This window comes from Collimonas silvisoli (assembly GCF_018305005.1).
GTDB classification, from domain to species: domain Bacteria; phylum Pseudomonadota; class Gammaproteobacteria; order Burkholderiales; family Burkholderiaceae_D; genus Collimonas; species Collimonas silvisoli.
Genome location: NZ_JAGQEG010000048.1, coordinates 1 through 42,435, shown reverse-complemented (window position 1 = coordinate 42,435; position 42,435 = coordinate 1). Strand labels below are relative to the sequence as shown.

Here is a 42,435-nt window from a genome sequence, read left to right as displayed (position 1 = left end):
AAAAGCAGCTTTCGCCTGTTTGCTCTATACGGTCATTTTTTGTCGTGCAAGTCTGATCGTTTTAGTTGCATCGATACTGCAAAACGCTCAGCGGGGTGCACGCTAACCGAGATTTCAAACGCTTGGCCAGCCGCATCAAAGTACCACCGAATAATTTTGAGAGCGGTCGTACCCGGCTCTACCTGTAACGAACGCGCCATTGTGTCCGGCACTGTAGTTGCTCGGATTTCCTGCCGTATTTCTGCGATGCGCCGGCCGTATCGTGATTCGATCAAGGCGCTGATTAGTACGCTAGGTGATTTGCGGACGATCTCGCCAATCTCTGCATATGCTGGCTCGATATATACATCGGTCCATCCTACCGGGAGCCGGTCGGTAGCCCCATTCATCCGCAAGCTGGAAATACGCAGCCATCGCGTCTCATTCTGGCATCCGAATTCCGTGGCAAGTGCCCCGCTTACCGTCGTTTCCTCAATTTCCAGCACTTTGCGGACATGTGTACTACCAAACTGCACCAGGTCATCTACTGACGCTAAAGATGGGCGGAAGTCGTTGGTAGGCTCAGACGACTCGACCCGCGTGCCAACATTTTTGCGTCGGGACACCAAGCCAAGCTGCTGAAGCTCATGCAGCGCTGCCCGAATGGTGTGACGGCTTGTGGAGTAGGAGTCGCACAGTTCCAGTTCAGTTGGCAGCAAGGAACCGACTGGGAAGCGCCCGGAAACAATGCCCTCGGTAAGGTTGCGGGCGATATCGGCGAAGTGAGGTTTATTGGTGACAGCATTCATGACAGCAATTATGAACGGGAATCGTAAAAACGTGTTGCGCAATATGTTCGAACATATTACATTCAATATGTCCGAACATAATAACATATATATGTGCGGACATATTGTTTCAATCCATAAACAATCCGACTGGTTTTCTTAGTCATCCTACCGCGAGGTCGTCATGTCGTTCTCCTCTGCTTTCACCGCTAGCACCGTAGTAGATTCCATCCTGTTCCGCGATGCTTTTGGCACCGCGACAATGCGTGCATTGTTTTCTGATCACGCACTAATCCAGCGTTATATTGATGCCGAAGTGGCACTTGCCAAGGCTGAAGCACGCGTCGGCGTCATCCCGGAAGAAGCCGCCAAAATCATTGCTCAGGAATCGAAAATAGAGCGCATCGACTTCGATCACATGCGCCATGAAACTGACATCGTCGGTTATCCGATTCTTCCTTTGGTACATCAGTTGGTTGAAATGTGCGGCGATGCTGGCCGTTACGTCCATTGGGGCGCGACTACGCAAGACATCATGGACACCGCAGTTGCGCTGCAGGTGCGGGACGCACTGGATGTAGTCGAAGCAGACATCCGTGAGTTGCGCCAGATTCTCTCCAACCTCGCAATTAAATACCGGGATACGCCGATGGCAGGTCGTACCCACTTGCAACAAGCGCTGCCGGTCACGTTCGGCTATAAGGCCGCGATCTGGTTAGCAATGTTTGACCGCCACCAGCAGCGTCTTGCCGAACTGCGTCCACGCGTTGCAGTCGTCGAGTTCGCTGGTGCTGCCGGCACGCTCGCCTCATTGGGCGACAAAGGTTTTGAAGTGCAGAAGGCAATGGCCGAGGAATTAAATCTCGGGGTTCCGGCGACGACTTGGCATGTAGCGCGCGATGGCTTTGCCGAGACGATCAACCTGCTTGCGCTTGTTACCGGCTCTCTCGGCAAGATTGCTCTGGACATCATGATCATGGCGTCCACCGAATTCGGAGAGCTGTATGAACCCTTCGTAAAAGGACGTGGTGCTAGCAGCACAATGCCGCAGAAGCGCAATCCCATTTCGAGCGAACTGATGCTAGCCGCAGCCAAGGCAGTACGACAGCACGCGGGCTTGATGGTCGACGCAATGATCCAGGATTTCGAGCGTGCTACCGGACCATGGCACGCCGAATGGATTGCCATCCCGGAGAGTTTCATTCTCACAGCCGGCGCTTTGCATCAGGCCAAGTTCGCGCTGGGCGGGCTCATTGTCGACACAGATCGTATGAAAACCAATCTTGGCATCAGTAAGGGCTTGATCGTCGCAGAAGCAGTAATGATGGGCATGGCGCCGTTGATCGGGCGGCAGCAGGCTCACGACATTGTCTATGACGCTTGCCGCGCCGTGAACGAAAAAGGGGGCACGCTGGCGGAAGCGCTTAGCACCATGTCTGAAGTCACCGCGCATTTTGATTGTGCAACGATTGATCGCCTGACCGACCCTGCGAACTATCTCGGCTTGGCGCCCCAGATGGTGGACCGTGCCGTTGCGCTATCCCGCGAAACTAACGCCTAACTAACGCCTAATTCATACGGAGGAGACGCCATGAATAAAGCATCATTCGGGGTTGACACCCCAATCGCGCCGCCCAGGAAATTGCCCTGGTATCGCAAGCTAGGCATGCAAGTGCTGCTCTCGCTTGTACTCGGTATTGCAGCCGGGTTGTTATTTCCCAAGTTTGCTTCGCAGCTCAAATTGCTAGGCGACATGTTTCTTTCGCTGATCAAGGCCGGGGTCGCTCCCTTGGTGTTTCTCACTATCGTGCACGGAATTGCATCCGCTGGTGACGTGAAAAGTGCAGGCCGGGTTGGCTGGCGCTCTATCGTCTACTTTGAGGTCGTTTCAAGCATCGCACTGATGATCGGCATGTTGGCTGGCAATCTATTAAAAATTGGCAGCAATATGAGTTCTGTCGCTACGGGCGCGGTGCCTCCGACCGTAGCAAAAGCAGCGCCACAAGGCTTCCTTGAATTCATGGCGCACATCGTGCCGGATAATTTTGTCGGTGCCTTCGCAAAAGGAGAGCTTTTGCAAGTAGTAGTCTTGGCAGTCATGGTCGGTATAGGCATCTTGGCGATCCCGGAAAGGCGACGAGAGAAGATCAATACCGGGCTAGATTATATTTCAGAGGTGTTGTTCTCTTTTATCAACCTAGTCATGAAACTGGCTCCAATCGGGACATTCGGTGCAGTTGCTTACTCCGTCGGTAGCAACGGAACAGCAGTGCTGGTCGCATTGGCACAACTGGTACTTGGCTTTTACGGCGTGGTGGTGCTGTTCATCGTGGTCGTACTGGGACTCATTGCCAAGTTTGCCGGCTTTAGCCTTTGGCGCTTTCTCAGGTACATCAAAGATGAAATTTTCATTGTGCTGGGTACGGCTTCATCGGAAAGTGCCCTGCCGCGCCTGTTGATCAAACTGGAACGTCTTGGATGCGCCAAGCAAACTGTTGGCCTCGTACTGCCAACGGGCTACGCGTTCAATCTCGATGGCACCTCGCTGTTCATGTCGATGGGCGTGATGTTCATTGCGCATGCATACGGAATTCCCATTACGCTCGATCAGCAGGTCGGCATCCTTGTGTTGATGCTCCTGACGTCTAAAGGCGCAGCCACCGTGTCAGGCGGATCGTTCGTGGTGTTTGCGGCGACGGTGACTTCGACTGGCATTCTGCCCGTGGAAGGGTTGGCAGTCATCTTTGGTGTCTATCGTTTCATGTCGATGGCAATCGCTACTTGCAACACAATTGGCAACAGCGTTGCAACCGTCGTGATTGCCAAATGGTCAGGAACCTTCGATAAAGTGGTTGCGGAGCGTCATTTATATCCCGAGCGCTACCCAGGCATAGCGCAGGCCGATGCAGCGCTTGACGATGGCAATCTCCTGCCAGAGGATATGAACGACGCAACCCCACATCCCGCTGGAATTACGTTGCGATAGCTCTTGATCGATACGCAAGGAGGGCAGTCAGGCGAGTAACTTGACGTACCGAAGCTTGTCTGTCCTAACCTTGTACGGCGAAACCAAGCAGCTGTAACCAAGGGGCTATCTGTTCGCAGTAAAATTGAATTGATGCCTTGTTGCATGTCGATGATGAGCAGGGCTGCATTTTTATTTATCTGTTCCATGATTCGCGGCATCTAATGAAAGCCATATTGTAGTTGGATCGGGCGACAATTCTTGGCCGGTTGCACGCTTTCTGCATTGATGCTGAACGCGTACAATCGGCCAGGGCAAGACGCTCCCTGTGCGCGGAGAGCCATGCGCCGCGCCACTTTCACTCTCCGCTTCCTCTTCAGCTTGCCGCAGGTGACCCAGGGAGCGTGCGGCCGGTTTCGAGCAGCGTCTTGAGATTCGACAGAACCTTCGGCCAGCCGCCCGATATGCCCGCCAGCATTTGAGGGTCGCGCTCAAGGTCTTCATGCGTGACCGTCAAACGAACCAGGCCGTCGCTGTGCGGCTCGATGTCGAACGCAACGCGCGAATGTTTCGACTTGTCCTCGGCGTCCGTCGGCCTGGCCCATGTGAGAACCAGGCGGCGTGGAGGGCTGCTCTCGACGACCGTGCCGACAATGTCAACCGTTCGCGCATCGTCGAGGCGTTGGTGCTCCCATTGAGAACCGGGCCGCCAATCCGACACGTTCACATGCACCGGACAATCAGCATTCAAGCCAGACCAATACTTGCGCGTCACGTCTGTGTCGACCAAAGCCTGCCACACTTTCTCCGGCGTCGTCGCGATATAGGTCACGTATACAAAATCAGGTTTTGTCATCTTCATCTCCTTCTAGTCTCTTCTTGAGGTCGCGCAGCGCACCAAGGCGGCTGCGCTCGAATTTTTCGATCCAGCGCTCGTAGATCTCGTGCAGCGGCACAGGGTTCAGGTAGTGGAGCTTTTCTCGGCCTTGCCAAACGATGGCGACCAGGTTTGCCTCCTCTAGCTGTTGCAAGTGCTGCGTCACGGCTTGGCGTGTCATGTCCATGTGCTCACAGAGTGCCGTGAGCGTCTGGCCGTTCTCCTGATGCAGCAGGTCAAGCAGGCGCCTGCGGCCCGGGTCAGCCAGCGCTTTGAATACTTTGTCGATGTCCAAATTCGCCGCTTTAGTTCCAGTTGTCGATCTTGACGTCGTTAGGGTTGGGAGCACCTTTTCCGGTTTCCAGAAGCGACTTCAAACTCATGAGAAAAATCGCCCACTTGCTGCTGCAATGGTGCATGAATTCCACAGGCTCCTTCCAGCCCTGGTGCTTGAAGAGGACGATGCAATATTCGCCGTCCTGCTTGAGATCCCAGCTTATCTTGGTGCCGATCCATTCCTCGGGCCCGCCTACCACTTGCCACAGCACCCGCTCGGCGGGATGAAGCTCAAGCACCTTCATCTCGAAACTGCCGATCTCGGCGCCACCGGCGCTAAAGCGGAACTGGATCACCCCGCCGACTTTGCTTTCCCCTTCCGTGTTGTTGGTCCACCAGGCGGCAAGGCCTTCACACGTGCTCAATGCTTTATAGACTTCATCCAGGGACGATTTAATTCCGACTCTATGCAGGATATCCACCATGATTTCTCCTTACGGGTTGATCGAAACGACTGCGTGCGTTGTCATGGCAAAAACCTCCTGGTGTCAGCCCGCTTTGAAGGCTTTTGCCGATGTCCAAGTACGTTGTAAATAATTATAGGTGAGCATTTGATATATGCAAGCGTTTACCTGCATATCGAGTGAAAAAAAACTGCGGTACGGCGTCTCCAGGTTGAACGAGTGGTGCTCGAAGATCGGCAATGTCATGGCCGATGCACCACTCGGCCTGCCTAGTGGGCGCCGGATGGGTGGCAAACGCCTGGGCTCGTGCAGCATGGCCAGGCCGTGAAAGGAATGCCGATCGTTAACTGATTATCAACGATCATTTCTACTGCATTGCAGACACGCAAGGAATCCAGTTTGAGTCAAACTGCGAACTTCACGCCCTGACATATCTTGTCAAATAAAATCACGATCTATACACATTATTCATAACTCACGATCACCTGGCTGCCGCTCCCCTGCAACGCCGGCGTCAACGCGCCCCGGCCATCGATCACAAAAGCAAACACAAAGTTCGACCAGCCATTGTCGTCGTCAAACGCGTCAGTGTTGCCGCTGGCGCTGCTGAGGCCGACGCATCTGGCATAGTTGCACAAGTAGGCATGCACACCGGCTGGCGGCGCTGTCAGGAAACTGTATTGCCAGCTGACCCGGCGTGTCTTCGAACTTGAGGTGACGCCGCTGCCGGCCGGGGCGATCTGAGGCGATTGATAGTTGACGCCGCGGTGGAAAATCGCCGGCGCTGAAGTTGCAGCGCTCCAGGAACCGGTGACGCGGCCAGGCCGGCTTGGTGTGGCGTTGCTGTTGAGTTGTATGGCGCCGGGGCCGGCTGGCGCATTCCCTGCATTGCCATTCCGTCCCAGATAGGTGCTCAGACTGATTGCCGCCGCCGGCTGATCGCCGGCAAAGACGCTTGCCGCCGGCAACACCGCCAACGTCAGCAACAGGCTGGCGACGATGGCGTAGCGCAATTTGAATTCACGGCAACGGTAAGCGAAGGCCCGCATCTCAGGCTGCCTCGGTCCAGCTGCTTTCATTCAAGCGCACCCGCAAGCGGCTGATGGCCTGGCTGTGCAACTGGCAGACGCGTGACTGGCTGACTTCCAGCACGGCGCCGATCTCGCGCAGATTCATTTCTTGTTCGTAGTACAGGCTGAGCAGCAGGCGGTCGCGCTCCGGCATGCGGGCGATCGCTTCTACCAGCATGTCGCGCATGCCGCTTTCCAGCATGCGCTGCAACGGATCGTCAGCGCCGCCGCGGTTATGCTCGCCGTCGCTGCTCTGGCGATCGAGGAAGGAATTCTCATTGCTGCCGCCTTCGCAGTCTTCGTAATACACCAGCTGCGAACCGTGGATTTCCTGCAGCAGATGCTGGTAGTCTTCCAGCGACAGTTGCATCGATGCGGCGATTTCGCGCTCGCTCGGCGGCCGCGCCAGTTTCTGCTCCAGCGCCTGCACTGCGGCGTCAACCTTGCGCGAGGATTGCCGCAAGCCGCGCGACAGCCAGTCGTTGGCGCGCAGCTCATCCAGCATGGCGCCGCGGATGCGCTGGCTGGCGTAGGTTTCGAATTGCGCGCCCTGATCGTCCTGATAACGATTGGCGGCGTCCAGCAAGCCCAGCATGCCGGCCTGGATCATGTCGTCCAGTTCCACGCTGGCCGGCAGCTTGGCGATCAGCTGCAAAGCCAGACGCCGCACCAGTGGCGCATATTTCGCCAGCGTATCGGATTTGTCGATTTTTCCCTGAGCTGTATACATGACGGATTCCTCTTCCTGCTTTACTCACGCAGTGTTCAGATTTGGGTTAAAAAAACAGCGCACAATTTTCACCAGCGTTCTTACCAGCATTCATTAATGCGACTGCGCTGTTGCCGCAACGCGACGCGGCCATTGCAGCAACTGCCCGGCGATGCGACGGAAATCGACCGCCGCCGCGCTGGTTTGAAATGCCTCTACCACACTCAATTTGAGACCTTGGGCGCGCACCAGATGCGGGTCCTCGGCGACACAGCCGGCGGGTTCCAGCGCCAGCCCCAGATAACGGCTGCCGGTGGCTGCCAGATTGCTCAGCACACGTTGCGCTTCCGGCATGCCGGCCGCCAGATTGACCATGATGCGCAGCCGCTGCATGGCGTGGGTATAGTGCAATTGCTTGATGCAGGTGTAAGCGGCGGTAATCGACGCTGCCTGCGGCCGCAACACCACCACTACATCGTCCGCCTGCGCCGCCAACGGCGACAAGCCGCCGCGCTGGTCGAGGCTGGCGTCGATCAAGATCACCTGGCCTCGAAACACACTGCGCACATCGGCCTCCGCAGTTGCCGGATCGCGCCTGCAGGTTGACCGCACCGGCAGCAGCAACGCACCGCAGGCCATGCGCGACGCCGCCAGCGACAACGGCAGGCCGCCAGCCGCAACCTCGGACCAACTGCCGGCCGCAACGCCAGCGCCAGCCCACTTCGCGGTTGCCGGATGCGCCCCGCTCTGTTCATCCAGCAACAACACCTCTTTTCCTTGCTGCACCAGCGCTGCGGCCAGGTTCAAGGCGACGCTGGTGACGCCGATCCTGGGGCTGCTGCCAACCAATGCAATGACATGCGCCGCATGCATGCCCGAATGCTGCGCCATCAGGCAGCGCAAACCGTCTGCCTGATCGCTGACCACCTTGTTCAAAGCTGTCTCCTCACCCTGGCAACGCTGCCGTGTGGTGCGCCGGCGTTAGGCCAGGAGCGTTCTCTGCATCCAGCGCCAGTGCATCCAGCAATGCGATCAGCTTGCCGAAACCTTCAAACAGCGCCGCCGCAGCGGTGACGGTGACAGAGCTGGAGCGGATACGGTGCCCTGCCAGTTGCGCCAGCAACGCCCGCGCTGCAGCGGCCCAGCTATCCTGCGTGTGCGCCAGACGCCAGACCGTAGTGCTGGCCTGGGCCGCAACCAGCAAGCGTTTCTGCATATGGCTATCGCCCGGTTCGGTGCAAGCGTCGAGTTGCTGGATGGCTTGCTTGAGCAATTTGAAATAGGGATCGGCAGCTTGCTTCCAGCAAGACCATGCGGCCAGTTGCTGTGCCGTCACCGAGGGCGCGAGATTGCTCAGCAAATACCAGCTGGCGAGCAACTTGCCGCTGTGCTGATCGACAATACGCATGACCACGCAACGCAGGCTGGCGAAACCGGATAAGCAGCTGCCGGACTGGCTGTCGCCACGCAAAGCGATCGCCGTTTCTGCCAGCGTTTGCTGCGCCGGCTTGCCTTTGTAGACGATAGCCTGGGGCGCGTCGAACGTCAGTTGCGCCGCCAGTTTCGCCAGCGTGGTGCGCTGCTCGCCGTGCATCACGCCAGTGGTGCCGCGCGCCCGCGCCAGCCATGACAGGCCGTCTGCTTGCCAGGACTGGATCAAGTCTGAGGCCGGCATTCTGTCCAGCAAATGCACGAGGGGCTTGGCGAAATGTTGTTGCTGCATCCATGCCAGCTGACGCAGCGCTGGCCTTGGCGCAACGCTGATTGCATCGGTTGCACCGGCGGCAGGTGTGGTGGACAGCGCGGTAGACAACAGCTGATGCGGCGCCGCCAGCGGCATGCCGTTGCGGTCCGACAGCAGTACGCTGGATTGCAAAGTGTAGGCGTCGCCGCTGCGGCTGGCCAGCAACTCCGTCTTGCCGCTGACGGCCAGCACATGGCTAGCGCATGCAGTCTCTATTTCTGCGTTCGCCAATGTCAACAGCTTGTGCACCGTCGCCTTGCTGCTGACGCTGTCGTCGGCCAGGTCGCGCCACAATGCGCTGCTGCCGTCGAAGCCGATCTGGCCGTTAGCCAGCGCGCTGGCGTTGGCCGCCAATTCCTCGGCGTCGTGCGCCAATACCCGGATCAGTTGCTGGCATTGGCTGCGCAAGCGTTCGGTGGTGGCGGCCGCGGCGGCCAGTTCGTTATCGTTGTTCAATGCCGCCGGCAACTCGCCCAGATCGGCCTCGCCCGGCACGAACAAGGCGCTGCGGCTGGCGCTCTGGAACACGCTGTCGACCAGTTGCGAGCGCTCGGCGATCATCAGGTTTTCCGGCACTTTCTGGCCGCAGGAGACGTAGTGCACCGGCAGCCGGTGGCGGATCACGGTATCCAGCAATGCGCCGGGATGGGTGGCTTCGTCGGTTTTGGTAAAGATGCAGCCGGCCAGCTGGTTGCCGCCGGCGCTGTCTTTATAGGCGTGCACTACTTCGTTCAACGTGTCGCCGTGGCTGGCGGCGTTCAGCAGCAGCAGCCGCTTGACCGGTCGGCCGGCGCCGCACAGCATGGCGACCTGGTCCGAGACGCTGCGGTCGCGCTGGCTCTTGCCGACGGTGTCGATCAAGACCATGTGCTTGTCGCGCAGGTCGTCCAGCACCAATCGCAGATCGGCGGCGTCCTTGACTGCATGCACCGACACGCCCAGGATCTTGCCGTAGATGCGCAACTGTTCGAACGCGCCGATGCGGTAGCTGTCGGTGGTCAGCAGCGCCAGCTTGTCGGCGCCGAAGCGCATGACGCAGCGCGCCGCCAGTTTTGCGGTGGTGGTGGTCTTGCCGACGCCGGTCGGCCCCATCAAGGCATAGACGCCGCCGCCATCCATCAGCGTGTCTTCGTTTTCCATCAAGGGCAGATTGCGCGCCAGTTCGGCCTTGACCCATGCCATGCCGGAGGCGAAATTCTGGCCGGTCGGCAGATGGTCCAGCATCGCTTTCGCCAGGCTGGCGCTGAAGCCCGCGCCTAGCAAGGTGCGCAGCAGATGGCCGCGTACCGGATCGCGCCGTTGCTTGTCGTTCCACACCAGGCCGGCCAGCTGTTCTTCGATCATGCCGCGCATCGAATGAATCTCGCTGATAACGCTATCGTTGTTGTCTTTGTTAGTTGCCACGTTGGTTGCTACAGCAACTGCCGGATCAGTTGCCGCAGCTGCGCTTGCGGCTGGCGGCGCCGCTGCAGGTTGCGCAAGCGCCGTTTCCAGCATGGCGACAATCTCGACGCCGCTTGCGGTAGCCCGGTTGGAAACGATAATCGCATCCGGCCCCAGTTGTTCGCGCACCAGGCGCAATGCTTCACGGCTGGACGGGGCGACGATGGTGACGTTGTTGGCGCTGTTGTTATTCATGCTCAAACCTTACCTCCGATGGTGGCGGTTACTTTGATGGTGCGGGTGTCAGGGATCTCGGCGTGCGACAGCACTTTGAGCTGCGGCAGGCTGCGGCGCAGGAAGCGCGCCAGCAAGACGCGCAGAGGATGCTGTACCACCAGCACCGGCGACAAACCGAACTGCTCCTGACGCGTAATCGCAAGCTGGGTCTGGGTCAGCAAGCTATCGGCCAGGCCTGGCTCCAGCCCGCTGCCGTTGCTCAACGCTTGCAGCAGAACCCGGTCCAGGGAACCGTCGAGACCGATCACCTGCAGCTCGCCGTTGCCGGGGAATAGCTGCTGGGTGACCGCCCGGCCCAGCGCCAGCCGCACCAGCGATGTCAGTTCGGTAGCATCGCTGACGCCGGCGCCGTGCTCCAGCAGGACATCCAGAATGGTGCGCATGTCGCGGATCGAAACACTTTCATCCAGCAGGTTTTGCAATACCTTCTGCAAGGTTGTCAGCGACAGCAGCTTGGGCACCAGATCCTCGATCAGTTTCGGCGCATCCTTGGCGACCCGGTCCAGCAGTTGCTGCACTTCCTGCCGTCCCAGCAGTTCCGCCGAATGGGCGTGGATCAGGTGGTTGAGATGGGTGGCGATCACGGTGCTGGCGTCGACCACGGTATAGCCGTAGATCTGCGCCTGTTCCCGCATGTGGCTATCGATCCAGACCGCCGGCAAGCCAAAGGCCGGATCGACCGTCGGCGTGCCGGGCAAGGTCGCGCTGACCTGGCCCGGATTGATCGCCATCCATTGCCCCGGCCAGGCTTCGCCGTTGGCGATCTCCACGCCTTTCAGGGTAATCACGTAGGAATTCGGCTTGAGTTCGAGGTTGTCGCGGATATGCACTACCGGCACCAGGAAACCGATGTCTTGCGCAAATTTCTTGCGGATGCTTTTGATGCGGCCCAGCAGCTCGCCGTTCTGGCTGCGGTCCACCAGGGAAATCAAGCGGTAGCCGACTTCCAGTCCAAGCGGATCGACCAGCGCCACATCATCCCAGCTGGCGTCGGCCGGTTCCGCCGCTGCCGCGGAAGGCGGCGGCGCCTTGGCGGCATATTCAGCCGCGGCGCTACGCTGCAGCAGACGACGGCCGAGGTAAACCAGGCCGCCTGAAATAAGCAAGAACGCCACATGCGGCATGCCTGGCACCAGCCCCATCAGGCCGATGATGCCGGCGGTCAGGAACAGCACCTGTGGATTGGAAAACAACTGCCCCATCAACTGCTGGCCGACATCTTCATCGGTAGTCACGCGTGAGACGATGACGCCGGCGGCGGTGGAAATCACTAGCGCCGGGATTTGCGCTACCAGGCCGTCGCCGATAGTCAGCAAGGTGTAATTCTTGGCGGCCACCGAAATATCCAGGCCGTGCTGCGCGACGCCGACGATCAGGCCGCCGACCACATTGATCACCATGATCAGCAAACCGGCTATCGCATCGCCGCGCACGAACTTGCTGGCGCCGTCCATGGAACCGTAGAAATCCGCCTCCTGCGCTACTTCGGCGCGGCGTTTGCGGGCTACGTCTTCGCCGATCAGGCCGGCGTTCAAATCGGCGTCGATCGCCATCTGCTTGCCGGGCATCGCATCCAGCGTGAAGCGGGCGCCGACTTCGGCGATCCGCCCGGCGCCCTTGGTAATCACCATGAAGTTGATTACCACCAGAATCACAAAGACCACGATACCCACCGCGAAATTGCCGCCCACCAGGAAATGGCCGAAGGCTTCGATCACCTTGCCGGCGGCGTCCGGGCCGGTGTGGCCTTCCAGCAGCACCACGCGGGTAGAAGCGACGTTGAGCGACAAGCGCAGCAGAGTCGAAAACAGCAAGACTGCCGGGAAAGCGGCAAAATCCAGCGCCTTCATGGTGTACATGCTGACCAGCAGCACCATCACCGAGAGTGCGATGTTGAAGGTGAACAGCAAGTCGAGCAGGAACGGCGGCAAGGGCAGGATCATCATGCCGAGAATCATGATGATCAGCATCGGGCCGGCCATGCCCTTGACGCTGTTGCCGGCCAATATGGCGGCCCCTAAGCGTGGCAAGGATGCGAATGAAAAAGCTGGGCCTGCTGGCTTCATGCCGGGCTCCCTATGGTATCGAGTGAGGTGTCTAGTGAAGCGGGAACCGGAAGATCAGCCGGCGTGCGCGGCGCAATGCCGCCCTCGCTGCGCCAGCGCTGCAATTGATAGACCCAGGCCAGCACTTCGGCCACCGCGGTATACAGGGCGGCCGGGATTTCTTCGCCGAGGTTGGTATGGCGATATAGCGCACGGGTCAGGGGCGGCGCTTCCAGCATCGGAATCTTGTGCTCGGCGCCGATGGCGCGGATCCGCAGCGCGACCAGGTCGGTGCCTTTGGCAACTACCCGGGGGGCTCGCATTTCCTTATCGCTGTATTTGAGGGCGACTGCAAAGTGGGTCGGATTGGTGACCACCACGTCGGCGCTGGCGACGTCGGCCATCATGCGGCGGCGCGCCATCTGTTGCTGCTGGCGCCGGATCAGGCCTTTGATGTGCGGATCGCCTTCGCTTTCCTTGTGTTCCTGCTTCAATTCTTCGCGCGTCATGCGCAGCTTGCGGTAGTAACTCCACAATTGATATGGCACGTCGATGGCGGCCACCAGCAGCAGCGAGCCGATGATCAGGCTGCAGCAATTGGCCACCAGCCGTACCGTATGCGCCAAGGCGCCGTGGACCGGCTCGCTCAGCAGGCCGAGCAGATTGTCGAGGTTGCGCGACATGACCCAATAGGCGATGCCGCCTACCAGTGCCGACTTGGTGCATGCCTTGAATAGTTCAGCCAGCGATTGGCTGGAGAAGATGCGGGCGATGCCGGCGGCGGGGTTGAGTTTTGAGAATTTTGGCGCTAGCGATTGGGTTGAGAATAGCCAGCCGCCTAGCATCACCGGCGCGACCAGCGCTGCCAGCGCCAGCATGCCTAGCAACGGTAGCAGGGCTTGCAGCGCTTCTTGGGCGGCGGCGGCTTGGGTCAGCATGTAGGAGGTGTCGAAGCCGGCGGCGCGCTTGAATTGCATGGCTTGTCTTAGCGTGTGGCCGATGTGCTCGGCCATCGGCACGGCTGTGAGCCATAGGCCGCCGATGCCGGTGGTCAGCATGACGAAGGTGCTTAGTTCGCGGGAGCGCGCAACCTGACCTTCTTCGCGCGCCTTTTCCAGGCGGCGTGAAGAACCGGGTTCTGTCTTTTCGAGATCGCTTTCTTCCGCCATGCATGCTCCGTACCAGAAGGGACGAGTAGCGCCCTATCAATACGGATTATTGATGCAAGGGGGATTATGCAATCGGGCAAACAAGGTGCGGATCGGGGCCTTGCTTGGGCAATCGATGAGGAATCGGTGGCGTTCCGATGCTTTTCCTGCTCCGTGTTGGCCGCCAATCGCAGTTAAATGGGGTCGGTTTTTTTTTCGCGGCCTTTTGCGAAAATTACTCTGACCCCTTTTAACGGGCCACGGAGTACATGCCGTTGCATTCGACGAAATTTCATCGCTAACTAAAACGTCCGCTACTCCGTGGATGCACGCCGGGGGCGGCCCGGCAGCCGCTCCCTTTCTTTGCTTCGCCAAAGAAAGGAAGCAAAGAAAGGCGACCGCAAAGCCGTTGCCTTCCCTTCGGTCAGGTTCCCAAATGCAGCGGGTGCCAGTCGGGTGGGAGGACCAACTCGCTGCGCTCAGACATGTCCTCCCACAATTCCCGACTGACACCCGCTACATTTGGCAACGTCTCAATGCGGAATTCATTTCAACGGCAACGGCAACGTCAACTTCAACTTCAACTTCAACTTCAACTTCAACTGCAACAGCCTTGTTACTGATTAGAAGCCCAGGCTGGACAGCAAATCATCAACCTGCTCCTGATCCGAAACTGCGTCGGGGTTTTCATCGGCTCGCATTTGCGGGCCGTTCAGCAGGCCGTTGCCGTCTTGGCGCTTTTCTACCGGGGTGTTGTCGATCAATACTTGCAGCAACTGCTTTTCCATCTCATGCACGACTTCCATCATCTTCTTGATGACTTGGCCGGTCAGGTCTTGGAAGTCTTGCGCCATCATGATTTCTATCAGTTGGGCATTGATGGCTGAGGCTTGTTGCGGTACGTCTTTCAGATAGTTGCGGGTGTCTAGCACCAGCACGCGCGCGTCGTCCAGCTCGACCGGGCTGACGAACCATTCGTCCCAGCGTTGATTCAGGGTCTTGGCTTGCTTGCTGAGTTTTTCCTGGATCGGTTGGGCGACGTCGATTGCGTTGAGGGCTCTTTCAGCGGCTCGCTCGGTCATCGCTGCTACATAGTTCAGACGGTCGCGGGCGTCTGGGATGGCTTGGGCTGCCTTGGCGATTTCCTGGTCCAGGCCGAGTTCGCGCATGCTTTCGCGCAGCAAGCGCGTCAGGTGTCCGATGCGATTGACCAGCTGTTCGGCGGAATCGCCGGCGGCTGGCATCTGTAAGGCGTGCGCGCTCATATCAGGCACTCTCTTTCGCAATTTTTTCGAATATCTTGGTGATCTTTTCCTCCAGCGTCGCCGCGGTAAAGGGCTTGACCACATAACCGTTGGCGCCGGCCTGGGCGGCGGCGATGATGTTTTCTTTCTTGGCCTCGGCCGTCACCATCAGCACCGGCAGCTTGGCCAGGGCGGGATCGGCGCGTATCGATTGCAACATGGTCAGGCCGTCCATATTCGGCATGTTCCAGTCCGATACCACAAACCCGAAATTGCCGTCCTTGAGCTTGGCCAATCCTGCCGCGCCGTCCTCGGCTTCGTCGACGTTGACGAAATCCAGCTCCTTCAACAGATTTCTCACAATCCGCCGCATGGTAGGAAAATCGTCCACGACCAGAATTTTGATGCTTTTATCAACCATGATTACTCCACACTATAAATAGGACTTGCCGACACCTTAAACCTGAACAAACTCTTGACGCTCTTCCTGTATAACGTCACAAACACCGGAAAAGCGTAGGCCGGATTTGCTGCATTCATCACTCCTCATACCCGGTTCGAGCGCTCGCCATACGACATCAGACGCGCCATCAAGCGCTGACTCATTTCATCGATGCCGGCGATTTCGTTGGCCGCGCCCATCGCAATCGCTTCGCGCGGCATGCCGAACACGACGCAGCTGGCTTCGTCTTGCGCCAGAGTGTAGGCGCCGGCCTGGCGCATGCGCAGCAAGCCTGCCGCACCGTCTCGCCCCATGCCGGTCAGGATCACGCCGAGGGCGTTCTTGCCGGCGTGCTTGGCGACCGAATCGAATAACACGTCGATCGATGGCCGGTGACGGTTGACCGGATCTTCCTGATCCAGATGCGCAACATAGTTGGCGCCGCTGCGCGCCAGCGACAGATGGAAGCCGCCGGGTGCGATGTAGGCGTGGCCTGGCAGCACCCGCTCGCCATGCTCGGCTTCCGTGACGGTGATGCGGCACAGGCCGTCCAGGCGCTGCGCAAAGGAGCGGGTGAAGCCGGGCGGCATATGCTGCGCGATCATGATGCCGGGGCAATCCGGCGGCAGCGGCTGCAATACTTCCTTAATCGCTTCGGTGCCGCCGGTGGAAGCGCCGATGATGATCAGCTTCTCGGTACTCAGCAACGGACTGCGCAGCATCGGCGCCGATACTGCCGCCGCTCCCGACGCATCGGCGCCGGGCTGGCGCGCCACCTTAAGGCGAGCGCGCGAGGCGGCGCGGATCTTGTCGGCAATCAGGTCGGTATATTCCAGCAAGCCTTCACGGATGCCGAGGCGCGGCTTGGTGACGAAATCGACCGCTCCCAGTTCCAGCGCCCGCAGCGTGATTTCGGAACCGCGTTCGGTCAGCGACGACACCATCAACACCGGCATCGGCCGCAGCCGCATCAGCTTTTCCAGAAAATCGAGGCCGTCCATGCGCGGCATTTCGACATCCAGCGTCAGCACGTCCGGATTGAGTTGTTTGATCAGATCGCGCGCCACCAAAGGATCGGGCGCGGTCGCCACCACCGTCATGTCGGGCTGGCTGTTGATGATTTCTGTCATCAAGCTGCGTATCAGCGCTGAATCGTCTACGCACAATACCTGTATTTTTTTATCGCTCATGCACTGCCTCTGCCTTGTTGTACGACCTTCTGCCGAACCGTCGTATTGAATAATTCCACCTTGCTGCGCACCGGCTGCTGCGCCAGCGCCTGCACCAGCTGCTGTTCGTCGCGCTGGACCTGCACCGCATCGTTGATACGGTGCAGCTTGCGCACCATGACCTTGCCGCTTCGGGGGAAATAGCTGATCCGGCGCGGCAGGCTGCCGCGCAAGTCCTGCGCAGCCACCCGCACCTGCTCCATCTGCAGATAGCGCAATACAAAATCGGCATTGCGATCGCCGATGTTCAGCATCGTCATGTTGGCCAGCACCGCGCCGCCGCCGAACACCTTGGCTTCCAGCCGTTCGCGGCGCGCGCCCGCCTTGAGCAATTCGTTCAGCAGCATCTCCATCGCATACGCGCCGTAGCGCATGGAAGCCGAGCCGCTGTTGCTGCCGCCGCCGCTGCTGCCATCGTCGGGCAGCATGAAATGATTCATGCCGCCGACGCCGGCGGTGCTGTCGCGTACGCAGGCGGCTATGCAGGAACCGAGTACGGTGCTCAGCACCATGTCGTCCGGCGTCACGTAATATTCGTTCGGCAACAGCTTGACCGCAGCGCTGTCGAACTCGCGGTCAAAGTAATGATGGCTCGCCACCGATTCTTCTGCCGTCGAAATCATGTGCCGCCTTTAGCTTGCCTGGAATCGAGTTCATAGACCGTCTGGCCGCGCAACCGGAACGGCTGGCTGGCTTGGGAAAAATTCTCGGAATGCCCGGCAAACAGCCAGCCATGCGGTTTCATCAAGGGCGCAAAGCGTTGCAGGATCTTGTTCTGGGTCGGCTTGTCGAAATAGATCATCACGTTGCGGCAAAAGATCGCGTCGAACTGTTCTTTCAATCCCCATTGCGGATCCAGCAGATTGAGCTGATCGAATTTCACCATGGCCGCCACCTCCGGCCGTATCCGCACCTGCCCGGCGCGGGCGCCGCTGCCTTTCAGGAAGAAGCGTTTGAGACGTTCCAAGGGCACTTTGCTGACCTGTTCCATGGTGTAGACGCCGGCCGCCGCTTTTTCCAGCACCTGGGTATCGATGTCGGTGGCGATTATGCTGGCGGTGGCGGCGCGGCTGCCGAGCGCCTCGATCAAGGTCATCGCGATCGAATAGGGCTCTTCACCGGTGGAGGCGGCCGAGCACCAGACGCTGACCGGCGCCGTGCAATTTTTCACATGCTCGGCCAGCAATGGGAAGTGATGCGCCTCGCGGAAAAACGCCGTCAGATTGGTAGTCAAGGCATTGGTAAAAGCCTGCCATTCGGCGCTGTCTTTTTCAGTCTCCAACAGGTTCAGATACGAAGTAAAGTCGCTCATGCCGAGCTCGCGCAGGCGGCGCGACAGACGGCTGTAAACCATTTCGCGTTTTTGCTCGCCTAGCGCAATGCCTGCGCGCTGGTGAATCAGCGCGCGCACCCGGGAAAAATCGCTGTCGGTCAGCAAAAAATCTCGCGCTGAAGCAGCGACCGGACGGGCAGTTGATTTAATCGTCATTCAGTAGGCCCTATGATTAACAGCAGATGATGCGCAAATGATGTGCATATCGCGGGCATCAAAATGTTTCCCAGTCGTCGGCGGCGGCAGTCTTGGCCTGTGCTGAAGCAGGCCTCAACTTAACTGGCGCCAGCTTAAGATGCGGCTTGGAATGCGCCTTCGCATGTGTTGCCGCAACCCTGCTTGCAGCCGGCGTACTTACTTTTGCTGCTTCTGGTGACGCCTTTTTTACCGATGCGGCAGCTCGAGCGGCCTGCGCCAATGCTGCACGCTGCTTATTGTCTGGCGCTGCCTGTGCTTGCTGGAGATGACTTTCCTGCAAACGGAATACCGATACCGCCTGATGCAGCCGTTGCGCCTGATCTTCCAGCGAACCGGCTGCCGCCGCGGCCTGCTCTACCAGCGCGGCATTCTGCTGGGTGACGTGATCCATCTGGATCACCGCCTGGTTGATCTGTTCGATGCCGCTGCTTTGCTCGGCCGACGCTTCCGAGATTTCGCCCATGATGTCGGTTACGCGTTTAACTGCCTGCACCACTTCGCCCATGGTTTCGCCGGCGCGGTCAACCAGTTCCGAGCCTGAATCGACCCGGCTTACCGAATCGTCGATCAGTTCCTTGATTTCCTTGGCGGCTTGCGCGCTGCGTTGCGCCAGCGTGCGTACTTCGCCGGCAACCACGGCGAAACCGCGTCCCTGCTCGCCGGCGCGCGCCGCCTCCACCGCCGCATTCAGGGCCAGGATATTGGTCTGGAACGCGATGCCGTCGATCACGCCGATGATGTCGGCGATCTTTCTGGAACTGGTGGTGATGCCTTGCATGGTGTCGACCACCTGCCCTACCACCACGCCGCCTCTGGCGGCGATGTCGGATGCGGTCTGCGCCAGCTGGCCGGCCTGGCGCGCATTGTCGGCGTTTTGCTTCACGGTTGCGGTTAGCTGCTCCATGCTGGCGGCGGTTTCTTCCAGCGAAGCGGCTTGCTGTTCGGTGCGCGCCGACAGGTCGGCATTGCCGGCGGCGATTTCACGGGTAGCGCCGGTGATCGCGCTGCTGCCTTCTCTGATCTCGCGCACTGTCGCAGCCAGCCGCTCCTGCATCTGGCGCATGGCGTTCAGCAGGCTAGGCTGGTCCTTGCTGTCGACTTCGACCTGCAGATCCAGATCGCCATCGGCAATCCTGGTCGCAATCTCGGTCGCATATTGCGGTTCGCCGCCCAGGCTGCTGGTAACGCTGCGGATCACCAGCAGCATCAAGGCCGAGACGCAGGCGCCGATGGCGAACAAGATGATCAGCTCAAGCCGTAGATTTGCATAGAACGCGGTATCGACATCGTCCAGCATGACACCGGATAGCAGATGCCAGTCCCAAGGCTGAAAATATCTGGCGTAGCTGAGCTTCGGCCGATACTGTCCGGTTGCGCCCTGCGCCATGGACTCGATAAAACCCTGGCCGTTTTCCTTGCTGAGACTCACTATCTCTCTGAAAAAGAATTTGCCCTTGTTGTCTTTGCGGTCCATGACATTGGTCCCGACCAGGTTTGGCAAAACTGGATGGGCCAGCACCACGGGACGCGAGTCAGCCACGAACACATAGTTGGATTTGTCGTAACGCATCGCCAGGATGCGTTTCAATGCTTCCGCCTGCGCAGCGTCCTTTTCAAGCTTGCCGGCGGTGACGTCGGCAGCGTAGCTTTTGACGATACCTTCCGCCGTTTCCACCAGGTTTTTCAGACCGTTCTGGCGTTCCAGCAACATCGTATCCCGCGTATTCCAGGCCGACCAGCCGCCCAGCATCAACATGCCGAGCCACATGAACGCCAGCACCGCCAGCAATTTTTTCTTCAAACTCAATGCATTCATTTTCGCCTCACTTCAGATCCAGATCGCAATCCAGGAAAGCGATGGTTGGGAGCGCCGTGCTCAGGTTTCAGCGGCAACGGCCCGTATTGCAATATAAGTACGGCGGCGGCAGGCCGATGCCGCGAACAGCAGCCTAAAACACCGCTTGCTCCGGCCATGCCGCTTCTTCATCGCCTGGTTGACTCTTATGCGGCTGCGCTGCGCAACATCTGCGTTTGCGGTGTGATATCTATCATTCGCTTGGCCTGCGCCGCGATGTGCATCCGCTCCAGTTTGAAGGCGCCGACCACTTGTTCCAGCGCGCCAGCCTGATCTTGCAAACTGGCGGCAGCAGCTGCGGCTTCTTCCACCAAGGCGGCGTTTTGCTGGGTCACCTGGTCCATCTGGCTGATGGCCTGATTGATCTGTTCGATACCCGAGGTTTGTTCCTGGCTGGCGGCGGTGATCTCGCCCATGATGTCGGTCACGCGACGGACGCTGGCGACAATTTCCTCCATGGTGCTGCCGGCCTGGTCGACCAGGCGCGATCCGAGACCGACTTTTTCCACCGAGTCGTCGATCAGGGATTTGATTTCCTTGGCGGCAGCGGCGGACCGTTGCGCCAGATTGCGCACTTCGGCGGCCACCACTGCGAAGCCGCGGCCCTGCTCGCCGGCCCGAGCCGCTTCGACGGCGGCGTTCAAGGCCAGGATATTGGTCTGGAAGGCGATGCCGTCGATGACGCCGATGATATCGACGATCTTTTTCGAAGAAGTATTGATGGCGCCCATGGTGCTGACCACCTGGGTCACCACCGTGCCGCCATGGATCGCCACTTCCGAGGCGGATACCGCCAGCTGGTTGGCCTGGCTGGCGTTGTCGGCATTCTGCTTGACGGTCGAGGTCAGCTGCTCCATCGATGCGGCGGTTTCTTCCAGCGAACTGGCTTGCTCTTCGGTGCGTTGCGACAGGTTCAGATTGCCGGCCGCAATCTGGTTGGATGCGGTTGCAATGGTGTCGGTGCCGCTGCGCACTTCGCCGACAATTTTCTGCAAGCTGTCGTTCATGTCTTTCAACGCCTGCATCAGCTGCCCGGTCTCATCCTTGGACCTGACTTCGATATCTGCCGTCAGATCGCCGTCGGCGACCCGGCGCGCCACTTCCACTGCAAACCCCAGCGGCTGAGCAACTGCCCGTGCGATCCACAACGCCAGCGCAAAGCCGAGCACCGCCATGGCAATCATCAAGCCGACCATCCAGATCCTGGCTTTGTCATAGATGGCTGCGCCGTTTTTGGCGGCGGTAGCGCTGCCATCGGTATTGATTCTTACCAGTTGATCAACCTGTTTATCCAGCCCTATGATGGCGGCCAGGGAATCGCCCCGTATCTCTGCTATCGCATCATCCTTTTTGAACACACGCGAGATTTGGACGATTTTCTTGTCCATCTCCAGATACTGCGGGATTTTTTCTTTTAACTGATCGTACACAATACGTTCCTGTTCCATCACCATAGGCGCGTATTCGCTCAGGTTCTTTTGCAGATCGGCCCGGATGTCGTTGATGAACTGGGCGCTCTTGTCCATGTCCGCTACATCGTTCGACATGACGTGCTGCATTTCGATATTGCGCAGCAGCGCCAGGTTGCTCTTCAAGGTCAGCAATACCCGCACGCTCGGCATCCAGTTGGTATTGATTTCGACGGTAGTGGCGTTGACTTGCCCTAGTTGCGTGATCGAGGTCACGCCCAGCACTACTGTCAGTATTAGTATCAAAGCGAACGACAGCAGCAGTTTGGTCGCAATTTTCAAGTTATAGAACCAGGTCATGATTTTTTCTCGGATGGGTTTCAAATACACGCAAAAGCACGCAAAAACATTGGGTACATGGTCGGCAAGCCGGGAATCTGAATTGCGCGGGAAATTTGGATCTCCACGTCATATTCGCGCTTCATGTTCACTTCCCTGATCGTGTTAACGGCAGCCCGCGGCGTTTCTTAAGGCCCGCAAAATCGCAACTGCGCCACGGCGGCTGATCACCCGCTCACCGGCCGCCCTTCAACTTCCGCGATAGTTGTCGTTATTGCTTTTGATTGCCAGGATTTCGGCAGGACGCCGTTCGCCGGTCGCCGGGCCGTAACCTGGCCCGCTCGGCCACTGATGGTGTTAATCGGAGCGGCGGCAAAAAGCGCGGCTCCACCTAACAAGAAAAGGATGATCAATGAACAAGAAATTCTTCAAAAACCTGAATGTGGGCATCAAGCTCAGCTTGCTCACCTTCTTCCTGGCCACCTTGATTTTCCTGGCTTATGGCTGGGCCAGCGCCAGTTCCACCTCGCAGTTGCTGGAACAGCGCGCAGCGCGCGATATCGCCGGCAGGACCGATACCATGATCCAGATGCTGGATACATTCGACGCCAGCCATAAAAGCGAAGCCGATCGTTTCGGACTTTTGCTGGCGAGTTATTTCCCTGGGAAATTTTCTATCGACAGCAGCAAGACGATCGATGTCGCCGGCAAACCGACGCCGCTGCTGAAGAACGGCAATGACATCATCAATATGAATTTTTCCGTCGCCGACAGTTTTACGTCGTCCAGCCGGGCGGTAGCGACGATTTTCATCAAGAACGGCGATGACTTCATCCGCATCTCGACCTCGCTCAAGAAAGAAAACGGCGAACGCGCTATCGGCACCGTGCTCGACCATGCGCACCCCGGCTATGGACGCTTGCAAGGCGGCTCGTCGTATATCGGCCGCGCAACCCTGTTCGGCAAGGAGTACATGACGGCCTACAACCCGGTCAAGGATGAAGCCGGCAAGATCGTCGGCGCGCTGTTCGTCGGGGTGGATATCGGCAGCGACATCGAAACGCTGAAAGCGCGCATCCGCTCGGTCAAATTGGGCGACGCCGGTTATTTCTATGTGCTCAACGCCAGCCAGGGTAAAGATCTGGGCAAGCTGCTGATAGCGCCGGCCGAAGAAGGTAAGAATGTGCTGGCGCTGAAGGATGCTGACGGCCGTGAATTCATCAAGGAAATCCTGGAGCGCAAAGAAGGCAGCATGCGCTATGCCTTGCAGGAAAGCGCTGCCAGCGGTTCTGAAAAAATCGCCGCTTTCGCACTGTACAAGAACTGGAACTGGCTGATCGTCGGCAATGAAGACGCCGCCGAACTGACGCAGGAGATCACCACGCTGCGCAATCGCAACGCCCTGTTCGGCTTGATGGCGGTGTTGATCATGGTAGCGGCGCTGTACTGGCTGATCCGCGCCAACATCAGCCAGCCGCTGGAAAGAGTGAAACAGGTTGCGCAGCAACTGGCGGCGGGTGATCTGACTAGCACGCTGAGCAGCCGGCGCGGCGACGAAATCGGCCAGCTGGAACAAGCCATCAATGGCATCAGCCAGGGCCTGGCCGGTGTCATCGGCAATGTGCGGCAAGGCACCGGCGAGATGGCGCGCGCCTCGCAAGAGATTGCCGAAGGCAACGCCAATCTGTCAGCCCGGACCGAATCGCAAGCCAGTTCGCTGGAACAGACCAGCAGCTCGCTGGAGCAGCTGACGGCAGCGGTAAAACAAAACGCCGACAGCGCCCAGCACGCCAACCAGCTAGTGATCACGGCATCGGGACAGGCGCTTGAGGGCGGCCAGGTGGTCGGCAAGGTGGTGCTTACCATGAGCACCATCAAGGATAGCTCGCGCAAAATCCACGACATCATCGGCGTGATTGACAGCATCGCCTTCCAGACCAATATCCTGGCGTTGAATGCGGCGGTGGAAGCAGCCCGGGCTGGCGAACAGGGCCGCGGTTTTGCCGTGGTGGCGGCGGAAGTGCGCAACCTGGCGCAGCGCTCGGCGGCGGCGGCCAGGGAAATCAAGGGCTTGATCAGCGCCTCGGTGGAACAAGTGGACGCCGGCGGCAAGCTGGTCGATGCGGCCGGCCAGACCATGCAAGGCATAGTCGCCGCGGTCAAGCGGGTGGCCGACATCATGCATGAAATCACGGCGGCAACCGGCGAACAAAGCAGCGGCATCGAAGAGATCAACCGTGCCATGGGACATATCGACGACATCACCCAGCAAAATGCGGCGCTGGTGGAGCAAGCTGCAGCAGCTGCCGAAAGCCTGCAAGACCAGGCGGCGCAGCTGGCGCAGACTGCTGCTGTTTTCAAGCTCAGCTAAAAAGATTCAGCTAAAACAAAAAAGCCTGGCAAGCCAGGCTGGGCGGATGAGGCAGATGGTCCGCCCCAGTCAATAGCGCAGAATTACACCAGAGTCAGGGTAACGTCGACATTGCCGCGGGTAGCGTTGGAATAAGGACAAACCTTGTGCGCCTTGTCAACCAGCGCCTCAGCTGCGCCGGCGTCCATGCCAGGCAGGGAAATTTGCAGCTCAACTGCAATGCCGAAGCCGCCAGGAATGACGCCGATGCCGACCAGGCCGGTAATTGCCACATCAGCTGGCAGGGTGATTTTTTCTTGCGAGGCGACGAATTTCATGGCGCCGATGAAGCATGCGGAATAACCGGCTGCAAACAATTGTTCAGGATTGGTGCCAACGCCGCCGGCGCCGCCCAATTCTTTTGGCGTCGTCAATTTGACATCCAGCACATTGTCGGACGAGACGGCACGGCCATCGCGGCCTCCGGTTGCTGTGGCTTGCGCTGTATACAAGATATTTTCAACTGACATGATGATTTCCTTTATTGGCCGTTTGGAAAATCCTTTGGATCAATACAGTCGGCCGTACTGACGATCCGGATTAAAAGTTACAACATTAAGATGACGCAAGAATGAAACATAAAAAAGAAACGTGATGCCCGACAAAACAAAACTACACAATTATATTGCTCGCAATTTATAGTCAATGCAAAACCGGATCCTCTATCTTTAAGCGATATTGCCAGCCATCGCGGCACGCAGCCGCCGCAGTTCCTGGGTCAGCGCTTTCAATTCATCCAGCGAGCATTCGGCGCTGCAACTCACCTGCTGCGGGATTGCCTGCGCTTGCTGCCGCAGATTTTTACCCGCCGCGGTCAAGCTGACGATCACCTGGCGCTCATCGTGGGGCGCCCGTTGGCGGCGCAGAAATCCGCTGTTTTCCAGGCGCTTGAGCAATGGCGTCAGCGTGCCGGAATCCAGATACAGACGTTCGCCCAGCGCCGATACGGTAACTTCGTCGCGCTCCCACAAGGTCAGCATCACCAGATATTGCGGATAGGTCAGGCCCATTTTCTGCAACAGCGGCTTGTATATCTTGGTCATGGTCAGCGATGCCGAATACAGCGCAAAACACAGCTGATTATCCAGCAACAGACTGTCCGGCCCGAATAGTTCGGACGGCATGTTTGCGTTTGCTTGTTTGCTGGTTTCCATGAGTTGAATAATATAACGCTCAAAATTAAATTGCAAGCAATCTAATTTGCATTTAAATCTATCGACGGGATTACCGATAGCTATGCAAGCCGCCGCCGACAAACAAGTTATCGATACAGAATACATTACACGTTACTCCGCTCAACCCACGATCTAAGGCTCGCCCTAAAAAGTAGAAATTGGGCATGCACAAAACCAGCCTTCTACATGATTGCTGCCGCGCTCACTGGCAATTGTTAAGAATTGTCATGTCAAATTTTTAACGTATTTCTTGCTATCGCCCAATCCTCACGCTTATAGTTGTCTTGTTAATTTAACCAATGAGCAAGCTGATAGGAGAGCAACACGATGTGCAACGAAGTAGAAGTTATCCACCCTAAAACCGATTATTAGGACGAGAACATGGGCGTGAAGAGACGAGTAGTTAAGTTAGGCGATAAAACGTCAAATGGAGGATTTATCAAAAAGGTGTCAAGCCAGTTACCCGACAATGGCGTCGAAGTGGCAACTGTGAGCGACATTGGCTTCTGTCCGGTCTGCAATATGGATGCGCCGATCATCGCGCTAAACGAAGTCTCATGCAAAATGCCGAACGGCAAACAGATTGCATTGCATGACGACAAACTACACTGTCACTGCCCCGTTCTTCCAACGCTTATAGCCGCAGACACAACTACGTTTTTCGTTGAGGATAATCTGCCGCATCCGCAAGAATGGGCAGACGGCGCGAAGCATATTCCTCGGCAAACGGCCGTTGGCAATAACGGGGAGGCAAGCCAGGGCGAAGCGTTTAATGACTTCTACAAGATTCTCCACCAGAAAACCAACGAGCCGATAGCTAACGCACGCTACGCGCTCAAGCGCCCCGACGGCAGCCTTGAGTACGGCGTTACGAATAAGGACGGGAGTACGCACATGCTGGCATCGAGCATGGGATCGGAGTTTGTAGAAATCTTCTTTGAAGGCGACGAAGAATCATGACAGTCACCTACCCCGATGGAACACCATTAAAGAAAATTGCCGCAAAAAATACTACTCTCGCAAGCGACACATCTGAAAAAATAATTTACGCAAATTTTGAAGCGATATGTCCAAATATGACGAATGGAGAGTTCGCTAGAACGGTTATGCGTTTGCGGGATGAAGCTGTTGTGCGAACAACGACGCGGATTAATCAACTTGCTCGGTGGGACGCGAGTGACAAAGAGGCAGTGATTCAGTGGTTCGGCGCAGATAGCGATGACTTCCGTTCGAAACTGTTGACAGGTCTAAAACAAATGAATCGGGTGTTCTCCGAACTTACCCCGTCAAATTTCGTGCGTTGGTCAGAAACGGCATTGTCTTATCTCAACTGCGATGGCAGCAAAGTGAACCCTAGTACAACGGCCGCAGTAGTTTGTAAGCCGGACGTTGCAACACACATGATTGCGATTACCTTAAAATTTTGTGAGTTACCTGATGAGAGAAAGAATTTTGACACAGGCAAAGCTTACGACGGAGACTCAAGACTTCTCACGCTTGTGCATGAAGTCTCTCACTTCAATGACACCATGGGCTCAAATGATGAGTGGTATACAACCTGGAAGTCAAAACGTAGAGCAGAGGCTAAGGATCGCCTTTGTATAACGAATGCAGAAAGTATAGGTGCATATATTGTTTGGGCGAAAGGTGGGGATAAATGAAACGAGCTCTTTGCAGCATGGTGCTTTTAGTTTTTATTACTTCAGCCACCGCGACATCTTTTGTCGGGCTGACACATGAAATTCATTTCGAAAAAAATTCTGATCATATTCCGGCGAGCGAAGTAAGGGCAATTGTCGATTGGAAAATCGAAAAACAACGGGATTTTGGCGATGGGGAATATGATATTGGAACAACGATCAATAAACGACTTAACGTCACGCGCGACCTTGCAGAGCGACGTGCGAAGGCGATCAAGTCACTAATGCAGTCCTTAGGTGTTCATCTTGACGACGTAGGATCATTGGAAGACAAATCTTCTCTGACAACTCAGCAAGAAGCAGATACCGCGTATGTGATGTTCCAGCCCCCTTGCACAAAGACCCATGATTGCGGCCCACAGCCAATTAACCCACGTTAACCATGGCACGAAAATAGGCGACACTCATGAAACACGTTTTATGCTGTATGGCTTTTCTGGCATCAGTCAATTCCGCCACGGCGACATCCTTTGGAGGGTTAGAACACGAAGTGCATTTTAGCGAGAATTCGGGCCAAATCCGAAGTGAAGAAATGCGCTCTTTGGTAGATTGGAAAATCAACTCTGTGGAAATGGGCGGTATTGATTACGAAGTATTTTTGTATAAAGATGAGCAACTTGAAATAGGTTCAAATCTTGTCGAACAACGCCGTGACACCATTGTGTCGCTTATGAACACGTTAGGGATTCAAATCACAAAAGTTGTGGTGATTGACCAGCAGTCAAAGCGCAGGGAATCGGGTTTATCGAGAAAGAAAACAAATACCGCAACAATAATATTTCAACCACCCTGCACAAAGACACTTGATTGTGGCCCAAAACCGATTTCCGGATCGAAGCCACCGGAGCTGAACAAAATTGAAGCAGATCACGAATGATGAAATTTCTGACATTTGCAATGGTTCTAGCGACAATCACTTCGGCTATGGCAACATCCTTTGCGGGATTAGAACATCAGGTCCATTTTAGTAAAAATTCAGATCAAATCTCAAGTGAAGAAATCCGATCCTTGGTTGACTGAAAAATAAAAACAGTACAGTTCGGCGGTGTCGATTATGGCGTATTTGGATTTAAAGATAATCGACTTAACATAAGTTTTGAACTTGCGGATCGTCGTCGCAATGCGATAGTGTCGTTGATGAATTCTTTAGGAATTCAAACTAAAGATACGGGAATTCAAGACCTTGAATATGTTGGCCGGAATTTATCCCAACAGGAGGCTAGCACAGTTTTTGTCACGGTTCAGCCCCCATGCACCAGAACCCACTCATGCTGATGCGCATAACTAGCTTTATTGCCCTGTATTTGATGTCGGGCTACGGTCTAGCCATGAGCTTTGCAGGCCTAACCCATGAAATCAATTTTCAACCACATTCCGCGCAGATTTCAGCAGAAGAAATTCGCTCTTTCATTGATTGGCAGAGCGAGAAAAAACGGGAGTTTTCTGGCGGTGAATATGATGTCTTCTTAATTAAAAATACGGCGATGCAGGTAACGGACGCGCTCCTTAAAAAAAGAGCCGAGACTGTCGTTCAGCTTATGAACAATTTAGGAATTCAAACAGAGGTTTCCGTGGAAGAGCGGTTTAACAAAGTTAAATATCAAGAATTGATAGATAGACTGAATTCTGCCGTCGTAGTTATTCAGCCACCTTGCACAAAGACTCATGATTGCGGCCCACAGCCGATTTCTGGATCAAAGCCACCAGGGCCGAACAAATAGCGTTGCCACAAAAATATTTATGAAACGAATTCTCTGCTCGATTGTTCTTTTAGGAACGACTACGGTTTTTGCCGCATCCTTTGCCGGCCTAACCCATGAGATTCATTTTGATAAAAACTCAGACCATATTCCTGCGAGTGAGGTACGGGCATTTGTTGAATGGAAAATCGAAAAGCAACAGGCATTCGGTGATGGTGAATATGACATTGGAGCGACTATCAATAACCGATTCAATGTTACACCTGACCTTGCACAGCGGCGTGCTGACGCTATGAAGTCATTGATACAGTCATTAGGTATCCGAGAAATTAAAACAGGCATCCTCGACGAAACGTCTTCACGATCAACTCAACAGCTATCAGATACTGGGTATGTGATGTTTCAGCCTCCGTGCACAAAAACGGGATACTGCGAACCGAAGCCGATTCCTGGATGGAAGCCATCGGAGCTGAACAAATAGCGTCAGCTACGATTTCAAGGTTGGCTAAACACTCATATTGCCCAAGGTGCTAGCGCGGTAAGCCGCGACAAAGGTATCGAAATCGCCAGTCTGGCTACGTTCCAGGCTCTCCTGCTCCGACAGCGAAGTGGCGGCCAGAGTTTCGAAATAACTGCGCTCTTCAGGGCTGGGTGGATGCGCCAGGAAATACGCTGCATGGGCTTTGCTTTGACGCAGCGCAAAGCTGGCAAACGATTCCTGATTCTGCTGCAAGATAGCCAGCACCTTGGCCGACGGCGTCAGCTCAACCGCATCCAGCTTCAAGCCCTGCTGCGCCAGCGACGCGGCATGCACGCCGTCGCTGCGCTGGGCGTCGAGCAAGGCCGCCGCCGGCGCGATCCGCTGCAGTAATTCCTGGCCCCAGGTTTGCAAGGGCACCGGATTGCCGTCACGCCGCAATTGCAAGCCAGGGCGCCGCCCTTCTTTCACCGTGCGGGAAAAATTCTCGACGTTTTCCAGACTCTCTTCATCGCTGGTCAACGGGCTGTCGTCCATTGCGCAGAACAGCAGGAAAGCGTCGAGGAAGCGCGAAGTTTCGAGGTTGATGCCCATCGGTTCGAACGGATCGATGTCCATGCAGCGCACTTCGATGTATTGCACGCCGCGCGCCGAGAGCGCCTGGACCGGCCGCTCGCCGGAATTGATCACGCGTTTCGGCCGGATCGTCGAGTAGTACTCGTTCTCGATCTGCAGGATATTGGTATTGATCTGCACCCACTCGCCGTTGCGATGGGTGCCGATTGCGGCATACGGCGGGTACGGCTGGCTGACTGCCCGCGCCAGGCTCTTGATGTAGCTGTCGAGACTGTTGAATTGCGGCGTCAGTCGGGCCTGGGCTTCGCTGGTGTAACCGAGATCGCTCATGCGCAAACTGGTGGCGTATGGCAGATACAGGGTGTCCTTGTCGAGTTGTTCCAGGCGATGCTGGCGGCCGTCGAGAAAACAGGTCGACAGGGCCGGCGAAGCGCCGAACAAGTACATCAGCAGCCAGCTGTAGCGGCGGAAATTGCGCACCAGCGCGATATAACTTTCCGATTGAAAATGCATCGCCGTGCCGCTGTCACCCTCGGCTGCCTGCAACACCGGCCACACGCCTTCGGCCAGTGAATAGTTGTAATGGATGCCGGCAATGCATTGCATGCGCTTGCCGTAACGCAGCGCCAGCCCGCGCCGGTAGACGTGCTTCAGCATGCCCATGTGCGAGGTGCCGTACCAGGCGATCGGGATCTGTTCTTCGGCCGGCAGATGGGCCGGCATCGATTGGCTCCAGAGCAGTTCGTCGCCCAGTTTCGAATAGACGAAACGGTGGATCGCATCCAGCTCGGTCAGCGCGGTGGCGATGTCGTGCTCGGCGGGCGTAATGAATTCCAGCAGCGATTCCGAATAATCGGTGGTGATCTGCGGCTGCGTCAGGGCGGAACCCAGCGCCCGCGGATGCGGCGTCAGGGCCAGCCGGCCATCGCCGTCGACCCGCAAGGTTTCTCTCTCGATGCCGCGCAAGCCCTGGCCTAGCAAGCCGCGATGCTGCTCTTGCCCTAGCAGCGCCAGCCGGCGAGTGTAATGATCAGTCAATTCAGCATCCTTTTTTTTAAATTCGTCGAACTCGTTGTCCTGGGTTCTTGGGCCGTTCTTGTGTTTGCTGCTGTCCCTAAACCGGGTCGTAGAAGGCGAGAATAGCCGAAAATGAAAGAACGCGTTGGATGTCGCATGGAGCGCAATCGACCGGCGAAAATCGGGCCGGATGACGCCGCCTTTTATCAAATAGACAAGCCACGATAAATTTACAAGAAACCGCAAGGAACTCGCTGCCGGCGCGAACTTATAGGTGCGCACCCTTTATAATCCTGCTTTGCTTTTAATTTTTCAATGCCATCACTATGCCAGCCCAACTGATCGACGGAAATCTCCTTTCGCAACAACTACGCGCCGATGTCGCCAGGCGCGCCGCCGTGCTGACCGCACAAGGCAAGCAGCCTGGACTGGCGGTGATCCTGGTCGGCGACAGCCCGGCTTCGCAAGTGTATGTGCGCAACAAGGTCAAGGCTTGCGAAGACAACGGCTTGCATTCGGTGTTCGAAAAATATGACGCCGATCTGACCGAAGCGGCTCTGCTGGCGCGTATCGACGCCTTGAACCAGGATCCGAAGATCAATGGCATCCTGGTGCAACTGCCGTTGCCGGCCCACATCGACGCTCATAAAGTGATTGAAGCCATCGCCCCGGAAAAGGACGTCGACGGTTTCCACATCAGCAACGCCGGCCTGCTGATGACCGGCCAGCCGCTGTTCCGCCCATGCACTCCTTACGGCGTGATGAAAATGCTGGAATCGGTGAATTTCCCGGTGCGCGGCGCGCATGCGGTGATCGTCGGCGCTTCGAATATCGTCGGCAAGCCGCAAGCCATGCTGCTCTTGCAAGCCGGCGCCACGGTCACCATCTGCAATTCCAAGACCCGCGATCTCGGACTGCACACGCGCATGGCTGACATCCTGGTGGTGGCTACCGGCAAACGCAATATCGTTACCGCCGACATGGTCAAGCCCGGCGCTGCCGTGATCGACGTCGGCATGAACCGCGACGATCACGGCAAGCTGTGCGGCGATGTCGATTTTGCCAACGCCAAAGAGGTAGCGGGCTACATCACCCCGGTGCCAGGCGGCGTCGGGCCGATGACCATCACCATGTTGCTGGTCAATACCATCGAAGCCGCAGAAAGAATGTAATTGCAATGACATCTACCGCAATCAAGACCAGCAATCCCCTGCTCGACTTTACCGGTCTGGCCAAATTCGACCAGATCACGCCAGCCGACATCACGCCAGCGATTGCAGCGCTGCTGCAGCAAGCGCATACCGTGGTTGCCCTGCTGGAAACCTCGACCGATGCCGCCACCTGGGACAATTTTGTGATCCCGCTGGAACACGTGACCGAGAAGTTGAGCCGTGCCTGGGGCATTGTCAGCCATTTGAATGCGGTAGCCGACACGCCGGAACTGCGTGCCGCGTATAACGAGAACCAGCCGAAGCTGATCGAGTTCGGGACCGCGCTGGCGCAAAACCTGGCCTTGTTCGACAAGTACAAGGCGATCAGGAACAATCTCGATTTTGCCGATCTGTCAGAGGCGCGCCGCAAGATCGTCAATAACGCCCTGCGCGATTTCAGACTGGGCGGCGCGGAACTGGCGCCGGCCAAGAAAGCCCGCTTTGCCGAAATCCAGGAAAAACACGCAGCGCTGACCACCCGCTTCTCGGAAAATATTCTCGACGCCACCAACGCCTACGGTTTGTTCGTCAGCGACGAGGCGGAATTAGCCGGGCTGCCGGACGATGTGCGCCAGGCAGCGCGCGCCGCCGCCGAGCAGGACGGCAAGCCAGGCTATAAATTTACGCTGCATTTCCCGTCTTATTTCCCGATTCTGCAATATGCGGACAACCGCGCCTTGCGTGAAAAGATATATCGCGCCAATGCCACCAAGGCATCCGAGCTGGGCGAAAATCCGGAATGGGACAACAGCGCGAATATTGCCGAGATCCTGCGTTTGCGCAATGAAGAAGCGAAACTGCTGGGCTTCAAGAATTACGCTGAGTTGTCGCTGGTGCCGAAGATGGCCAAGACGCCCGCCGAAGTGATGCATTTCTTGCAAGACCTGGGCCAGCGCGCCCGTCCGTTTGCCGAGCAGGACCTGGCTGAGCTGCGCGCCTTCGCCGCAGAACAACTGGGCCTGGCCTCGCTGGAAGCCTGGGATCTGGCGTATGCCGCCGAAAAACTGCGCGAGCAACGCTACGCCTTTTCCGAGCAAGAAGTAAAACAATATTTCCCGGAACCGGTGGTGGTCGCCGGCTTGTTCCAGTTGGTGCAGAAATTGTTTTCGGTCGATATCAGCGCCGACCAGGCAACGGTATGGCACCCGGACGTCAAGTTTTTCCGGATTCAAAAAGACGGCAAGCTGATCGGCCAGTTTTATCTCGACCTGTATGCCCGCAACGGCAAGCGCGGCGGCGCATGGATGGACGATGCGCGCGCCCGGCGCCGCCTCGGCAGCGAAATACAAACCCCGGTTGCTTACCTGACCTGCAACTTCACCGCCCCGGCAGTAGTCGACGGCGTTGCCAAAGCGGCTTTGTTTACACATGACGAAGTGATCACCCTGTTCCACGAGTTCGGCCACGGCTTGCATCACATGCTGACCCGGGTCGACGAGCTCGGCGTCTCCGGCATTTCCGGCGTCGAATGGGATGCGGTCGAATTGCCGTCGCAATTCATGGAGAATTTCTGCTGGGAGTGGGAGGTGTTGCAGCACATGACCGCCGAGGCGGAAAGCGGCGAACCGTTGCCGCGCGCGCTGTTCGACAAAATGATCGCAGCCAAGAATTTCCAGTCCGGGCTGCAAGCCTTGCGCCAGGTCGAATTCTCCCTGTTCGACATGCGCTTGCACGACGATTACGATCCGTATGGCAGCCAAAGCGTACAAGACGTGATCGACCAGGTGCGCGCCAAGATCGCGGTCATCAGCCCGCCGCCGTTCAATCGTTTCCAGCATTCATTCGGCCACATTTTTGCCGGCGGCTACGCTGCCGGTTATTACAGCTACAAATGGGCCGAAGTATTGTCGGCCGATGCATATAGCGCGTTTGAAGAAGCGGCCGCGCTTGGCGGCAATGTGGTTTCGGCAGAGACCGGCAAAAAATTCCACGACGAAATCCTTGCCGTCGGCGGCTCGCGTCCGGCGCTGGAATCGTTCAAGGCATTTCGCGGACGTGAGCCAAGCATAGATGCCTTGTTGCGGCATAGCGGCATGGCGGCATAAGCAAGATCGAGGCGGCGTCAAGCAGCCAAACCTTCGCCGCATGTCGGCGATTCTTACAATAAGGGGAAGAGAATGAAGGTTGAGATGAAAAGCGGGAAAAGATTCGCTGTAACGTTTTTTCTGCTGATGTCGGCCGCTGGCGCACAAGCGCAGCTATACAAATCGACCGGTCCGGATGGCAAGGTCACTTACAGCGATACACCGCCGGCCAAGGGCAACGTGACACAGCAGAAAGCCGCCGCCGGCACCGGCGACAGTGGCGACGGTCTGCCGTATGAACTGGCGCTGGCGGTCAAGAACAATCCCGTCACCTTGTATAGCTCGGATAAATGCACTCCCTGCGACGATGGCCGCAAAATGCTGAACCAGCGCGGCATTCCGTTCAGCGAAAAAACCGTGAAGAGCAATGAAGATATTGCCGCCTTACGCAAGATCACCAGCGCGAACGACTTGCCGGTGCTGACCGTTGGGCGCAGCAAGGAAAGCGGTTTCTCCGACAGCGCTTGGGGCACAGCGCTGACGGCAGCCGGCTATCCGGAAAAGAATTATTTGCCAAAAACCTATCGCAATGCAGCGCCGGTGGCCGCCGCCCCCGCGCCCAGCTTGCCTAATAAAACCACGGCGCCGGCCGCCAATGGCGCCAACAACGGCGACGCACTGCCGGCGGCAGGCAACGCGCCGCCCGGATTCCGCTTTTAAGCTTGTAAGATACTGCCGCCTAACTATTACTACGCATGACGCAAATCGACTTTCACACCAATATTTCGGACAAATTTCTGTATACCTGCCGACTGGTGCGTAAAGCGCGCACGGCACAACGCCAGATCGTCATATTGAGCAGTAATACCGAAGATCTGGCGACGCTCGACCGCGCGCTCTGGACATTTTCCGAGCACGATTTCCTGCCGCACGTCAGGGCCGGCGATCCGCTGGCGGCGCAAACCCCGGTGATCCTGGCCGCCGACGAAGAAACCGAGTGGCCGCATCACCAGATCCTGATTAACCTTTCCGGCAAAATCCCGCAACATTTCGCCCGCTTCGAAAGAATGTTTGAAATCATCTCGCTGGCCGAGGACGACAAGGCCGGCGGACGCGAACGCTATCGGCTTTACCAGCAGCGCGGCTATCCGCTGACCCATTTTGTTGCCGACAATGTATAGAGGAATCCGCAATGCCCCACGGTAAACATGACGCCAATATCCCTTTATTGACCGAGGTCATTGTTCCGCTGCCGACTTTGACCGACATTATAGAAACGCCGCCAGCGCCGGTTGCCAGCGCTGCCGCACCACCAGTCGAGGATGAAGACAGTTTTGAACTGCCAGTGGCGCAACGGGAAACAGTTGTGCAGCACACCCTGAGCCAGCAAGACTGGGAGCGGCTGGAGGCAGAAGTGAGGGAAAAAGTGCTGCGGCAGTTGCAAGACCGCATCGATTTCGTGATCGAGCAAAGAGTCCGCGACGGCCTGGCGGATGTTTTACAGACTGCCGTGGAAGGCATGGCGGCGCAAATCAGGAATGGCTTGCATCAAACCCTGGACGAGGTAATTTCCAGAGCAGTATCACTGGAATTAGTCAAATTAAAAAAAACAAACATTTAGCGTGGATTTTTTGATTTCCGGTCACAATTTGCAGCGCCGTAGATAAAAATAAAAAAAATAGATCTCATTTTGATCCCCTAAAAAATCTCCGTTTTCTTACAATAACGCTATTGAAAACGTGGCTCATTGGTAAGTAAGTTAACGGATGTTTTTGGAGATGAGATGAAAGTAATTGTATTGGGCGCTGGCGTTATCGGAACCACTTCTGCATGGTTTCTGAACAAGGAAGGTCACGATGTGACAGTGATCGAACGCCAGCCGGGCGCGGCGCAAGAAACCAGTTTTGCCAACGGTTGCCAGATTTCGGTATCGCACGCCGAACCTTGGGCCAATCCGCAAGCGCCGCTGAAGGTATTGAAATGGCTGGGCCAGGAAGATGCGCCGCTGCTGTATCGCTTCCGTCCGGAATGGCTGCAATGGAAATGGGCTCTCAATTTCCTGCGTGAATGCACACCCGCCCGCACCAACGACAATATCCGCCAGATCGTCGCCATCTGCGAATACAGCCGCCAGACCTTGCAAGCGGTGCGCGCCGAAACCGGAGTCGACTACGATTGCCTGACGCGCGGCATCCTGCACTTCTACACCGAACAAAAAGAATTCGATATCTCGCTGCCTGCCGCGCAACTGATGCGCGACCTGGGCTGCCCGCGCGATTCCATCAGCGCCGATGAAGTGGTGAAGATCGAACCGGCGCTGGCACGCATCCGCGACAAGATCGTCGGCGGCGATTTTACCGCCACCGATGAATCCGGCGACGTCTACAAGTTCACCTCGGGGCTGGCCGACAAGGCCGCCGAAGCCGGCGTCAATTTCCAGTACAACACCAGCGTCACCCGTCTGATTACCGAAGGCAGCGGCGCCAGCGCCAAGATCACCGGAGTCGAAGTGATCAATGCCGACGGCCGTCACGAAGTGCTGCATGCGGACGCCTTCGTAGTCGCCATGGGCAGCTTCTCGACACCGCTGCTGAAACCGCTGGGCATCGAGTTGATGATTTATCCGGGCAAGGGTTACTCCGCCACCTATCGCATCACCAACCCTGATGCGGCGCCAAGCGTTTCGCTGACCGACGATGGCTACAAGCTGGTGGTATCGCGCCTGGGCGACCGCCTGCGCGTGGCCGGCACTTGCGAATTGAACGGCTACACGCGTGAACTCAACACCACCCGTTGCGAAGCGATTACCCGCCGTACCCGCGAGTTGTTCCCGGACGGCTGCGATTACGACAATCCGGTTTACTGGACCGGTTTGCGGCCGATGACGCCATCCAACGTGCCGTATATCGGCAAGACAAAAATCAGCAATCTGTTCCTCAATACCGGCCATGGCACTCTCGGTTGGACCATGGGTTGCGGTTCCGGCCGCGCCATCGCCGAGATCATCTCGGGCCGCCGACCGGAAGTCGATTTTGCGTTTACCGGCATGCCGCGGCAGGTGCCGCAGCCATTGATTCTGCCGCGTCCTGTGCAAGCTTGATTAGCGTCACGCCTGCGGTAGCAAGACGATGAAAAAAGACCGGTGCTGGTGACAGCACCGGTCTTTTTTTTGTCTATTGGAGGTATGGCTTAATGCATGGCGCGGTTTTTGCGTAAGTGTCTGCGCAATGTAGTTGCGTTGCCGTTTTGTTGTTCAGACGCACTGTTGGAGTGCATCACTTGGCGCTGCGCACCTCGACCGTTGCCGGCTTTTCGTCGAAGGCGACCCGGGTAACGAATTTGGCGCGCTTCATGGGAAAACGAGATTGGAAATGACGGACATTGCCGGAACCCGAAATAACCCGGCGCACAAACTGATAATAGGCATCCATATCGATCACATGCACAACCAGAAAATAATCGTAATCGCCGGACACGAAGTAGCATTGCATGACCTCGACCTCCTTGTTCATGCGCAATTCGAATTCCTGCATATGTTCGTCCGACTGGTGATTCAGCGAGATTTCGAGGAAGGCCAGCATGCCGTAGCCGAGGGCAAACGGATCGACCAGGGAGACATCGGCGCTGATCACGCCGGCCTCGCGCAAATCGCGCAGGCGGCGCAGGCAGGTTGGCTGTGAAATATGCGCTTTATCGGCCAGAGTGCGAGTCGGCGTTTGATTGTCGCGCTGCAGCAAGTTCAGCAGTTTGCGATCGACTTTGTCTAGGGTGTAATGTTTGCTCATGCCAAGGTGTAAAGGGTTGCTCCGGCAGTTTTAAGAATTCGCAAAAAAACCGCTATGCGAAGCGTTTTTTATGTTGTAACGTTGCTTTTATTCAGGGTACTGAATATGTAATAAAAAGCAGCGGATAGTGAAACTGTAAGTAAATGTTTGGTTTATTTTAAATCCTCAGGAGGACGTTCATGCAAAACAAGATCAAAATGATGCCGTTGGTTGGCGCAATCGCCATGGCTTTTTCCTTCGCCGGTTCAGCTTCGGCCCAGGAAGTAGTCACCATCGGCCAGGTCAGCCCGCTCACAGGCCCTAACGCCCACATCGGCAAGGACAATGAAAACGGCGCCACGATGGCGATCGAGGAATTGAATGCCAAAGGCACCAAAATCGGCGGCAAACTGGTGAAATTCGTACTGGCTTCCGAAGACGACGCCTCCGATCCGAAACAAGGCACTGCCGCTGCGCAGAAGCTGGTGGACGCCAAGGTCAACGGTGTTATCGGCCACATGAATTCCGGCACCACCATCCCTGCTTCGAAGATTTATCACGATGCAGGCATCCCGCAAATCTCTCCTTCCGCCACCAATCCCAAGTACACTCAGCAAGGCTTTGACACCGCGTTCCGCGTGGTGGCCAACGATGGCCAGCTGGGCGGCACCCTGGGCCGCTACGCCATCAATACGCTGAAGGCAAAGAATATCGCGGTGATCGATGACCGTACCGCCTACGGTCAAGGGGTTGCGGAAGAATTCACCAAAAGCGCCAAGAAAGCAGGCGGCACTATCGTCGCTACCCAATTCACCAACGACAAGGCCACCGATTTCAACGCGATTCTGACCTCGATCAAGTCGAAGAATCCTGACTTGGTGTTCTTTGGCGGCATGGATGCGGTCGGCGGCCCGATGCTGCGTCAGATGGACCAGCTCGGCATCAAGGCCAAATTCATGGGCGGCGATGGCGTGTGTACCACTGAGCTGGCCAAGCTGGCCGGCGCTGGCTTGAAAGACGATCAGGTAGTCTGCGCCGAAGCGGGCGGTGTGCCGGATGCAGGCAAGGCGGCGCTGGACGCCTTCAAGGCGGCTTACCAGAAGAGATTCAACCAGGAAGTCGTGATCTACGCACCGTATGAGTATGACGCGCTGATGACCATGGTTGATGCAATGCAAAAAGCCGGTTCGGCCGATCCGAAGAAATATCTGAAGGAACTGGCCAAGATCCATCACAAAGGCGTGACCGGCGAAATCTCCTTTGATCCAAAGGGCGACATCAAGGACGGTTCGCTGACCTTGTACACCTACAAGGATGGCAAACGCACTCTGCTGACAGTGACAAAATAATCGTCTCTCGCAGCATATGAAAGCGCCCCGGCCGCCGGGGCGCTTTTTTTTATTCCCGCTAAAGAACACGCATACCGTGGCGACGATGCGATTGTCCTGTCACGCACAAACTCCTCCCGCTCCGCACAACTAATCTCCGCATCGACTACAAGGGTATTGTCCAAAAAACAGGAAAACCCTTTGCGAAGATTTTGTTCTGTTGTAACGTTTACATGTTCCGCTCATTGAAGAGCGGAAATGACTTTCACTCATCTTTATAAATCCTTAGGAGGAAATACGTGCAGATCAAGAACAAAATGTTGCCGTTGGCTGGAGCAATCGCGTTGGCCCTGAGCGCTGTCGGCTCAGCTTACGCTCAGGAACAAATCGTCAAGATCGGCCACGTCGGCCCGGTTACCGGTCCTTCCGCCCATCTTGGCAAAGACATGGAAAACGGCGCCAAGATGGCAGTCGAAGAATTGAACGCCAAGGGTGTCACCCTGGGCGGCAAGAAAATCAAATTCGTCTTGCTGGCGGAAGATGATGCTTCCGATCCCAAGCAAGGCACTGCTGCTGCGCAAAAGCTGGTGGACGCCAAAATCGACGGCGTCATCGGCCACCTGAATTCGGGCACCACGATTCCGGCTTCGAAGATTTACTACGACGCCGGCATCCCGCAAATTTCGCCGGCCGCCACCAGCCCTAAATACACCCAGCAAGGTTTTAACAGCGTGTTCCGGGTAGTCGCCAACGATGGCCAATTGGGCGGTACGCTGGGACGTTATGCAGCCGCCACGCTGAAGGCCAAGAATATCGCCGTGATCGATGATCGCACCGCTTACGGCCAAGGAGTTGCGCAGGAATTCGCCAAGGGCGCCAAAGGCGCCGGCGTGAATATTGTCGCGACCCAGTTCACCAACGACAAGGCAACCGATTTCAACGCCATCCTGACCTCGATCAAAGCCAAGAATCCGGATGTGATTTTCTTCGGCGGCATGGATGCGGTAGCCGGTCCGATGCTGCGTCAGATGAAGGCGCTTGGCATCAAGGCCAAGTTCATGGGCGGCGACGGCATGTGTACTGCCGAGCTGGGCAAGCTGGCAGGCGATGGCTTGATCAATGACGAAGTGGTCTGCGCCGAAGCCGGCGGTGTCGAAGAATCGGGCAAGAAAGGCCTGGACAATTTCAAGGCTGCGTTCCAGAAGAAGTACAACGCCGAAGTCAAACTGTACGCACCCTACTCGTATGATTCCGTGATGACCATGGTGGAAGCCATGCAGAAAGCCAACTCCGCCGATCCGAAAAAATATCTGCCGGAGCTGGTGAAGATCCAGCACAAGGGCGTGACCGGCATGATCGCCTTCGATCCCAAGGGCGATATCAAGGACGGTACCTTGACCTTGTACACCTACAAGGATGGCAAGCGCACCTTGTTGAGCGTGACCAAGTAAATCATCGGCGGCTGTTGTGGAAAAGCGGTGAAAAAGCGCCCCGGCCTTAGCGCCGGGGCGCTTTTTTGTTTCCGCGTGCGCTGCTTTGCGCCCTACCTTGCGGCTTATTTTGCACCTTACGCATTTGATCCCGCCCGATCGATAAAAAACATATAAAACCGCTTTGCGAAGCTATTGTTATGTTGTAACGTTTAACTCCCTGAACAGACCGAACTACTGATCGAAGTCGGATGTCTAAAAAAACGTTTGCTATCAATTCCGTTGCAAATCCTTAGGAGAAAATCTGGTGCATAAAATTAAAATGATTCCATTGGCCGCGGCGATCGCGTTGTCCCTGTCTGCAAGCGCATACGCACAGGAACAAGTGGTCAAGATCGCGCACGTCGGTCCGATCACGGGCCCCATCGCTCACATCGGCAAAGACAATGAAAACGGCGCCAAGATGGCGATCGAGGAACTCAATGCAAAAGGCGTCACGCTGGATGGCAAGAAAACCAAATTCGTATTGATGACGGAAGACGACGCATCCGATCCGAAACAAGCTACCGCGGTAGCGCAGAAACTGGTCGACGCCAAAGTTGCCGGCGTCATCGGCCATGTCAATTCGGGCACCTCGATTCCAGCTTCGAAGATTTATTACGATGCCGGCATTCCGCAAATTTCGCCTTCCACCACCAGCGCAAAATACACCCAGCAAGGCTTCAACACCACCTTCCGCGTGGTCGCCAACGACAGCCAGCTGGGCGGCGCCCTGGGCCGTTATGCAGCCAAGACGCTGCATGCCAAAACCGCTGCCGTGATCGACGACCGCACTGCCTACGGCCAGGGTCTGGCGGAAGAATTCTCCAAGGCCGCCAAAGCCGCCGGCATGACTATCGTCGCCACCCAATTCACCAGCGACAAGGCGACCGACTTCAACGCCATCCTGACCTCGTTCAAAGCCAAGAAACCTGACGTCATATTCTTCGGCGGACTGGATGCCGGCGGCGGCCCCATGCTGCGCCAGATGAAGCAATTGGGCATCAGCGCCAAGTACATGGGCGGCGACGCCATCTGCACTTCCGATCTGCCGAAACTGGCCGGCGACGGCATCAGCAACGATCAAGTGATTTGCGCCGAAGCCGGCGGTGTGGAAGAGTCCGCCAGAAAGGGCCTGGATGAATACAAGGCCGCCTACAAGCAGAAATACGGCAAGGACGTCGTGATCTATGCGCCGTACACCTACGACGCCTTGATGGTCATGGCGGACGCTATGCAAAAAGCCAAGTCGGCCGATCCGAAAAAATATCTGCCGGAGCTGGCCAAGATTCACCACAAGGGCGTGACCGGCATGATCTCGTTTGACGCCAAGGGCGACATCCAGGATGGCACCATCACCTTGTACACCTACAGAAACGGTCAGCGCACCCAGCTGGCAGTGACGAAATAACGGTTAACGGTTCTTGCCGTTTGCTTCAAAAAGCGTTCCGGTTGGCGGGGCGCTTTTTTTTTGCCACCAGGCTGTAGCCGTAAAAAAAAAGCGATCACTCGGTGATCCTGTAATTAATCAATCGCTCATGAGCAGATAGCAGAACGCCACGCTAATTACGTGGCGTTTTGTTATTCTGAATCGAAGATTGGGTCATGGATAAGAATAATTAAGCTTTCCTTCGGTCAGTAGTCGATTTCCCCGAGGTCAAACTCAAAATTGGCCTTTCGTCGCATTGAAGACTCCCATCTCTTGCTCTCGGAAGCGGTCAATTTTGATGAGCCGAATTTCATGCCAGTTAACTTTTCCAGCAATTATTTTCTCCAAAATAGTGCAAAT

40 protein-coding genes are annotated in these 42,435 nt (G+C 56.7%); 19 read left to right on the top strand and 21 right to left on the bottom strand.

Features of this window, described 5'->3' with window-relative positions; translation table 11 throughout:
* Positions 1 to 32 precede the first annotated feature (32 nt).
* Positions 33 to 788, bottom strand: coding sequence for a GntR family transcriptional regulator (locus tag KHU33_RS14420; RefSeq protein WP_211464055.1), 756 nt, complete (start codon positions 786 to 788; stop codon positions 33 to 35).
* A 163-nt stretch (positions 789 to 951) separates the two neighbouring features.
* Between KHU33_RS14420 and KHU33_RS14415 the strand changes: the two genes are divergently transcribed.
* Entirely contained in the window at positions 952 to 2,328 is a 1,377-nt protein-coding gene (locus tag KHU33_RS14415; RefSeq protein WP_211464053.1) for a class-II fumarase/aspartase family protein, read from the top strand.
* Positions 2,329 to 2,358: 30 nt separating this feature from the next.
* Positions 2,359 to 3,753 carry a cation:dicarboxylate symporter family transporter gene (locus KHU33_RS14410; RefSeq protein ID WP_211464051.1) on the top strand — a complete coding sequence of 465 codons (1,395 nt, stop codon included), beginning with the start codon at positions 2,359 to 2,361 and terminating at the stop codon, positions 3,751 to 3,753.
* A gap of 355 nt (positions 3,754 to 4,108) precedes the next feature.
* Here KHU33_RS14410 and KHU33_RS14405 read toward each other — a convergent pair whose 3' ends face one another.
* From KHU33_RS14405 to KHU33_RS14395, 3 genes are read right to left on the bottom strand one after another with little or no spacing between them, the layout of a single operon-like run.
* The gene (locus tag KHU33_RS14405; RefSeq protein WP_211464049.1) at positions 4,109 to 4,588 is read right to left on the bottom strand and encodes an SRPBCC family protein; all 480 of its coding nucleotides are present in this window, start codon (positions 4,586 to 4,588) and stop codon (positions 4,109 to 4,111) included.
* Positions 4,575 to 4,898 carry an ArsR/SmtB family transcription factor gene (locus KHU33_RS14400; protein WP_211464065.1) on the bottom strand — a complete coding sequence of 108 codons (324 nt, stop codon included), beginning with the start codon at positions 4,896 to 4,898 and terminating at the stop codon, positions 4,575 to 4,577. Before KHU33_RS14400 ends, KHU33_RS14405 begins: the two co-directional genes overlap by 14 nt.
* 16 nt (positions 4,899 to 4,914) lie before the next feature.
* Positions 4,915 to 5,370, bottom strand: a complete 456-nt coding sequence (locus KHU33_RS14395; RefSeq protein ID WP_211464047.1) for an SRPBCC family protein — start codon at positions 5,368 to 5,370, stop codon at positions 4,915 to 4,917.
* A gap of 133 nt (positions 5,371 to 5,503) precedes the next feature.
* Here KHU33_RS14395 and KHU33_RS14390 point away from each other — a divergent pair, with 133 nt between their 5' ends.
* On the top strand, positions 5,504 to 5,677 hold the full coding sequence (locus KHU33_RS14390; RefSeq protein ID WP_211464045.1) for a hypothetical protein: 174 nt from the start codon (positions 5,504 to 5,506) through the stop codon (positions 5,675 to 5,677).
* Between the two features lie 136 nt (positions 5,678 to 5,813).
* Here the strand turns inward: KHU33_RS14390 and KHU33_RS14385 are convergent, their stop codons facing one another.
* From KHU33_RS14385 to KHU33_RS14325, 13 genes are all read right to left on the bottom strand, one after another.
* Positions 5,814 to 6,398, bottom strand: coding sequence for a flagellar protein FlhE (locus KHU33_RS14385; RefSeq protein ID WP_211464042.1), 585 nt, complete (start codon positions 6,396 to 6,398; stop codon positions 5,814 to 5,816).
* A 1-nt stretch (position 6,399) separates the two neighbouring features.
* Positions 6,400 to 7,149 (bottom strand): RNA polymerase sigma factor FliA, encoded by a 750-nt coding sequence (locus KHU33_RS14380; RefSeq protein WP_211464040.1) that lies wholly within the window; start codon positions 7,147 to 7,149, stop codon positions 6,400 to 6,402.
* A gap of 93 nt (positions 7,150 to 7,242) precedes the next feature.
* Positions 7,243 to 8,064 carry a P-loop NTPase family protein gene (locus KHU33_RS14375; protein WP_211464038.1) on the bottom strand — a complete coding sequence of 274 codons (822 nt, stop codon included), beginning with the start codon at positions 8,062 to 8,064 and terminating at the stop codon, positions 7,243 to 7,245.
* Positions 8,065 to 8,074: 10 nt separating this feature from the next.
* Positions 8,075 to 10,510 (bottom strand): flagellar biosynthesis protein FlhF, encoded by a 2,436-nt coding sequence (gene flhF / locus KHU33_RS14370; protein ID WP_211464036.1) that lies wholly within the window; start codon positions 10,508 to 10,510, stop codon positions 8,075 to 8,077.
* A gap of 2 nt (positions 10,511 to 10,512) precedes the next feature.
* Positions 10,513 to 12,618, bottom strand: coding sequence for a flagellar biosynthesis protein FlhA (gene flhA / locus KHU33_RS14365; protein WP_230414270.1), 2,106 nt, complete (start codon positions 12,616 to 12,618; stop codon positions 10,513 to 10,515).
* Positions 12,615 to 13,766 (bottom strand): flagellar biosynthesis protein FlhB, encoded by a 1,152-nt coding sequence (flhB, locus tag KHU33_RS14360; protein ID WP_211464034.1) that lies wholly within the window; start codon positions 13,764 to 13,766, stop codon positions 12,615 to 12,617. Before flhB ends, flhA begins: the two co-directional genes overlap by 4 nt.
* A gap of 602 nt (positions 13,767 to 14,368) precedes the next feature.
* Positions 14,369 to 15,010: a protein phosphatase CheZ gene (gene cheZ, locus KHU33_RS14355; RefSeq protein WP_230414269.1), complete on the bottom strand. Its 642-nt coding sequence runs from the start codon at positions 15,008 to 15,010 to the stop codon at positions 14,369 to 14,371.
* A 1-nt stretch (position 15,011) separates the two neighbouring features.
* Positions 15,012 to 15,410: a chemotaxis response regulator CheY gene (gene cheY, locus KHU33_RS14350; RefSeq protein WP_211464031.1), complete on the bottom strand. Its 399-nt coding sequence runs from the start codon at positions 15,408 to 15,410 to the stop codon at positions 15,012 to 15,014.
* A gap of 125 nt (positions 15,411 to 15,535) precedes the next feature.
* Positions 15,536 to 16,621, bottom strand: coding sequence for a protein-glutamate methylesterase/protein-glutamine glutaminase (locus KHU33_RS14345; protein ID WP_211464029.1), 1,086 nt, complete (start codon positions 16,619 to 16,621; stop codon positions 15,536 to 15,538).
* Positions 16,618 to 17,283 carry a chemoreceptor glutamine deamidase CheD gene (gene cheD, locus KHU33_RS14340; RefSeq protein WP_211464027.1) on the bottom strand — a complete coding sequence of 222 codons (666 nt, stop codon included), beginning with the start codon at positions 17,281 to 17,283 and terminating at the stop codon, positions 16,618 to 16,620. Before cheD ends, KHU33_RS14345 begins: the two co-directional genes overlap by 4 nt.
* Positions 17,280 to 18,149 carry a CheR family methyltransferase gene (locus tag KHU33_RS14335; RefSeq protein WP_211464025.1) on the bottom strand — a complete coding sequence of 290 codons (870 nt, stop codon included), beginning with the start codon at positions 18,147 to 18,149 and terminating at the stop codon, positions 17,280 to 17,282. Before KHU33_RS14335 ends, cheD begins: the two co-directional genes overlap by 4 nt.
* A gap of 58 nt (positions 18,150 to 18,207) precedes the next feature.
* Positions 18,208 to 20,007 carry a methyl-accepting chemotaxis protein gene (locus KHU33_RS14330; RefSeq protein ID WP_211464023.1) on the bottom strand — a complete coding sequence of 600 codons (1,800 nt, stop codon included), beginning with the start codon at positions 20,005 to 20,007 and terminating at the stop codon, positions 18,208 to 18,210.
* A 185-nt stretch (positions 20,008 to 20,192) separates the two neighbouring features.
* Positions 20,193 to 21,815 (bottom strand): methyl-accepting chemotaxis protein, encoded by a 1,623-nt coding sequence (locus KHU33_RS14325; protein ID WP_211464021.1) that lies wholly within the window; start codon positions 21,813 to 21,815, stop codon positions 20,193 to 20,195.
* A 391-nt stretch (positions 21,816 to 22,206) separates the two neighbouring features.
* Between KHU33_RS14325 and KHU33_RS14320 the strand changes: the two genes are divergently transcribed.
* Positions 22,207 to 24,165 carry a methyl-accepting chemotaxis protein gene (locus tag KHU33_RS14320; protein ID WP_211464019.1) on the top strand — a complete coding sequence of 653 codons (1,959 nt, stop codon included), beginning with the start codon at positions 22,207 to 22,209 and terminating at the stop codon, positions 24,163 to 24,165.
* 83 nt (positions 24,166 to 24,248) lie between these two features.
* On the opposite strand, the gene KHU33_RS14315 is transcribed toward KHU33_RS14320, so the two are convergent.
* A complete protein-coding gene (locus tag KHU33_RS14315) occupies positions 24,249 to 24,674 on the bottom strand; it encodes an organic hydroperoxide resistance protein (protein WP_211464018.1) in 426 nt (141 codons plus the stop codon).
* Positions 24,675 to 24,872: 198 nt separating this feature from the next.
* The gene (locus KHU33_RS14310) at positions 24,873 to 25,328 is read right to left on the bottom strand and encodes a MarR family winged helix-turn-helix transcriptional regulator (RefSeq protein ID WP_211464017.1); all 456 of its coding nucleotides are present in this window, start codon (positions 25,326 to 25,328) and stop codon (positions 24,873 to 24,875) included.
* A 432-nt stretch (positions 25,329 to 25,760) separates the two neighbouring features.
* Here KHU33_RS14310 and KHU33_RS14305 point away from each other — a divergent pair, with 432 nt between their 5' ends.
* The 6 genes from KHU33_RS14305 to KHU33_RS14280 all read left to right on the top strand — a co-directional run bounded on the left by KHU33_RS14305 (position 25,761) and on the right by KHU33_RS14280 (position 29,260).
* Positions 25,761 to 26,339, top strand: coding sequence for a PAAR domain-containing protein (locus KHU33_RS14305; protein WP_211464016.1), 579 nt, complete (start codon positions 25,761 to 25,763; stop codon positions 26,337 to 26,339).
* Positions 26,336 to 27,040 carry a M35 family metallo-endopeptidase gene (locus tag KHU33_RS14300; RefSeq protein ID WP_211464015.1) on the top strand — a complete coding sequence of 235 codons (705 nt, stop codon included), beginning with the start codon at positions 26,336 to 26,338 and terminating at the stop codon, positions 27,038 to 27,040. The genes KHU33_RS14305 and KHU33_RS14300 overlap by 4 nt, the downstream gene beginning before the upstream one ends.
* A complete protein-coding gene (locus tag KHU33_RS14295; protein WP_211464014.1) occupies positions 27,037 to 27,459 on the top strand; it encodes a hypothetical protein in 423 nt (140 codons plus the stop codon). Before KHU33_RS14300 ends, KHU33_RS14295 begins: the two co-directional genes overlap by 4 nt.
* A gap of 26 nt (positions 27,460 to 27,485) precedes the next feature.
* Positions 27,486 to 27,956, top strand: coding sequence for a hypothetical protein (locus KHU33_RS14290; protein WP_211464012.1), 471 nt, complete (start codon positions 27,486 to 27,488; stop codon positions 27,954 to 27,956).
* Positions 27,957 to 28,347: 391 nt separating this feature from the next.
* Positions 28,348 to 28,800, top strand: a complete 453-nt coding sequence (locus KHU33_RS14285; protein ID WP_211464010.1) for a hypothetical protein — start codon at positions 28,348 to 28,350, stop codon at positions 28,798 to 28,800.
* 19 nt (positions 28,801 to 28,819) lie between these two features.
* Positions 28,820 to 29,260 carry a hypothetical protein gene (locus KHU33_RS14280; protein WP_211464008.1) on the top strand — a complete coding sequence of 147 codons (441 nt, stop codon included), beginning with the start codon at positions 28,820 to 28,822 and terminating at the stop codon, positions 29,258 to 29,260.
* A 24-nt stretch (positions 29,261 to 29,284) separates the two neighbouring features.
* Here KHU33_RS14280 and gshA read toward each other — a convergent pair whose 3' ends face one another.
* A complete protein-coding gene (gene gshA, locus KHU33_RS14275; RefSeq protein ID WP_211464006.1) occupies positions 29,285 to 30,871 on the bottom strand; it encodes a glutamate--cysteine ligase in 1,587 nt (528 codons plus the stop codon).
* A gap of 305 nt (positions 30,872 to 31,176) precedes the next feature.
* Here gshA and folD point away from each other — a divergent pair, with 305 nt between their 5' ends.
* From folD to KHU33_RS14245, 6 genes are all read left to right on the top strand, one after another.
* A complete protein-coding gene (folD, locus tag KHU33_RS14270; protein ID WP_211464004.1) occupies positions 31,177 to 32,022 on the top strand; it encodes a bifunctional methylenetetrahydrofolate dehydrogenase/methenyltetrahydrofolate cyclohydrolase FolD in 846 nt (281 codons plus the stop codon).
* A 5-nt stretch (positions 32,023 to 32,027) separates the two neighbouring features.
* A complete protein-coding gene (locus KHU33_RS14265; protein ID WP_211464002.1) occupies positions 32,028 to 34,106 on the top strand; it encodes a M3 family metallopeptidase in 2,079 nt (692 codons plus the stop codon).
* A 72-nt stretch (positions 34,107 to 34,178) separates the two neighbouring features.
* A complete protein-coding gene (locus KHU33_RS14260; protein WP_230414268.1) occupies positions 34,179 to 34,805 on the top strand; it encodes a glutaredoxin family protein in 627 nt (208 codons plus the stop codon).
* A gap of 35 nt (positions 34,806 to 34,840) precedes the next feature.
* Entirely contained in the window at positions 34,841 to 35,266 is a 426-nt protein-coding gene (locus KHU33_RS14255) for a DNA polymerase III subunit chi (RefSeq protein ID WP_211464000.1), read from the top strand.
* 11 nt (positions 35,267 to 35,277) lie between these two features.
* Positions 35,278 to 35,706 (top strand): EspF repeat-containing protein, encoded by a 429-nt coding sequence (locus tag KHU33_RS14250; RefSeq protein ID WP_211463998.1) that lies wholly within the window; start codon positions 35,278 to 35,280, stop codon positions 35,704 to 35,706.
* Between the two features lie 162 nt (positions 35,707 to 35,868).
* Complete coding sequence (locus KHU33_RS14245; protein ID WP_211463996.1) at positions 35,869 to 37,185, top strand: D-amino acid dehydrogenase; 1,317 nt, start codon at positions 35,869 to 35,871, stop codon at positions 37,183 to 37,185.
* Between the two features lie 175 nt (positions 37,186 to 37,360).
* On the opposite strand, the gene KHU33_RS14240 is transcribed toward KHU33_RS14245, so the two are convergent.
* Positions 37,361 to 37,870 (bottom strand): Lrp/AsnC family transcriptional regulator, encoded by a 510-nt coding sequence (locus KHU33_RS14240; RefSeq protein ID WP_211463994.1) that lies wholly within the window; start codon positions 37,868 to 37,870, stop codon positions 37,361 to 37,363.
* A gap of 179 nt (positions 37,871 to 38,049) precedes the next feature.
* Between KHU33_RS14240 and KHU33_RS14235 the strand changes: the two genes are divergently transcribed.
* The 3 genes from KHU33_RS14235 (at position 38,050) to KHU33_RS14225 (ending at position 42,057) form a co-directional block, all read left to right on the top strand.
* Positions 38,050 to 39,198 (top strand): branched-chain amino acid ABC transporter substrate-binding protein, encoded by a 1,149-nt coding sequence (locus tag KHU33_RS14235; RefSeq protein ID WP_211463992.1) that lies wholly within the window; start codon positions 38,050 to 38,052, stop codon positions 39,196 to 39,198.
* Between the two features lie 296 nt (positions 39,199 to 39,494).
* Positions 39,495 to 40,628 carry a branched-chain amino acid ABC transporter substrate-binding protein gene (locus KHU33_RS14230; protein WP_230414272.1) on the top strand — a complete coding sequence of 378 codons (1,134 nt, stop codon included), beginning with the start codon at positions 39,495 to 39,497 and terminating at the stop codon, positions 40,626 to 40,628.
* Between the two features lie 301 nt (positions 40,629 to 40,929).
* A complete protein-coding gene (locus KHU33_RS14225) occupies positions 40,930 to 42,057 on the top strand; it encodes a branched-chain amino acid ABC transporter substrate-binding protein (RefSeq protein ID WP_211464057.1) in 1,128 nt (375 codons plus the stop codon).
* Positions 42,058 to 42,435 lie beyond the last annotated feature (378 nt).

What these genes read in the sequence shown, in the direction of transcription:
- KHU33_RS14315 (WP_211464018.1), bottom strand. Translation starts at nt 24,674, where the DNA reads ATGTCAGTTGAAAATATCTTGTATACAGCGCAAGCCACAGCAACCGGA.
- KHU33_RS14255 (WP_211464000.1), top strand. Translation starts at nt 34,841, where the DNA reads ATGACGCAAATCGACTTTCACACCAATATTTCGGACAAATTTCTGTAT.
- KHU33_RS14410 (WP_211464051.1), top strand. Translation starts at nt 2,359, where the DNA reads ATGAATAAAGCATCATTCGGGGTTGACACCCCAATCGCGCCGCCCAGG.
- KHU33_RS14380 (WP_211464040.1), bottom strand. Translation starts at nt 7,149, where the DNA reads ATGTATACAGCTCAGGGAAAAATCGACAAATCCGATACGCTGGCGAAA.
- KHU33_RS14415 (WP_211464053.1), top strand. Translation starts at nt 952, where the DNA reads ATGTCGTTCTCCTCTGCTTTCACCGCTAGCACCGTAGTAGATTCCATC.
- KHU33_RS14330 (WP_211464023.1), bottom strand. Translation starts at nt 20,007, where the DNA reads ATGAATGCATTGAGTTTGAAGAAAAAATTGCTGGCGGTGCTGGCGTTC.
- KHU33_RS14235 (WP_211463992.1), top strand. Translation starts at nt 38,050, where the DNA reads ATGCAAAACAAGATCAAAATGATGCCGTTGGTTGGCGCAATCGCCATG.
- KHU33_RS14280 (WP_211464008.1), top strand. Translation starts at nt 28,820, where the DNA reads ATGAAACGAATTCTCTGCTCGATTGTTCTTTTAGGAACGACTACGGTT.
- KHU33_RS14325 (WP_211464021.1), bottom strand. Translation starts at nt 21,815, where the DNA reads ATGACCTGGTTCTATAACTTGAAAATTGCGACCAAACTGCTGCTGTCG.
- flhB (WP_211464034.1), bottom strand. Translation starts at nt 13,766, where the DNA reads ATGGCGGAAGAAAGCGATCTCGAAAAGACAGAACCCGGTTCTTCACGC.
- KHU33_RS14385 (WP_211464042.1), bottom strand. Translation starts at nt 6,398, where the DNA reads ATGCGGGCCTTCGCTTACCGTTGCCGTGAATTCAAATTGCGCTACGCC.
- KHU33_RS14285 (WP_211464010.1), top strand. Translation starts at nt 28,348, where the DNA reads ATGCTGATGCGCATAACTAGCTTTATTGCCCTGTATTTGATGTCGGGC.
- KHU33_RS14245 (WP_211463996.1), top strand. Translation starts at nt 35,869, where the DNA reads ATGAAAGTAATTGTATTGGGCGCTGGCGTTATCGGAACCACTTCTGCA.
- cheD (WP_211464027.1), bottom strand. Translation starts at nt 17,283, where the DNA reads ATGATTTCGACGGCAGAAGAATCGGTGGCGAGCCATCATTACTTTGAC.
- KHU33_RS14230 (WP_230414272.1), top strand. Translation starts at nt 39,495, where the DNA reads ATGTTGCCGTTGGCTGGAGCAATCGCGTTGGCCCTGAGCGCTGTCGGC.
- KHU33_RS14295 (WP_211464014.1), top strand. Translation starts at nt 27,037, where the DNA reads ATGAAACGAGCTCTTTGCAGCATGGTGCTTTTAGTTTTTATTACTTCA.
- KHU33_RS14290 (WP_211464012.1), top strand. Translation starts at nt 27,486, where the DNA reads ATGAAACACGTTTTATGCTGTATGGCTTTTCTGGCATCAGTCAATTCC.
- KHU33_RS14260 (WP_230414268.1), top strand. Translation starts at nt 34,179, where the DNA reads ATGAAGGTTGAGATGAAAAGCGGGAAAAGATTCGCTGTAACGTTTTTT.
- folD (WP_211464004.1), top strand. Translation starts at nt 31,177, where the DNA reads ATGCCAGCCCAACTGATCGACGGAAATCTCCTTTCGCAACAACTACGC.
- KHU33_RS14345 (WP_211464029.1), bottom strand. Translation starts at nt 16,621, where the DNA reads ATGAGCGATAAAAAAATACAGGTATTGTGCGTAGACGATTCAGCGCTG.
- KHU33_RS14310 (WP_211464017.1), bottom strand. Translation starts at nt 25,328, where the DNA reads ATGCCGTCCGAACTATTCGGGCCGGACAGTCTGTTGCTGGATAATCAG.
- KHU33_RS14305 (WP_211464016.1), top strand. Translation starts at nt 25,761, where the DNA reads ATGGGCGTGAAGAGACGAGTAGTTAAGTTAGGCGATAAAACGTCAAAT.
- KHU33_RS14300 (WP_211464015.1), top strand. Translation starts at nt 26,336, where the DNA reads ATGACAGTCACCTACCCCGATGGAACACCATTAAAGAAAATTGCCGCA.
- KHU33_RS14240 (WP_211463994.1), bottom strand. Translation starts at nt 37,870, where the DNA reads ATGAGCAAACATTACACCCTAGACAAAGTCGATCGCAAACTGCTGAAC.
- flhF (WP_211464036.1), bottom strand. Translation starts at nt 10,510, where the DNA reads ATGAATAACAACAGCGCCAACAACGTCACCATCGTCGCCCCGTCCAGC.
- KHU33_RS14225 (WP_211464057.1), top strand. Translation starts at nt 40,930, where the DNA reads ATGATTCCATTGGCCGCGGCGATCGCGTTGTCCCTGTCTGCAAGCGCA.
- KHU33_RS14420 (WP_211464055.1), bottom strand. Translation starts at nt 788, where the DNA reads ATGAATGCTGTCACCAATAAACCTCACTTCGCCGATATCGCCCGCAAC.
- KHU33_RS14320 (WP_211464019.1), top strand. Translation starts at nt 22,207, where the DNA reads ATGAACAAGAAATTCTTCAAAAACCTGAATGTGGGCATCAAGCTCAGC.
- cheZ (WP_230414269.1), bottom strand. Translation starts at nt 15,010, where the DNA reads ATGAGCGCGCACGCCTTACAGATGCCAGCCGCCGGCGATTCCGCCGAA.
- KHU33_RS14335 (WP_211464025.1), bottom strand. Translation starts at nt 18,149, where the DNA reads ATGACGATTAAATCAACTGCCCGTCCGGTCGCTGCTTCAGCGCGAGAT.
- KHU33_RS14395 (WP_211464047.1), bottom strand. Translation starts at nt 5,370, where the DNA reads ATGGTGGATATCCTGCATAGAGTCGGAATTAAATCGTCCCTGGATGAA.
- KHU33_RS14405 (WP_211464049.1), bottom strand. Translation starts at nt 4,588, where the DNA reads ATGACAAAACCTGATTTTGTATACGTGACCTATATCGCGACGACGCCG.
- KHU33_RS14390 (WP_211464045.1), top strand. Translation starts at nt 5,504, where the DNA reads ATGCAAGCGTTTACCTGCATATCGAGTGAAAAAAAACTGCGGTACGGC.
- KHU33_RS14250 (WP_211463998.1), top strand. Translation starts at nt 35,278, where the DNA reads ATGCCCCACGGTAAACATGACGCCAATATCCCTTTATTGACCGAGGTC.
- flhA (WP_230414270.1), bottom strand. Translation starts at nt 12,618, where the DNA reads ATGAAGCCAGCAGGCCCAGCTTTTTCATTCGCATCCTTGCCACGCTTA.
- KHU33_RS14265 (WP_211464002.1), top strand. Translation starts at nt 32,028, where the DNA reads ATGACATCTACCGCAATCAAGACCAGCAATCCCCTGCTCGACTTTACC.
- cheY (WP_211464031.1), bottom strand. Translation starts at nt 15,410, where the DNA reads ATGGTTGATAAAAGCATCAAAATTCTGGTCGTGGACGATTTTCCTACC.